This is a genomic window from Ruegeria sp. CDSA021 (genome assembly GCF_059612325.1).
In genome coordinates this window covers 1-54,734 of the sequence record NZ_JBXWQJ010000020.1, presented here as the reverse complement: position 1 = coordinate 54,734, position 54,734 = coordinate 1, and the positions used below count along the sequence as shown (strand labels likewise).

Below are 54,734 nucleotides of genomic sequence, written 5' to 3'. Positions count from 1 at the left end.
AGTTCGCTGAGCTCGCCATCTGACTCACAAGCGATTGCTGAAACAACTCAACGGGCTCAAATCTTTGCAACAAAACCAGCTAGGGATACAGGGAAACCAGGCGCAATGCGCCCACAATTGCCTCAGAAATCACCGAGGGCGGCACGCGTGTCACCGCCGCGACCCGTGTTGAATACATTTGGGGTGACACAACCGGAACGCTGAATCAGACGGATGAATTCCTCATCGTCTCTCAGGCCGGCCGGATGACCATCCGTGCGCTCGACACCACGTTTGACTATCGCTGAGGCTGCTATGAACCCCAATTTCTATTCCCTGAAAGTTGCTGAAATCCGACCTGAGATCAAAGGCAAGGCCACAAGCGTGACCTTTGATTTTCCTGAAAACCTGTCAGAGACGTTTCGCTGGCAAGCCGGGCAGCATGTGACCTTGCGCTTTCATCTGAATGGCAAAGAGCAGCGCCGTAGTTACACTATTTCCAACCCACCCGGTGCCCCGCTGCGCATCACGGTAAAACGGGTGGCCAAGGGGCTGGTTTCAAATCACATCGCAGACTACCTAAAGCCCGGCGATACGGTCGATGTCATGCCGCCATTCGGTCAGTTTTCCCTGACACCGGACCCAGTGAATCGTCGCACGCACTATTTCTTTGGCGCAGGCAGTGGCATCACGCCGCTTTTCGCAATGATCAACGCGGCCCTCAAAGAAGAACCTCATTCAGTGGCCCATCTGATTTATGGCAACGCTGATAGCGAGAGCATCATCTTTAGCAAAGAACTGGACAAGCTGAAAACAGATCATGCCAACCAGTTCACACTGCGCCATGTCCTATCCGCACTTTCGCTGTGGAGTTGGGTCAGCCCGTGGCGAAAAGGACGCGTGGATGCTGAAGCTATAAAGGCCGCCGTGACGGAAGCCCCGCCTGTAGCGCAAGATGTCCAATACTGGATTTGCGGTCCCGGAGCCATGAATACGGGCGTAAAGCAGGCGCTGATGGCGCTGGATGTACCCGCGAACCGCATTCACATGGAAAGCTTCGGAGGGACAGCAGTCACAGCTTCCAGCGTGACGGGTATCGCAGCTAATGCACAAGTTGAACTGGGCGGGGCGACACACGAGGTTCCTGTTGCCGCAGATCAAACGCTACTGAATGCAATATTGTCGGCGGGATTAACACCACCTTTCAGTTGCCAGTCCGGAGTATGCGGCGCTTGCAAAGCGCGTCTAACAAAAGGTCAGGTCCATATGCATGCTCGAATGGCCCTTGAAGACAGCGATGTCACCCGAGGAGATATATTAACCTGCCAGAGTATCGCTACCTCAGATAAACTGAGCATTAGCTTCGACAATTAGAGGCGCGGTTCTAGTAATAAGTTCGCTACCAATTTCGACGAAAACTTAGTTTGAAAGCCGTAAGTTCGTGCGGCGTTGACGTGAATAAGTACTGGGGAATCCGTTTCAAATTGTCCGAAGTGATTGGCCTGTATCCGGTTTTGCCTCTTTCTCTTTGCGACAGACGCGATGCGTAAATAGCTGCCGTTGGTGCGCTGGCAGCGAAAGTCAGTATCGTCCCGCTTAGCTACTTTTCGTAGGGCGCGAGCAGAACGTCTGGATTGCGGAATTGCAATACATCTAATTCGCATCGGATCGGTTGTAGTCTTGCAGCGCTTTTAGTGTCGGTGTCATTCCAGTCCCATCGGTTCACGCGTTTTTTCAAAGTGGATTAACTTCTTGACCCGAAAGGGCCGTACCCTTTAGGCGCGGGATCAGGAGAAGCTGAGATGACCTTTGTAAGCTCATACATACCACAACGGCTGTGCGCGGATGATCGCGGCGCAGTGCTTTTTGACGGCTTCTCTTCGACAGGTGGACTAAGATCCGAGTGATCTAAAACCACCCTTTTTTGTCCGAAACAGGCCGTCTCACCCCGAGGCGGCTTTTTCTTTTTCTGGAGTATAGACATGGACCATATCATCGAAACGCTGGAGGACGTCCTCCCGCACATTGTCCCCGACACCGGGATCTTTCATTTCGACCACGATGGATACTCGGTGATCAACTACCTCTACTCGCTGGACAACACGTTCGACAGCGCGCTGGCGCAGGAATGCCGGGGGTTAAAATTTGACCCCGAAGGCAAACTGATCGCACGGCCGTTCCACAAGTTCTTCAACCTTGGAGAAAAGCGCCCGGTGCAGGAAGAGCCGTGGGACATGTCTCATGCGGTTTTTGATAAGCTGGACGACTCGATGATCCACCCGTCGACTGTCGGTGGTGAGATGGTGTTCATGACCCGGATGGGTGTTTCCGCCCAATCCCGGGCAGCCTGGGCCGTTGCTGGGCCCGAGGTCAAAGCGCTTTGCGCCGATATGATCGCGGCAGGTTTCACGCCGATCTTGGAATTCACGTCGCCCGAGAACCGGGTCGTTCTAGCTTATGACGTTCCGCAGCTGACCTTGCTGGCGATCCGGCATATGTGGACGGGGGCGTACATGCCACACGCGGAGCTGGAGGCCATCGCCATTCGGCACGGCGTTCCGATCGTCGCGCAGTTCCAAAGCGTCGAGGACCTTCATCGGTTCTGGACTGAAGCGCAGGCATTGGAGGGTGTCGAAGGTTATGTCATCGCGTTCTAGGACGGCCACAGGCTGAAGATCAAAGCCGACGCTTATGTCCTGCGTCACAAGGCGCATTCCGGGTTGGCACACGAAAAGAACCTGCTGGCCTGGGTTGCAAAAGGTGCCCTGGACGATGTCTTGCCGTTACTGGCACCGGACGCCGCCGCGCAGGTTCAATCCCACCATGACGATGTCATGAAGGCGGTCGATGTGCAGGCTGGCGAGATCGACGCCTTCGTGTCTGAGCACCGGGACCTGGTGCGAAAGGACTTCGCGCAGAAGGCCAAGGCAGAGCTAAACCCAAGGAAAGGTCAGTGTAACCTGGCGCGCACCAGAAAGGCTTCGACCGTATCGCCGCCAAGGGCACGAATAGCTTCTAATCGGTGGAGACCTTCGATCAGCACGAACCTCTTGTTGTCCGCGCGTATTTGAATCGGGGTCTTCTGGCCGTTCTTCAGGATATCTTCCGCAAGCGTCAGAACTTTGTTCTGATCAAGTGTTTTTGCACGCTTCACAGGCACATAGATCAAGTCGAGCGGGTATGGTTTTTTCTCCAGCATAAGTTACTTGTGCAACCTTTCGTGAGTTGGCTCAGGTTCGGTATTCTCATCGCAATCAAACACTTATACATGCATCACAGAACAGACCGGACAGCGCTGCGCAGTTCCTGATGCATAATCCAGGTTGCCGGTTCATCCTCACTTTCGATGTGAGAAAACGCCAGGATCTGAGCAGCACCATCAGCCTGCGCCGATCCGGCTTCGGGAAGATCCAGCTCCAGATACTCCGCGATCAATAATCCGATTTTTTTGAAGACCTTGATGGACGCCTCGCGCGACGTGTACCCAGCTGCCTGAGAAAGGTGACCAATAGTCAAACCTTCCTTTCCTGCAATTGAAAGCGCTCTGAGCATTGTCACCTGCGCAGAAGTAAACCTGATCTGGCGCAAAGCCTCTGTATATTCCCTTTCGCTGGGAACAAGGGTGCCGGAGTTTCCCTCCAAACGGCGTTGGGTGCTGCGCTGCCTGTCACGCTCTTCGAGTATTTCTTTTAGAGCTTCGATAGCGATTGCCGGTGTTTCACCGACGGCATCAGCAATCATGGCTTGCGTCTTGGCCGGTGGTTTGGGAAACGCCCGCGCTACGCTGTTGCCACTCAGAATGCCAGCTTTTATCAGGTACTTTCCGTACTCTTCTTCAATAACTCCTGACACGTCAGCATTCCGCGACTTACGAACACTGCGATCCTGAAACGCTCTCTGCTCCAGACCTCGGGTTGACTTCTTTGGACTCCGAAGAGTCACGGGAGGGGCATTTTTACGCATCAAAGAAAAACCACTATTGTTGTTGCTGCGATGAGCACCACTGACACGACTATCAATTTGACCCCGTGGGACCAGCGGCGCGCCTTATCGGCTTTGAGCTTTTTACCCAGATTCTCGTTAATCGAGTTAAGATTCACGGCTTCGTCCTTCCGGATTTGTCAGGAGATGTTGAATTCCACCAGCCTATTGTCTCGGTACATTTTCAGCGCATTTATTGTTCTGACGCTTGAAGGGTTGATTGCATTCCCATCCATCACCTCTTCGGTTCAAATGAGCGTTTGCTGGGATGATGATTGCCATGCATTTGTCTTGGTTCGCGCGGAAACCACGCTCGCATCTCCATCCAGAATAGGCGTCAGACGCGAGGTAAGCATGATCAGGAACGGCCACAGAGTCGCAACCGGTATCCGTTGCCCTGTAACCCCTGAGGCACTCCCAGCCATCCGTCCTTGTCCTGTCGGATAAGCGCCCGTTCTCAGGGACTTCTATTTCGACACAATCCTGGCCCTCTTTGCGAAAACCCCAATTGCAATGTGTTTCCTGTACGCCAAATCGGGTTTCGACAAACCCGTTTTCAGGTAGAAACACTTCTTCACATTTCTCTTCGACCCGTTGGAACAATCGATTGCACTTCCAGCGGTCGCCTGTTGACGCGAGATATGCATTTACAGGAACTTCTATTTCCTCACATAGATCCTCAGCACGCTGGAAACCATGGTTGCATGCCCAGCTTGAACCGTAAGAGTTGCCAGTCAAATATGCGTTTTCGGGTGGGTTTTCTCTTAGACAAGATCCCCCCCTAATTTCGATTCCGTCATCGCAAACCAACTGATCGGCATTTCCAGTGTTTTGTGAACTTTCAGACGGTACCTGAGCAGTAAGTTGTGCTCCCAAAACCGATACAACGATAGTCAGGCTAAAACACGGAACACTTCGCGTAAGTACAATCGTAGTCAGAAAAAAATGAAGTCCGCTGTCTGATCTATCAGACATCAAACACGCAAGTTATGAGCCATGTATTTTTCATGTATCGCCTTCTTTCCGGTGTTGGACACCGTCTGGAACTTATCATGTGACAAATGCCAACATTTGCGAGTAACGAGTACATTCCGAACACCCCAGCAAAACCCGTTTTGTTGCTGGGCCATATGCTACGGTTTTCTTTAAGGCCATTGGTTCATCGAAGCCGGCAGCATTGCGGCAACAAGTACATTTCACCAATGCACACTTGTGGTTCCTAACCAGCATAGAGTCAAGGACGGGATCTGTAGCAAACTTATCCCCATTGACGCGCGCGAAGGCAGACTGTGAGAGGACGCCGGTATAATTCAACCAAGAGCCTGTTCAGGGTTTCCATCAAAGGTGCGCAATATCCAAAGGATGTGATCCTGTTTGCAGTGTTTTTCTAAGTTCGATACGCCTTTTCATACCGAGATCTGGAAGAGATCATGCACAAGCGCTTGAAGCCCGAGGTCGTAGCGCCAGAGAATTGCTGCTTCCGGATCCTGTTGGCCGCCTCAATGCCATCCAATGTGGCTGAGGCGGTTTCGACCGACTTAAACCCACACATGTGCCGAACACGCCGCGTGATGAACCGATGATCCTGTTCGATCATGTTGTTCAGATACTTGGACCTGCTTGTCTGTATTTTGGTTGGGCACCCAAATCGCCTCAGAATTCTGTTCACGTCTCGAATACCGGACGCGTTAGCGCCGCTTTGTCGATGACGATCTTGCTCGGGATTCCATTTGCCGCGAACACGTATGTAAGTCTCGTCCATTCTTCAGGGCTTCTGTGTCAGGCGTTTCTTCAATTGCGCTCGCGCGGCGACCATGGGTGAGAATTTTACAACCCATCAGTTGAGAGTAGCGTGGTCAACTTGGACACCGCGCTCAGCCATGATCTCTTCGAAATCGCGATGTGACACCGCGTGCCGCAGGTAGAAGTACACTGCGTACAAAACCGCATCCCTGGGGAAATGGCAGCCTTTCAATGAGATCATGTTGAAACATGTTCGAAATCTATTCGACGGGAACAAACGTCAGATCACGCATGTTCGTCAATTGGACTTTATAGGTTGCGACACATCCTTCCGAAGCCCAAAAAACCAGCGGGAACAAAGTCCGTCAACCAAACGCCATTATCCGCTTGAAAAAACTGGTGACCTTCCTTTTGCATGCCTTGCGCATCCACCGAAAGCACCACCGGTTTTCCATGACGAGCACCGACACTTAGAGCAGTCTCCTCATCCGCGGAAAGGTGAACTTGGTTTCGACCCTTGGCTTCTAACCCATTGGAAAAAATACTGTCCAAGTTTGATCGCGCCGTCCCATGAAAGAGAAGCTGCGGGGGTTTCAATGAGATAAGACTCAGATCAATAGCAAAGGAATGACCTTGGGCTGCTCTGATGCGGGACTTGTCTGGGCTCAGTGTAAATCGCTTTTTGTCGTTGCCGGAAACAATCTCTTCTAGTTCTTCGCGTGTAAGCTGACGGTTGGCTTTCTTGAGCCTCAGTAGCAAGTCGTTCACATCAGCCCAACCATTATGATCGAGTTTCAAGCCAATCGTTTCGGGCTTATGACGCAAAAGCATGCCAAGAAATTTGCTATCTCTACTCATTAAATTCCACCGGAATTACCGGTCCCTTTTGCTCTGCCGATTACGTAGATGGCTATCCAGCAATCTTGCTATGTCGGTTTTCCCAATCGGGTTTCGGCTAAGCAAGTAGAAAGTGTAATTAGGATGCAGCACGAGGCAATAAGGGCATCTTCCAAGATGCGTGCCCAAGTTTCGCTCCCGCGGCCAAGCTCATTGATCACGCTTGTACGGATGTTCTTCCAACAGAAATCGTCAAAAAATAGGCGTCCTTCAACTTGGCCAAAGCAACAGGCTTGCCTTTAATGAATTCCCAGATTTCGCAATCCGTCAGTTTTTCAGCATGTGCAAAGACTTTTGGTCGAGCCGGAAACTATTTCTGCGATCTTCATCGTGGACGCAAAAAACCAATGTCGCGGACACCGCGTTGTCCGTGTGGTGTGGCGAAAGCAAGACGTGGATTCACAAACGAAGTGCAATTTCCGTATTAAAACAGATGTTTGCATGGAGGGTGGCGAGTGGGCCGTTGCAACCCTGACGTGAGGTTGGAAGAACGTCACAAATTTGCCAAGTGGCACGAAGCCAACATGCCGGTGTCAGAGGTCGCGGATCGGCTGGATCGTGCGCCGTCGACGATCCATCACAAGCTGAAGCGCAATCACGACGATGATAAAGAATTGCCAGAGCTTAATAGGTATTGCGCGATACCCGCGCAAAACATGTTTACGTCGGCGGGCCATTCATCGAAAGATGATCGTGAATCCGAACTTAAAGGCCGCCATCGAAGAGCGCCTGAAGGCTGGTTGCCGCCTTGTGACAGCCCAGCGCCCGACCTTGATCGCCTCGCCGGGAGCTGCCGTTCTGCTCCGGAAAACTCCTGATTCAATTCAACGAAGTGCTGGAAAATCAGACATTCTGAGGTCAGAAGCGGTCGCTGGGTGATCTAAGAGGCAGCTACGGTTTGGAGCCCTACTGCTACGGATGCTGCAATCCGCCCAGATGCCAGAAAAACGCGGAAGGGGAAATTTGTCCTTGGCTCCTGAACAATCACTGTACCGCAACTTTCAGCCTTGCAGCCATTCCTTCCAGGCCCTTACGTTTTCAGGGAATATACGACCTGCAAAGCGGAATTAAAAAACAAAGCCACGCTAAGCTTATTACTTTGCTTTATTGAAAATATGAACTCCCGGAGTTGCTCCTGTTGGGTCCCCGGCTTCGACAACGACTTCACCGCCAACGATCACGTAGTCCCATCCAGTCGCTTCGCGGAAAGGATCCGTATAGCGAGCATTATCTCGCAGGTTTTCGAGTTTGAAGATTACCAAATCAGCATCTGCACCCTCCTTGACCCGACCTTTCTGTTCAAAAACGGGAGCAAATTCCGCCAGACGCGCCGCCGGTAAGTAGCTGCCACGCCGGAACGCCTCCATTGTGTCAAATACTTCCAGCTCGCGAACAAACCGGGCCAGAAGACGTGTGTATGAGCCTGCGCCATTGGGTGCTGATTTGATGCTGGAATCGAAGGTGGGCATTGCGTCGGTCGCCACCATCATATCCGGCCACTGCAAGGCTTCGGTCAACCATTCTTCCTTCATGTAATGGTGGATGATGCTGCTATCCGGGCGCTCCTCGCGAATGCGGTTCCAGCTTTCCTCGGTGAACCACTCACCTGTTTCCGCCCACTGCACGTCTTCGTAAGTGATGCCGAATATTGTTTGCCAATCCCGGTCAAAGACATCTGCCTTGATGGTGGTTGAACCCGCTGTGTACGGGAAAATCTCGGCACTGATATCGGCACCTTTGGCATTGGCTTCGTCTATGGCCGTAAGCCAGTTTCCGACATTTCCCATCGCATTGGCGTTGATGTGACAGATATGGAGTTTTACCCCGAGCTCCTGCGCAAGGGGCAGCAAATCCAGCAACGGTTGAATGTCGCCGTTGATCCCGCGTCGGATATGCGCCCAGACCACCGTGTCATTTTCGGCCGCAACCTCAAAGATCATCCGCAGTTCTTCGTCGCTGATTGCGGGGGACATGTAATCCAGCAAAAAACCAATTCCGAGGCCGCCGTTGTCGAGACCTTGTTGCAACAGAGTGCGAATCTCTTCGATCTGTTCGGGCGTCGCGATCTGACTGAAAGCGGCACCCGGAACGGCCTGACCAGCTTCGGTCACAATCCACGGCTGATCCTTGCCCTCGATGACCTTAATGCGAATTGCAAAATGGCCAACGGACGATCCGTAATTCGCCCGTGCCTGGCCACGAATGAACTCGCCATATTCGGCCACCGGCCACGCGCCTGCTTCAAGATCCAGCGAAGTGGTAACACCATCCTTTACCTGCAGGAGTTCCCCAAACGGAAAGGGCGAATGCGTGTGAAGGTCGATGAAACCCGGCGCAACAATATGGCCGGATGCGTCGATCTCGCGTTTTCCCTTCAGATCGTCATCTGAGAGTGTGACAATTTCGCCATCCGCAATTCCGATGTTGAGAACTCGGTCACTACCGGTTGCCGGATCCAGCACGCGCCCATTTTCGATCACGAGATCGTAGCCGGAGCCCTCGGTCGCACGCTCAAACAGATCCGTTTGTGCAATGGATTGAGTGCCGGTCCAGGCCATGGCGCCGGCAAAAGCAAGGAGTGCTGAGTTCCAAATTCCCAAGTTCATCAATAGCCCTCTGAAATTGAACTATCATTCTCATGGATCTTATTACACAGTACCAATCTGGCTGGTAATGCCAACCTAAAGCACTGACAAGGATGTGGATGTTCGACGTTTTGACCCAGCTATCTCGGTTGCCCAAACTCAAAAGGCTCAAATGTTGATCGAGCGCGCGTTTTTTTCAAAACAGGTTCTCCTGGACACAAACGGTTGAGCAATCGCGTTCCTTGCTCGCATCTTGGATCACAACCTTTCTACGCAAACGTATAACGTCGTTGAACGTCGTCGTTTCCACGAGGTGCAACGTCGGTCTTACGGGACTGTCCCATTGGCGCTGATGTCAGACACAGCGTTGCATGATCCAGATCAACGCCACGATCCGCCGTGATTTCTTCCAGATCCCGGTATGAAACACCGTAGCGCAGGTAGAAGAAAACCGCGTGCAAGATCACGTCTTTCGGAAAATGCGCGCCCTTAAATGAGAGCGTTACGGTCCCCTCCTGTCATGGTCCAGCATGCGTTCCCAGAACTGCATTTAATCTAACACGTTGGGGATGGAGTTTGCGACATATCCTACCTGGCGTCATTGAAACAGAAGTTCGAACATGACAGGCAAGGAAGGGTTTGACGGTACTGGCGAAGTGCAGATAAATCCTCATATGGCTCATCACCCTATCTTCTGGACATTCCGCCGCTGCCCGTATGCAATGAGGGCACGCCTCGCGTTGGCGAGTTCGGGTATCAAAGTCGAATTGCGTGAGGTTCGGCTAAAGGACAAGCCACAAGCCTTTTTGCAAACATCCCCGTCCGGAACGGTGCCAGCGCTTCGCCTGCCAGATCAGGTTCTTGACGAAAGCCTGGATATCATGATCTGGGCGCTGGAACAAAATGATCCACAGCGTCTTTTGGACATGCCCCAGGTAGGGTGGGACCTGATCGCGGATAATGATGGTCCATTCAAGGTTGCATTGGATCACACAAAGTATGCCACGCGGTATCCGGATGTTGACGAAACAGTAGAACGCAGGAAAGCGGCGAGCTATTTAGTCAGCCTCGACGAACGGCTGGCTGGGCAGTCCTGGTTATTTGGAAATCGCCCAGCCCTTGCCGATCTGGCACTTTTGCCCTTTGTCCGCCAGTTCGCCCATATAGACAGGAAGTGGTTTGACGCGCAGGAATGGTCGAATTTGATCGCATGGCTGGATCGTTTCCTGGCAAGCGGAGCCTTCATGCACATAATGAACAAGTACTCACCATGGGCGGTAGGCGACGCGCCGCTTTGGTTCAGCGGCTAGACTCAACATCGCGGACCGGCCCATTCCGGTCTCATGGGCCTACATTGAGACGCCGCAGCGCCGCCCGTCGAACCAGCCGTTCGCCGCAAGCGTAAGATCAAAGGCTCCAAGAATTCGCATAGCCTCAGTTGAATTGTAGGTCAGGCTATCCTTCGGGACCCAACCAATCCTGTGTCTTACCGTCGGCCTTCAATTTCTGAGCGAGCAAGCTCAGCTCTTTATAGATGATTCCTGCAGCCGGATGCCAAGCGGCTACATCTTTCTCTTGTTGCGAGACGACAAAGGTGTCGCCTCGTGATGCGGGTCCGGTAAGCGCTCCCAACGGTCCATGGGCGGCAACATTCTCACTGGTGGCTTGAAGCAGCGTAGTGGTCAGTTGCTTTGCAATGTCATCAGGCACTCCCGCAGTAGCCCAGGCCTCTCGCGCGATCGCCTGCAAAACCACGGTGAAGTTATTCGAAAACACGGCGGCCGCATGATAAAGGCTTTTGCTATCGGAATTGATCTGAAATGGGATTCCACCAATCTCAGCCAGAAAGTCTTTGACAAAATCCAAGGCAGATTCTTCGCCCTCAATGCCACAAAGTGTTCCCTCGAATTGCTGGATCGCGGTTGCCGGCTCTGCGAACGTAAGTACCGGGTGCACACTGGCAAGTCGCCAGGCTAACTTCTGAAGCGGCGCCATTTTATCTGCCGGATAGAAACCGCTACAGTGAAACGCAACTGGAGGCGGTTCATTGGTATCGTGTTGACCAACAACTTTTGCGAGTTCAGTTGCTGCAATTGAAATCTGAGAATCCGGCACCGCCAAAATCCACAGGTCGGCCGGTGCTAGGTCCGCATATTTCTCCACCGCTCTCCCCGTTCCCGCAATTTGGGCGGCGTTTTCCGCTGATCTAAATCGAGAACTCACTATGCCTTGAACCGAATACTTGGATGAGTGTCGCAAGAGGCCGAGGATGGTTTGCCCCACGCGACCGGCACCGACAATATTTACTCTGATTTTTGCCATTCAATGCCTCCCAACCATACGCTCTTGCTTCCTTGTGGAACATCTAAACGACAGACCGTTTCATCAATACCAATTTATCCAAGACAACTACCTTCCGGAGCGGCCCTCTGCTGACATTGAGCGCCATCGCCAGATGCTGCGGATGCAGTTCGCAAAGCAGACACTGGCAATCAAATGACGTTTTTTTGGTCTAGAGCCTTAGTGCTACGCCCACGAGAAATGCCAGAACCAGAACGAAACCGCTGAACTCCCTAACCTCGGTGCTATCCGCAACGGGAGATTGCTGGTGCAGCATCAATTCGCATATGCGAAGGGTCAAGCGCGCAATCAGCAGGTATCATTTCTGCGAAAGGCCCCAAGACCAAAGCGCGTATACTTGATCGGATGTAACTACTTCTTCTTACTGGTACTTGTAAAAGCGCGCCAGTCTTCCAGTGGTGGCGTATCCAATAGAGTTTGGGCGCGGGAGATCATGGCGACTGAGGCAGGATCTCCATTTCGTGCGTGGTCAGCAGTCTCAAATGCAGCAACTGCCTTGTCGAACCGCCCTGCCCGATAGTGTGCAAGGCCCTGTTCATAGGCCTCTATCCAAGTAGATGATCCGTCAAACCCATCCGCCATTGAGATCAGTTCGTAAACCACCAGCTCTTCGATACGTCCAAATACCTTAAGGGTATCTAGCTCGCGCACTATAATTTTGTCACCCGCCTGGTGTCTTGTTTCTGGGCCGATCAGGATTAACGTACCATACTCCTTATTGGCCCCCTCCAACCGGCTGGCAACGTTCACCACATCGCCAATTGCCGTGTAATTCAAACGCTGCTCCGATCCGATGTTTCCGACCAAAGCCTCGCCGCTGTTCAGCCCAATTCTGACGCGTAAAGGGTTGCCGGCGTCATCCTCAATTCCGGATTTTTCCAAGGCAGCGACAAGGTCCAGTGCAGCGCGACAGGCGTTTTCTGCGTGGTTGACATCCTTGCGCGGCGCCCCCCAGAACGCCATCACAGCATCACCCATGAATTTGTCGATAGTCCCACCGTTGTGAGTTATGGCCGCTGAGGCCGCGCTGAAGAAGGGTTCCATCAGTTGGACGATTTTGGGCCCAAGTTTCTCAGATAAGCCAGTGAAACCCCTAACATCACAAAACAGCACGGAGATTTGCTTGATGTCTCCGCCAGGCTGCAGCTTGATGCCCTCAGCAACCAGCATGCGCACGAGATCGGTGGGAACGTACTTTCGGAATGCGGACAGGCCAGCTGCCATGCTGGCGGTTGCCGCAGAGAGATTGGCAAGCTCAGACAATTTTGAGGGTCTGCGCGAAATGCGTTCGACGTCAAAGCGTTCAATTTTGCCAAGGTCTTCGGCGATACGCGCTAACGGATTTGCGACAATACTTCGGATCAGCCAGATCGCCAGTCCGGTTGCGACAACGACCACAACGACCAGAACATAGATCAGGTTTATCAGTGTTTCGTCGATCCCCGAAAGAAAAGCCGATTCTGGAATGACCGTGGCAACACGCCAGCCATAGAATCCCAACGGCGTTAGTGCCACTGCGTAGGGCACGCCGTCGATGACGACGCGTTTCGTCAAACTGCCGGGGGCATTCGCTCCGGACTCACCCAATAGCCTTTTCCCCGAGATCATAGCGACTTCATACAGCTCTCCTTCACCCATACGCGCCGGATTGACCTCATCAGCTTCAGCATCGGGTACCGCAATGACTTTTCCATCAGCGTTCAGAATAAATGCCGCACCAAATTCGCCGGGCGCAAGCGTGGCAAGAAAGCGTGAAAGCCGGTCTGTTTCGATCGCAACGGCGAGAACACCTTGCCGCTGTCGGTTGACGTCAATCGGACCAACAAAAGCATAGATGGTTTTGTCACTCTCCGGGAGGTCGCGCGCTTCAATCCACCCTGCGGAATTAAGGCCTATGAAATTCTCAAACCAGGCATGATCGCGAGGGTCATAAGACGTTTCGGTAAACGTCCGCTCCTCGAACTGAATGTCACCCGGAATGAAGATGTAGCGGTCCCTCCGCAGCATCCGGTCACGAATGTCCTTGTCGATTTCAATCATCTCAAGTCCACCGTCACCTAGACGGTGTGACGCGAAAAAGTTTCCATCCGGCCATCCGAAGAACATCCACGAGATATTCGGTTGCGCCTGCAATTGTGACAAAAAGACAAACTCTCGCTTGTCGGCCTGTCGCGTCGCGACAACGTTTTGGACAAAGATCGTTCGCACGGCTGCCCAGGCGGCCTCGGCCGACTCGAGCGTCACACCAACTTCGATACGCACGGTGTTTGCAATCTGACTGTTGATTTCTGCTGCTAGCATGCGGCTGTTATCGCGCGCTGTTGCCCACCATAGAGAATGGACAATAAACGTCGACACGCCGATAGACACGGCAACCAGAATTGAGACAGCGACGCCTACGCTAATTCGCATAAAAATCCTGCTTTCAAAGACATGTGCTTCAGTATTGATTTGGGAGAACGAGAAGAGCAAAGTTTTCTTAGAGCCAGTCCCGAAATCTCACGTAACTGTTAGGTGCAAGCCAAGGACTGTGTTGAAGCGGACACCCGAACATTATCCGCAGTACCTGACCATTGCAATTTTTTCAGACACTTCACGCAGGCGAACTTGCGGCCCAAAGCAGCTGCCCACCGATAGCTCAAGAGCTGCGATTGCATTCCGCATTGCTGCCGTTCGTGCAGCGCGGAGCATTTGTCTAGAGTCGGATGACCGGACCGCGGACAAAGCCTTCATCCAACTTGAGGACTGTACGGTGTTGTCCGCGCCCGCTTTCGAAATGAGAGATGGCTGTCTTCTGCACAGTTGTTCAGCCGCTTGTGCGACAAATGATCCAGGCCTGGCGCAACCTCCCGCGTGGCAGCACCATACGACCGCAGTTTGTCCGTGATGATCCGCTTTGGAATAAACCAAGTCGCTTTATCAGGTTACGCAACAGCCGTTTTGCGGCCCGTTTGTCCCGTTTCGGTTGGAGTATTTCGTCCAGCACGACGCCGTGCTGATCGGCCGCGCGCCAAAGCCAATACTTGCGACCAGAGATTTTCACAACATCGTCATCGAGATGCCAGACATCGCCTGGACGGCCCTGCCGCAGTCGCAAGTTTCGAGCAATCTGCGGTCCGAACTTGATCACCTAACGTGGGATCGTTTCGTAAGAAACGTCGATACCACGTTGCAGCAGCATCTCTTCAACTTCGCGGAGGCTCAAATTGAAGCGGACGCACAGCCACACCGCGTGGGCGAAGATATGAGGAGGAAATCGGTGGCGCTTGTAGCTGATCGACGATGAATTCATCGATGTCACCTACTTCCAAATCCAAATATGAGCAATCGAACGACGGTTAACGTGACAACACCCCAAAACTTGTTGAATATATGCAGTCTTAAGTTGCCCAAGCCAAACCAAAAAACATCAGTGCCGGGTCTGATGGGATTGCACGGCCAGTCACCTTGAGGCACGGTGTTGTCCTACCTGGAAGGATTTTCATGACCGCTGCAAAACCTGCCAACCCCTGGTTCATTTTGCTGGGCCTTGCGCTTGGTGTCAGCATCTCCAATGCCTTTGGTCGATTTGCTTACGGTCTTATTCTGCCATCTATGAAAAGTAGTCTCGGCTGGAGCCTTACTCAATCGGGTTGGCTGAATACGGCTAATTCGATCGGCTATATAATGGGTTCAATTCTAACACTTTTCCTGATCCGGCATATTTCTCCGTCGCGACTATTCGCGGGTGGTACCGTGGCCACCGCACTGTGTCTTCTGCTGACTGGATTTGATGAGAGCCTCGTATTTCAAACTGCCTGTCGTACTTTGGTGGGATTGTTCGGCGCTCTTTCCTTTGTGTCTGGCGGCGTTCTGGCGGCATCACTGTTCCAGAATTGCGCCCGAAGGAATGCACTGGCCATCGCCTTGTACTTTGGCGGCGGCGGAGGATTGGGTATCGCGCTATGCGGCGCAACCCTTCCGACCATGCTGGACGTTTTCGGCCCCAAATCCTGGGACTGGGCGTGGATCGGACTTGGGTTGGCAGCTCTCGCCATTTGCCCATTTTCGATTTGGGCTTCCAGAACGTTGAACGAAACCAAGCATGACGCCGCGCTTCCTTCCATTCCTCCGGTGCGCAAGATGCTTGGCGAACTTGGTGGGTACGCACTGTTTGGAATGGGGTATATCGTGTACGTCACTTTCATTTCTGTCTGGATGAAAGAGCAGCATTCCAGCGCCCTTTTGACCGCCGCGACGTGGATGGTCCTTGGATTCAGTATTATGGCATCTCCCTTTATCTGGCGAGGCGTACTGGCCCGCTTTGCGTCTGGAACGCCATTGGCGCTGATCCTGATCGGAGTTGCACTTGGTTCAGCTCTGCCAATCCTCGTTCCAAATGGATATGGGTTGATTATGTCGGCATTCGTGTTTGGGCTATCGGTCTTTATGCCGCCCACTGCTGTAACCAGCTTTGTCCGCCAGAACGTGGGCCAACAGGACTGGGGTGCAACCATTAGCTTTTTTACAATTGTTTTCGCCGTCTCACAGGCACTGGGACCTATTGGGGCCGGCGTCATCGGCGACATAACCGGAGAAATAGGAGACAGCCTGATCGTGGCATCTGCCGTCCTGCTTGTGGGCACTCTTTGTGCTGCTGTACAAAAACCGCTCAGGCCAGGGGTGGCGTAGTCGTCGTAATCAGAACCAGGCTGAGATACCGCGTTTCATTCCCCGCAGAAGGCCCAGTGGGAAACGCCGGGAGGAAATGGTTGGACCCTCTCGTTCTGAGTGTCGGCCTTCAATTCTTGCTTGAACAATACTTACGGTCGCCGTGCCCTGAATATCATCATTGAACGTGCATAGCTGATCGCGATATTGCACAAGCAATGGTGCCGCATGGGCTCTGTCGCAAACTTTGGTCAGTAGGCTGCACCTCTGGGTGCTTTGATCCAATTGGTTGTTGGTCTGCGACGATGTTTAGGAGTGTCCGGTGATCGATTTAGAAGGTGCGCACTACCCACAATCGGTGATCCTGTTCGCTGTCTATTTCTATGCTCGATACAGCGTCTCGTACCGCGACCTGGAAGAGATTATGGCGGAACGTGGTGTGTCGGTCGATCATGTGACGCTGAACCGCTGGGTTGTGAAGTACTCACCCGCAGCCGCTCGCGAGGCACAGAAACGGAAAGCTTCGAACCACGCCAAAGTTTGCGGCAGAGCCAAACCGCGTGCAAGATCACTTCTTTCGGATAATGCGCGCGCCTAAATGAGATCGTCACTGTCTGCTCCTGTTAAATTCGAGCATACGCTACCAAAACTACGATCGACCTGACAGGTAGGGAAAAAGATTGCGACAGAACCTTTGCTCTTATCAAGAACTGGAGCGAACGGATGGTCCGACTCAATCGCATGCTGCCGTTACAATCATCTCGACCTTCAACACGTCGCGCGCCAGTCTGGCTTCGCCACACGCACGAGCCGGCGCATGTCCTTCCGACACCCAGGCATCCCAAACTTCATTCATCTCGGCGAAATCCGCCATGTCGGCCAGCCAGATCACGCATTGCAGCATCCGGGTTTTATCGCTTCCTGCCTTGGCAAGAAGATCCTCAACTTTAGCGAGAATGTCACGTGTCTGGTCAGCGACCTTGGCTGCATCCGAAGTTTGCCCACACAGATAAGCAGTGCCGTTGTGCTTGACGATCCGGCTCATGCGCTGGCCGGTTTCGATTCGAGTAATCGTCATGTTGGAAGTCTCCTGTTAGAGGACCTTGCGGTCAAAGCGATCGATACGGAATGGCGATAAATTGAAACGGCTACGCCCGCCGGTGACCAAATCGGCCAGGACCTGACCGACCACGGGGGCCATCTGAAAACCGTGCGCCGAAAAGCCGAATGCGTGAAAGGCACGGGCAGCATTCACAGCCGGGCCAAGGACTGGCAGATTGTCCGGCATGTATGCCTCAAGCCCCGCCCACATCCGGTTGATGCTTGCCTTGTGCATGATCGGAAAGAACTCTGCTGTGGTCCGGCAGGCGGCAGCAAGTTTCGAATAATCCAACCGGGTACGATTGTTGGCGCGATCTGCAAAACCTTTGGCGCCGCCGCCGATCAGGACTGTGCCATTCTCGAATTGCTTAAAACTGAGCTGGCGACTGATCGCACCAACAACCGGCTTGGCGAAATGCGGCATCCGGGCCGTGATCATCAGCATCGGTGCCGCGTGGCTGAGCGGCACGTTGTCTCCGATCAATAACGCGATCCGGTCCGCCCAGGCACCCGCACAATTGACGACGGTTTCGGCCTCGTAGCGGTGTTGCCGGCCTTGCGCCAACCATACATTTCCGATCCGTCTGAGCCCCAGAACCTCTTCGCCTTCAATCACTTGTGCGCCTAAGTCTTCAGCCGCTCTGCGAAAGGCCGCCGTGGCCTTATAAGGGATCGCATAACCATCCAAATCCGATATCACGCCGCCCACACAATCGGGATTTACATGTGGCAGACGATCCATCAATTCGGACCGGTCAATAATACGCTCGTGCGTGTATCCCGCCGCGCGCATCTTGTCCTCACGCACCTGTAGCGCGTCCAGATCCGCATCATCCACAGCAATATTGATCAGGGAATGACGACGAAAACCCGTGTCGTGCCCTAAGTCGTCATCCAGGGTCTGCCACATCTCCATTGATGTTTTAGACAGCGGCACTTCGGCCATATCGCGCCCTAAAAGACGCACGCCGCCAGCGTTGACACCCGATGCATGACGCCCGGCATAGTCTTTCTCGACCACGATCACGGATACTCCCTGACGCGCCAGGTGGAATGCCGTGGCGCAGCCCTGTATCCCGCCGCCGATGACCAAAACATCCGTCTTCATTCCGCAGCTTCCGCCTGTACTGTGTGGTACCGACTTAATTCGTCCAGCGTCAGCAAGCGCTGAGGGCTGCGCAACCGATAGTAACCAACCGTTTCGGGGTGCTCATTGCGCCACTGCGCCAACAGTCCGGCCACCACATGGCCGCATTGCCGACCCTGACATGGACCCATTCCGCACCGCGTCAGGGCCTTCAGGGTGTTCGGGTCCTGCGCACTCTGGTCGAACCCTTTTCGCAGGTCGTCCAGAGACTGCTCTTCGCAACGGCAGACTAGCGTTTCCGGGTCATGTGGCAATCGCAATGCATCGGTCGGGCGATAGAGACAATCAATGAAACGTCGAAACGATTTTAACGACGATAAAAAGGACAGATCTTTAACCGCCTTTTGATCTCGCTCGGCCCGCGAAAGATGGCCAAGACGGCGCAAAATATTCAATGCAGCCAGACGACCCTCGGCACGTGCGCCATCGGCACCGACAATGCCTGCACCATCGCCGGCCACTGACACGTGCTCAATCGAACTTTGCCCGAAATCATCCACTGAAACCTGCCAACACATCTGTTCGGAATTCCACTGGTGATCCAGATCCATCGCCCGCGTCATGTTCAGATTGGGTTGCACACCGTGGTGCAGAAATACAGTGTCGGCGGTAATTTCGTGCTGCCTGCCTGCCGCAACGAACCTGAGCCCTTCAGCCTTATTGTCACCGACGACCTTCAACCGATCGGCGACGGAGTGGATCGCAACACCTGAAGTGCGGATCTCTCGCAGCAATGCCAGGCCTTTGCGCAATTGACCTGAGTGTCGTAGTGCCCGGAGCAGATGCGGCGCAGCATCAAGGTAGTGCTGCTGAGGCGTGGTATCGACCAATGCTGTCACCGGCACTCCTAGACGCAGGTACTGTGCCACGATCAGATAGAGCAACGGGCCTGAACCCGCGAAGATGGCACCCTCGGCCACGATTGCATCTGATTTCAGCATCACCTGTGCCGCTCCGGCGGTCAAGACGCCGGGCAAAGTCCACCCGGGGATCGGCATCGGTCGTTCCATCGCTCCAGGACACAACAGCATTTCTCGGCAGCGCAATTCTTGTGTGTTGCCTTCGTGAGAAAACAGGATGCGTCCGTCATCGCCCAAATGCCAAGCATCCGCGCCGGTGAAATGTGTCAGGTTGGCCTGTTCGAACTCGGAAATCAGGGCTGCTCCAGCGGCATAGTCCGCGCCGAGGGCGGCAACATCCGGAACCGGGCTGTTTGCGGCCGAACGGTATATCTGCCCGCCTGCCCTTGGCTCACGATCCAGAACAGCCACCTGAACGCCTGCCCGCGCCAGTTCTATGGCGGCGCACATACCTGCCGGACCTGCGCCGACAACCGCACAGTCAAAGGCCTGCATCGTCCGCCTCTGACTCATCTGTAATACGCTGAGTGATGACGTTCATACCCTCAGATACTCGCCTCAGGCAGGCCTGTTGGTTCGGAAGTCCATCGATCTCCACCATGCATTCGAAACAGACGCCCATCGCGCAATACGCGCTGCGCGCATCGCCTGACAGTGCCGCTTTCCGGGTCTCGACCTGACCGTTTACCGCCATGGCGGACCACACGGTCTGACCCTCGCGCGCGGCGACTTCCCAACCATTTATGGTCAGCGTCACCTGGTCACGGTCGTCATACTGCAAGGATCTGAACATTAGAGCATCTCCGTCGAAAAGCAGGGCAAGGCGCAGGGAGGAGCACGCCTTGCCCAGGTTCAGGGTTATTCGCCGATCTTATCGAGAATCCCCTGCCCCCATTCTTGACCAACGTCCTGCAGGACCTGCGGCCAGACCTGCGCACGCACATGGGCTGCAGTGGCGGCAAGCTCTTCGTCGGTCAGCGAAACGATCGTGGCCCCGTTGTCGGCCAGCTTTTGTTCAAACGTGCTCTGATCAGCTTCGGCAGTTTCCCAGCGCTTGACCTCGAACTCCATCGCCGCCGTTTCCAGCGCTGCGCGATCTACGTCGCTCATGTCAGCCAACGTGCCCGAGTTGATGATCATGTACCAAACTTCAAAATGCGTATTGACTGGAACATAAGCCGTGGTCACATCGCGGAATGAGGCATAGTACCCCTCGGCACCCGACCCGACGACACCGTCAACCACACCAGTCTGCACCGCTGTAAACGCTTCCGAAAACGGGATAGGCGACGAGATATAGCCCAATGCGTCGGCGGTCAGCTGAAAGCTCTTGATGCCCGGCACGCGGACCTTGATGCCCTTGGCTGAGGTTGGATCGCCCGGGTTCACAGCGTCGGTGTTCAGTGCCACGCCGCCGAAGTATACCGGATAGGCTGCCAGCATGGTGATGTCCTGCTTGGCATAGAGATCTTTCATCGCGCCGTGGATTGCACCGCCTGGTCCGTAGATCTTTTTTGCCTCTTCCCAGTTCGCAGCCACATAGGGAAACGCCGAGATTTGCATGCGGCGATCAACGGCCGTGGCTGCGGGCTGAACGGCCATGTCGATGGCGCCAACTGAGATGCGCTCTTGCACCGAGGTATAGTCCCCCAGCGCCGAAGCTGGGAACAGGTTCAATTCAACCGAGCCATCCGTGACGGTCTTCAGCTCTTCTGCGAAGGCGCGCAACTCGTTGTCGATTGTTGCGCCCTGAGGACGGATATGGCTGATCTTCAGCGTATCCGCGGCAGCGATACCGGCGGTTGCCACAACGGCAGCGGCCATACAGGTGGATTTCAGAAAGTTCATCATGGATAAGTCTCCTCCGTGAGTGATGAAGTGGGTGGCTTAGTAGCCAAAGAAGCGGGGCAGCCACATTGACAGGTCCGGCCAGAAGCTGGTCAGGAACACCACGGGCAGATAGCCGAGCAGGATCAGGGTCATGGCGGGGCGGATCACCTTGGTGACCGGCACCTGCCCAATGCGAGCACCCAGATACAGGATCGAGGCATAAGGGGGGGTCACACCTCCCATTGCGGTGTTGACGCCCATGATCGCGGCAAATTGGATCGGGCTGACCCCGATCGCCTGCATCAGCGGCAACAGCAGTGGCGCAATCAGGATAATGGCAGTGACGTCATTGACGACCATCCCTACCAGGAACAGCAGGATGTTGATCAGTACCAGCAGCAGTGCCTTGTTTTCCGTCACTGAAAAGATCGCCTGCACGATGGCTTGTGGGATACTTTCCAGTACAAACATCTGAGACAGGATCATCGAGAACAGGATCATCAGCATGATCGCCCCGACCGACGTGGCGGCCTCTCTACCCGCACCGAAGAAGGTGCGAACGTCCAGTCCTTTGTAGATCAGGAACCCGACTGGGATCGCATAGATCACCGCCACGGCGGCGGCCTCAGTCGGGGTCATGATGCCACCGTAAATGCCGCCCAGAATGATCACCGGCATCAGAAGGGCGGGCGTGGCCTTGAACCCGCGCTGGGTTGCCTCGGACATGAAGGCCGCGCCTTTTAGGGGTTCGTTCAGTTTCAAGGGGAACCTGCGGGCCATACGGATGTTGACCGCAGAAAAGCTGGCCATGATCAGCAAGCCGGGCCCAAGCGTCGCCAGAAAACAGGCCAGGATCGACGTATCCGTCACCCACCCATAAACGATCATTGTCACAGAAGGCGGGATCAATAGACCCAGAAGCGAAGCATTTGCGATCAGCGCCGTTGCGTATTCGCGAGGATAACCTTGCTTCTCCATCTCCGGGATCAGCAACGGACCAATCGCGGCGACACCGGTCAGGCCCGAGCCCGAGATCGCTCCGATAAGCGCGCAGGACACGGTGGCGACAACGCCCAGCCCGCCTCTAAGGTGGCCGATGAAGATATTGACGAAATTTAGAAGACTTGCCGCTATGCCGGATACGGACATGATCGTTCCGGCCAGAACAAACAGCGGAATGGCCAGCAGCACCGGGTTTCCAAGCTGCTGGAACCCCCACAGCATGTTGCCCTTCATGACCACGTCACCGGCGAAATACATCACCATCAGACCGGCACCGAAACAATAGGGCAGAGGAACGCCCAAAGTCAGCAGAATGACCAAAACCAGTACGGCAAAAAGCGCGATCTCGATCATTTCAGACCTCCTTCAACAGCGGGTTCAGGAATGGGGGAAAACAAGGCGCGCAGATGCATCAGCAGATGCCAGGCCGTGAAGATCATCATCAGGACCAACCCGACAAACAAAGCGACATCGACATAGAAAGTCGGCAGATACAGCGTCGGGCTTTCGCGCCAGACACGCATTGAGTATTTGGTGAAATCCCATGCCCAGGTTGTCAGCCAGATACCAACGATCAAGCTGATGACCTCACCTATGACCGCAAGAACCTGATGCTGACGTTCGGTAGACAGAAAGATTTCCAGCACATTGGCGCGAATATGTGTGTTTTCACGCGAAGCGTTGACCGCCCCCAACATGTATAGCCACAGGGTGGGATAAAGCAGGCTCTCCTCCAGCCCCATAACCGGAATTTCCAGCACATAGCGCGTGATCACCTGCACGAATTGCCCAAGAGCAACCAGGCAGATCAGCACTGTCAGCAGGACACTTGCAAAGCGCGTCATTTTCCCCTCCCGCATGACGAATGCAGGTGGTGCATTCGTGGTGAGGAAGATCACGAGCTCGGGGCATTAAGTCAAAACGATTAAATTGATTGTTGAATAAAGTTTCTTTATGACTTGTTGAAAAATTGAGGATTAACAACAGCGCATGAATCTCAGTTTTCGCCAATTGCAGGCTTTTCGCGAAGTCATGCGGACAGGTTCCGTGTCTGAAGCCGCCCGAATCCTCGGACGGACCCAACCTGCCGTCAGCGCGCTGATTGCCAATCTCGAGGCCGAGTTGGACATCGCCCTGTTCCGCCGACAACGCGGTAAAATGGCCCCGACCCCCGAAGCCCAGTACTTCATCACCGAGGCTGAAGCCGTTCTGGATCGGCTGTCGCTTTCAACCCGGACAATGCGCGAAATTGGGGCCCTGACAAAGGGGCGCCTGAACATAGCATGCATGCCGGCGGCCAGCAGTCTTTTGATGCCGCAGCTTCTGAGCGAATTCCTGTTGGACAAACCAGATGTACGCGCTTCTTTGATGATGCGTGCGTCACCAGTGATCGAGGAATGGGTTGCCTCTCAGCAATATGACATCGGATTAGGCGAAACCCCGAAACCCACAGCGGCGATTGATACCGTCGATTTCGACATGAGATGCGTGTGCGCGATCCCAAAGGGCGATCCACTGGCCGAGTTGGACGCAGTCGAAGCCGGTCATCTGTCGGGCCAACCAATGGCCGGGCTGCAAGAAGGACATCCTAACCTGGTCGCGACCCAGAGGGCATTCGAGAGTCAAAAAGCCCGGTTCGAACAACGGTTCGAACTTAGGACTTTCAACCCGGCATTGACCCTTGTGGAAAAAGGGCTTTGTTACTGTATCTGCGACCCGATTACTGCTGCTGGATACGTCAACATGCGGCCCGAGCCCAGGCCCGTCGTCTTCCGGGCGTTTCGTCCCCATGTCGTTCTAAACGTTTCAATCATGCAACCCGCGCATCGCCCCCCGTCGGCCCTGGCAAGTGAATTTGTCCAGCAGTTGGGGGCCGCTCTGGAGCGTATCAACAGACAGTTCTGAAAGGTGGTTCTGTTGCACTCTTTTGAGAACGATGACGTGTTTAGGCGAACGCAGTGGAGTTATGAGGCCAGTTCTGCGAATTGCTGAAACAGCTCAACAGGCTCAAATCTTTGCAACAGAACCCCACGTCGGAACCTGCGGGCCCTTCAATCCAGACAAAATGTTTGCGACACATCCAAGTGAATTGTATTTAATGGTCATTTCTTAGGATTTTTGCACACTTGTTCAGATATAGTCTTACGGTGATTTTTATGCCAATTCCGCGCATCCGCCCCGCAAGCCAAATGCGCTCGAATATGCAAGACAAAATATTCCCGCCCTGCCCTGCTGGCATTCTCCGCTCAAAGAAAAACCGCGAGCCGCTTTGTAGGCCTGAAGAAGGTAAGACGCAGCGCATAGCACCTTCTCGAATGACATGTTTGGGTCTCGCAAGAGTACTCTTCAAAGAAAAATCCGCGCAGATGTCTGAACACTTCGCAATTCACTGATGCGGACCCACGCCATCGGGGCCTTCGAGAATTGGCCTGTGAACACGCGATAGTTTTCATGCTCTCTGTTCAAATGTGGAGCATCTCAAAAGGACCACGCGGCCTCAATGAACCGCGTCAGAGATGGCGTCAACAGACGGCATCTTTATTGACCACGCGGTGCGGAGTGAGAATGTGAATTTCAACGTCGGGAATAAGAACGGGCGCGGATTTGCTATCCGCGCCCGTTCAAATATCCTGTCAAAAAAACCTTACCCGTGGGTAAGATCATCTTCCTCGGGCAGAGCATCAATAAACGCTGCAATCGCCTCTTCCAACGTGTTCCGATCAACCCGGGTAAAGTCGAGATCGTACCTCAGATCAAGCCGCCCGCTTGAAGCCGAGCATTTTGCGATCCCTGCCCTTCCGGACACCTGAAACGTTGTCTTTGCCCGGCGTGGCTTGCTGCCAGCATCTGAAGCGGCTTTTTTGGGAACCCTGCTCTCTTGTTCGTTCAGATAAGATCTGAGGATCTCAACTTCCCGGCCACCATTTCGATCCGGCTCACTCATCAGAGTATCACTTACCTGCCGCACTAGACCAGGCGTCGCGTCGAACTTACGCTTCAATTCCACACCAACGTTACGCGGAATGTTATTGGGATGCATCAACACCTTGTCCAGCATCATCAGCAAACTGGCAAAAGACCGAATATAGCTGCGCTTGGTGTAACTGGCCGACTTGAACAACGTTGAAACCGCCTTGTCCACATCCGGGCAATCATTTGCCGGATCGTCCGCATAAGCCCGCGCCAGAGCACCCATTTCCGCGAAAGAGATATCCTTACGGATCAAGTTTTCATCCACCATGCGACGATAGCTGTTGTCGAGATCACTGGCCTCGGAAATACCTGCCGGGATTCTGGCGTATGCCTCTTCTCCGGTTTCTTCATACAACGCCTGATAAGCCGACAAACGTCGCATACCTTGAATCAGTTCAAACCGGCCGTCCGCTCGACGCTCAAGCCGGATTGGGTTGGACAACCCGATTTCCCGAATGGATGCTTTGAGCTCATCCAATTCAGGATCCGGTCCTGGCTTGCGATCCCGCGTCAGTTTTTCAGACAGAACATCTGCTAAAGCTACGTGTTCCGTCACCAATCCCTCGCTCCGCAATCGAACCAGTTCATGCGCAAGGCGGTCGTTTTCTGCCCGAATGGTTTGCTCAGTCGATTGTTGATCCCGGAGCGCATCAGCGTTTTCAGAAATTGCGGCCGCCATCGGGCCGCGCCGTTTCTCCAGGACCTTGTCCGGCGCTTTGCCGACAGGAATGTCGTCCATTGCCGGTATGTCGATATCGAACATTCTGCGTTTGCGGCTCATGCGTCATCCTCCAGCTTGTCCCAGGCCGACAGCATGACGCCCCGGAATTCCTCGTATACATTGTCAAAAGTCGAACGGGCGCGGCGCCAGGTTTCCCGCGTCATTTCACGATAATCCATTTCGTAAACTGAACTGAGGAAGCGTCCGGACTGTTCAACTGCGCGGGTCATCTCAACCGGATGCTCTGCAACATGCTCGCCAAAGACTTTCTTGAAAGCCTCAAACATCGCGAAGTGCAGGGCGTTGCCGGGCTCGTAGCGCGTCAGCAAGAACCTCAACTCGCAGAATGTCTTTGGCAGGCCGATCTTACCCGTGGGTAAGGTTGTATCGAAACCGTAAGCAAGATCCTCCAACGCTTCGGCCAACTGACCAATAAAGGAAGTGGTGGAATCGTATTCCCAATATCCGGGGCCTGACGGGACATAAAGCATGTCGGCGGCAAACACCGCATTCATGGACTGATACCCAATGGCCGGAGGACAATCGAAAATGATCAGGTCATAAGCATCATCCGGGATTTGATCCAGATACCGGGACACGGCCGCAAAGAATGACCACTCGGGGTTAAGGTGTCGATACTGCGCCGAGGCAAATTCGACGAAGGCTGCGTTGGCACAAGACGGAATAGCATCAATGGTCGACCACGAGGTCTTTTTGATGAAGTCGCCAATTCGAAGATCACCCAGACCCATATCCGTAATTGCAGGCGGCAATTCCCGGTGGGGCAGGGCGGTTCCTGATTGGGCGGCTACGGACCGATTGTTCATACGTTCCGTTTCGCGGATAAGATCGCGCGCCATAATCCCCCAGACCGTGTAATCCTCGGTTACGTCTGTCAAACCCATCGAATGGCTCAGCGTCGCCTGAGGGTCAAAATCCACCACCAGGACGCGATACCCATCCAGAGCAGAAGCGTGCGCAAGATGCAGCGCCACGGTCGATTTGCCGGCCCCACCTTTGAAATTGGCGACAGCGGCGCGAATGGCGCGCTTGCCCTCGGGGCGCTGGGGCATCAGGGACTTTCGATTCACCTTGAGGCGTCGACGCAGCTCGTTCACCTCTTCCAGGCTGAACCACCGCTGACGTCCGTCGGGCTCCACCTCTCCGCCCGGCAAGGACGGATCTGCCGCCAGCTTGCCGCGAAAGGTCGACTGGTTGACCCGGAAGATCAGCTCGGACACCTCCCAGCTGGAAAAACGGCGGAGGGTCTTCTCCATCTCTGGGCTAAAGGTCTGCTGGCGAATCCAACCCTGCAGCTTGAGGGATTGGTTGCGCAATGCATTCAGGTCTTCGTGCGTGTACATGCCTCAGGTCTCTTTGTTTGGAACGTTAAATTCTGTTCGTTTCTTTTTTACGACCGATTTGCGCTTTACGCAAAAGAAAATATGATGAAACTGCAATCTTACCCACGGGTAAGAAAACAAGGCGTTGCGGGGCCAAAATCGATTCGGGTGCATGGCTGCGCCGCCCAGCGAATCTCACACCCCCAGGCCCCGGCATTTAGGGGGACACGTAGGGCAAGAAACCTACATATAGGGGGACATAAGGGCCCAATAAGGGGACAATCAGGATGTCCCCCATCACCAGTAATTCACCAGATTCTTTTTCATTTTTTGATTTTAGGGTCTGCAATTCTCGCCCGGATTCAGACTCTTCTTGACAGAATCGAAGGATTGGACGCTAATTAGGCCACGATGACGAAAAGCGTTGGCAAACGGCGCGAACACGGCGGGGCTAACCCGTCTGAGGCAGATAGAGCGGTGAGAACGGGTATGCAGCTGGCGAAACCGGTCGGGCGGAATGCGGCGGCCATAAAATACGATATACTCTCTGCGCTAACCGTTCACGCGTTGTCCGGAGACAAACATCGACAACGCAGTATTCTGCGCATCATTGCTTTGATTACGACTCGGTATAACTGGCGGAGCAATGAATTGTCGATTGGGCGTGAGGAAATTGCACGCCTGTGGACAGTGAATGAACGGACAGTAAAGCGCGAAATGTCTAAATTTCGCGCATTAGGGTGGATAGCGGTCAAAAGACCTGCAGCTCGTGGACGAGTTGCTGTTTATGAAATTGATCTCAAGCAGATCATGATCGACACACAGGACATCTGGCCGGTCATTGGATCCGATTTTCTTGCACGCATGTCGGACGAGCCTGAGCCGGAAACAAACATCGTGCCATTCACCGCGAAACCCGGTCCCAGCGTTTCTGACGAGGCGGATGCGTGGACACAGGTGCAATCAATTCTGCATGGGCGTGATCCAGAACTGTGGGCCAGCTGGTTTCAGCATCTGGCCGAAACCGATCGGGCAGGGGGCTCTGTCACCTTGATGGCGCCGTCGCGGTTCATGGCTGATTATATCTCGCAAAAGTGGAGCCAACGCTTGCTTGCAGCCTATAGCCGGGTTGATCCCAGTATTGGAACGGTTCGTGTGGAATCCGCCGAGTAGATGGGGCGCACTGTAAGGCTGCGCGTCTAATGTATCATTCGGCGCCGGGCTCGGAATCTTCGGCCAGCCATTTGTAAACCAAAGCCGCGCGATCCGAAGAGCTGTTGTGAAGCACCACGTAAAAATCCAGCGGAGCCGATAATGTCTGCGGCAAGAGCTTGCACAGTTTTCCCGTACGGACCAATCCGGCCGTCAATCCTTCCCATCCCAAAACAGCCCCCATGTCATCCTGCGCGGCTTGCAGGGCGATGGTGTAATTGTTTACCCTGTGCCCGGATTTAAGCGACCCCGAATAGCCCAAGCCGGTGGCCCATTCCTGCCAGCCGGTCCAGCCGGTGCCCGGCGCATCCAGGTGGATCAGGGGAACGTTGGCCAGATCCTGTAACTGTTCGATTTTGTTTTGGCGAACAAACTGCGGGCTGGCCAAGGCCATGATCCGATCTCGGAACAGAACATGACACGTGCCGCGTTCCCGAGAGGCGTCACCATAGCGGATACTGATATCACACTTTTGCGTGTCGTATCCCAGATCGGTGACGACCTGCGTGACAGAGATATGCCCGTAACTCTTCCAGAACCGCGCCAGGCGCGGTGTCAGCCACAGCGAACTGACGGCTGTACTGGATCGAATCGTGACGCCAGAACGATCATATTGCGATCGCAACTGCCTGAGCGCTTCGCTGATCCCTTCAAACCCGCGTTGCAGAGAGACCAGCAAATAGGCGCCGCTTTCGGTGAGTTCGACCCCTCGGTGGTGGCGGTGGAACAACGCGCAATTGAGTTCGACCTCCAACGCTTTGACCTGATGGCTGATGGCCGCGGGGGTAACGTTCAGTTCGCTTGCGGCCTGTTTGAAGCTGACATGTCGGGCCGCGGCCTCGAAACTGATCAGTGAACTGAGCGGTGGAAGTTCATATGGGCCAATGGGCAAGGTAGTCTGACCTGTATCTGGTGGTTTTAAGTTATTTTCTCTTCTTCAGGATTATTGGCATTAGCTGAATTTGCCCAGAGTGAATATTTTTGCAATTGCGATCTTGGCCCATGAGCGCAAGGATTTGCCCAAAGTAGCGCGTTTTGCGCATAGTCCCGGTCAAACCGAGTATCCGCCCCGCGGAACAACGTTGGCCGGGATTTCGGCGCAGCGGAAGAGGAGAATTCAAATGCAGTCACATGCCGAAGTTGTTGTTGTGGGGGGCGGCTGTGTCGGGGCCTCGATCCTGTACGGCCTGACCGAAAATGGGTGCACCGATGCCGTGATGCTGGAGCGGACGACGTTGACCTCGGGCTCAACCTGGCACGCGGCGGGTCTGCTGGTGACTTTTGTACGCTCGCACAACGTGTCGAAGATGACGATGGAAACCATTCGCATCTATTCTGAAGTCGAGGAAAAGATGGGCAGCTCGGTCGGTCTGCGCAAAGTCGGCCAGCTGCGCGTTGCAAACACCGAAAAACGCTGGGACGAGTTCCAGTCGTATATCTCGATTGCCGAAGCCGCCGGCGTGCCATGCAAGCTGCTGACCCCGGAACAGGTTGCCGAGGTTCACCCGCTGCTGAACCAGTCTGAAGATATCCGGGGCGGTATTCTGCATACCGAAGACGGCTATGTGAACCCAGCTGACATCACCATGGCGCTGGCGAAACTGGCGCGTGACGCAGGGGCCAAAGTTTATCAGAACACCGAAGCGCAATCTTATGAAAAGCTGGAGAACGGGCTTTGGAAAGTGACAACCGACAAGGGTGAGATCACCTGTAAGCATCTGATCTTTGCCACCGGCAACTATGCACGCGAAAACGCGCGGCGGGTGGGGCTGGATCTGCCCTGTATTCCAATCGTGCACCAGTACTGGACGACCGAGACCGTACCGCTGCTGAAGGAACGGCGCGCACAGGGCCTGCCGGAGTTCCCGATCCTGCGGGATGAGGATTATGGCGCTTATCTGCGCGAGGATGTGGGGGGCATTCAGTTTGGTCCCTATGAATTCACCAAAGATCTCAAGCTGTTTGCCGAGGACCGCGTACCGCCTGATTTCGGGGCCGATCTGCTACCCGAGGATTTTGATGCGGTAGAAACCCAGTGGGAACGCGCCATCGAACGGGTGCCGACCTTGGGCGAGGTTGGTATCAAGGCCAACACCCGCGGTCCGTTTCAGATGACCCCGGACGAGCTGCCACTGGCCGGCCCTGCGCCGGGACACGAAAACCTGTGGCTGGCCGAGGGGATGCCGGGCGGTATTCTGTGGGGTGGCACAGTCGGCAATCGCCTGGCGAAATGGATCGTGAATGGCGATCCGGGTATAGACATGTCCGAACTCGACCCGCGCCGCTTTTCGGACTACGCCTCGAAACGCTGGACCATGGACAAGGTGCGCGAGACCTGGGGCACCCACATGGACGCGCATATTCCAGGAGAGGACTTCCCGGACGCGCGCCCGATGAAAACTGTGGGGTCCTATGATCTGCTAACCGCGCATGGTGCTGTCTGGACCAGCTTCAACGGGTATGAGTTCCCCCGCTGGTTCGCCAAATCGCCCGAAGAGGCGATCCCCGAGCACTCTTTCCGGCGCACCAACCATATGGAACTGGTGCAGGCTGAGGTGCGCACAACCCGCGAAGAGGCCGGGTTTATCGAAATGTCGCCGATGACCAAGTTCACCGTGCGCGGTCCCGGTGCCGCGAAATGGCTGGACGGTCTGATGGCCAACAAGCTGCCCAAAATTGGCCGCATGACCCTGTCGCTGATGTTGAACGACAAAGGCGGCATGGATGCAGAATACACCATCGTTCGGTATGCCGAGGATGATTTCTATCTGATCTCGACCCCGAACTGGCGGGCGTACAACTGGGACCAGTTGCAGCGCCTGATGCCCAAGGATGGCTCGGTCGTGATGGAGGATATCTCGGAACAGCTGGGCGTGATTGCTCTGGCCGGTCCAAAAGCACGCGAGATCCTGCAACCGCTGACCGACAACGACCTGTCGAACGAAGCCTTCCCGTGGTTGTCGGCGCAGATGGGTGAAGTAGGGTATGCCAAGGGCGTACATCTGCTGCGCGTCTCTTACACCGGCGAACTGGGTTGGGAATTGCACCACCCCGTCGGCTACAACCGCCATCTTGTCGATCTGCTTCTGAAGGCTGGGGTGAAGCCGTTTGGTCTGGAAGCGCTGGAGTCCATGCGGCTTGAGAAATCCTATCGCGCGATCAACCGCGAGATTTGCAAGGATATGACGCCATACGAAACTGATCTGGGTCGCTTTGTTGCCATGACCGAAAAGGTCAATGGCGAGATGGTCGAGCGGGAGTTCATCGGCAAGGCTGCGCTGCAAAAGCAAAAGGAAGAGGGCGGTTACAGGACGCTGGTGACGCTGAAACTGCCGTTCTGCGAGACCTCGGTGATGTTTGATGAGGGCGTATATGCCGATGGCAAGTTGATCGGGCGCGTCACCTCGGGCGGGTTCTCATATTACTGCAACCATGACATCGCGATGGCCCTGGTGCCACAGGACATGACAACGCCGGGCACGAAAATGCAGGTGATGGTTCACAATGAAATGCGCGATGCCGAGGTGATCGACATTTGCGCCGTCGACCCCACCAGCGCACGCGCGCGGGCCTGAGAAGGAGAGCTGAAATGGCACAAGCTAGAGGACGGCCCAGCCGTGGCGGAGGGCGCGCGGCACGCGTTCAGGCCCGCACCAACCCACCCCCCGTTTATCTGTCGACCCTGAATCGCAAGATTGGACCGATCGATCTGCTAGGCCCCGAAGGGGTCGAGCGTATCCACAATGCCGCCATGACCATTTTGGAAACCACCGGCATTGAATTCCGCGATCCGGTAGCATTGGCTGACTGGAAAAAATTCGGCGCGGACGTGCAGGGCGAACGCGTCCGTATCGGGCGCGACATGCTGATGGACCTGATTTCGTCGGTGCCGTCGGAATGGGCTTATGCGGCACGCAACCCAGAGCGGTCTTTGCGGGTGGGCAATGAGCATTCGGTGTTTGCCAACGCCTATGGCGCGCCATTTGTCTATGATCTGGACGGTGTGCGTCGTCCATCGCAGCTGGAGGATGCACAAAACTTTTTCAAGATGAGCCAGATGAGCCAGTCGATGATGGTTCCGGGCATATTGCCGGTGGAACCGCAGGACGTTCCGGTTCCGCAGCGCCATCTTGAGCTTGTGCATGGCGCGCTGACTCTGACCGACAAGCCGATCAAGGGTTCGGTGTTGTCGGAACAGGCGGCGCGCGACTCGGTGGACATGACCCGGATCGTGTTTGGCGAAGAGTTTGTGGACAATAACGTGGTGATGGCCGCGCTGCTGAACTGCAACACGCCGCTGGTCTGGGATGAGACCATGCTGGAAAGCCTGCGCGTTTACGCAGCAGCCAACCAGCCTTGCCTGCTGTCGCCCTTTGTACTGGCAGGGGCTTCGACCCCGGCCAGCCCGCAGGGGGGTGTGGCGCTGCTGATTGCGGAATCACTGGCGGGCATGGCTTACAGCCAGATCATCCGTCGGGGCGCGCCAATGGTTCTGGGCGTGGCGATCATGGGTGTGTCGATGAAAACGGGCGCGCCGATGATGGGGTCGCCTGAACCGGGTCTGATGAACCTGCTAGTGGGTCAGATGGCGCGGTTCTATCAGGTGCCGTGGCGGACCTGCACTATGTGGACCGGGTCAAAGTCGCCCGACATGCAGGCTGGTTTTGACACCGCCAACACGATGTGGCCGGTGCTGCTGGGCGGGGCGAACTATATCGTCCACTCGGCGGGTTTTCTGGAAGGGGCGTTGGGGGTCAGCTACTCGAAATGGGTGCAGGACACGATGCAGCTTGAAAACTTCCACCGCTTTTTCAGCGGGCTTCAAGACGAAAATCTGGACTCGTTGCTGGACGACATCGCCCAGATCGGCCCCGGAGGGCATTTCCTGGGTACGGACCACACGCGCGAAAACCCGATGCATATGAACTTCTTGCAAAACAATGACAGTTTTGAACAGTGGGAGGCAGAGGGATCGAAAACGGCCGAGATTGTTGGCAATGAAGCCGCGCGACGGATGTTGGACAATTATGTGCGGCCTCCGATGCCTGACGATCAACGCGGCGCGCTGGAAGAGTTTGTTGCCAAAAAGCGCCGAGAATACAGCAGTTAACCCCAACGTGGGCGCTGGCGCGCCCCGTTGCGCCACACAAGGACAGGATCACCCCGATGACGGAAATCTCGACGAAAACTCTCTCACTCGAAGAGGTCAGGGAATTGGCCAGATCGGTCCTTGTGGCGGCAGGCGTGGATGCGCGTGGCAGCGCCGTGCTGGCGGATATCGTCACCCGATCCGAACGGGACGGTCCCCGCAGTCATGGGCTGCGCATGTTGCCGGTTTATGTTCAAAGTTTCACCTCGGGATATGCCAATCCGGCGGCATCCCCCAAAGTCGAGCGTATCGCTCCCGGCGTTTTGCGCGGGGATGGCGACAACGGCTATTACCAGCTTGCAGCGGGCGCGGCACGGGACGAGCTGATTGCGATGGCGCATGAAAACGGCATTGCCTCTTTCACCTGTGCCAATTGCCACCACCTGGCAGCGTTGCGTTTTGACACCGAGCCGCTGGCCGAGGCGGGGCTGGTGGCGCTGGGTGTTGTGAACTCACTGTCGATGGTGGTGCCGCAGGGTGGTGTGCGCCCAGTTTTCGGGACCAATCCGATGTCTTTCGCCTGCCCGCGCGAAGGGGCCGAGCCCGTTGTTTGGGATCAGGCGTCCTCGATGGTCGCTCTGATGGATATTCGTATGGCGGCGGCTGAGGGGCATGATTTGCCGCGTCCGGCGGGCCTGGCCCCGGATGGTCAGCCCACTGCCGATCCAAATGCGATTCTGGAAACCCGCAGCCTGCTACCCTTTGGTGAGCATAAAGGGGCCGCGATTGCCTTTCTGATCGAGGTTCTGGGCGCAGCACTCGCCGGTGGAACGCTATCGGTGGACAATGCCAAACGGGTGGAGCATGGCGCCTTGAATATCAAAGGCGGGTCCACTCTGATCGCAATTGATCCTGCGCGCTTCGGGAACCCGGGTTTTGATGATTACGTCAAACGTATTTGTGCCGAAATCGAAGGCAACGGTACGGCCCGCGTTCCGGGTGACGGGCGGTTGAGAAACCGCGCCACTGCGCAGCAACAGGGCGTCGTTGTCAGCACGGAGTTGCTGTCGCAACTGCATGATTTGCAATAGGACCGCTTTTAGATGGCAAAGGTTGCGATTGTCGGCGGCGGTATCGTCGGTATTTCCTGTGCACTGGCGCTGCAGGCTGAGGGGCATCAGGTGACAGTGCTTGAGCCCAACACCGTCGGTGAGGGGGCCAGTTGGGCGTCATGCGGCTGCATAGCCGTAGGTGAAGTTGTTCCGCTGTCGCAGCCTGGCATGATGATGAAAGTGCCTGGGTGGTTGTTGGACAGCGAGGCACCTTTATCGTTGCGTCCAAGTTCAGCGTTGAAATTGTTGCCGTGGTTTGCGCGTTTCACAGCGAATGCCCGCCCATCAAAGATGCGTGCCATCGCGGCGGATCTTGCGCGGCTGACATTCTCGGCCACTGCGGATTTCAAGGCTCAGTTGGGGGATATCGGTCATCCTGAAATGCTGGTGGAACGCCCCATCATCAAGCTGTTTGATGATGACTCTGACAAGGCGACCATGGGGGCTGCCTTTGATCTTGTACGCGAACTTGGGTGCACTATTGACGAAATTTCTGGTCACGAAGCCCATGAGCTTGACCCCGCCATAGCACCCGATTTCAAACATGCAGCGTTGTTGAGGGATTGGAGCTTTGTGACCGACCCCAAGCGTCTGGTCGAAGCCCTGCACCAGACGTTTTTAAAACGTGGCGGCACAGTCAAACGGGCAGGGGCCGCGGGGTTCGACCGCGAGGGCCGACAGGTGCGTTCGGTTAAGCTTACTGATGGAGCTGAGTTATCTGCTGATCAAGTTGTCTTGGCCGCAGGAGCACGATCAAAAGGCTTGGCGCGAGATCTTGGTGTGCCAATCCGGCTGGAGGGCGTGGCAGGGTACTCAACCGCATTGTCAGATCCAGGCGTGGAACTGAAACATACGATCTTCTACCCCAAAGGCGGGTTTGGAGTTACCCCTTATGACGGAGCCTTGGCCGTTGCCGGTACAATCGAGTTCGCCAGTTTGGATGCAGAGCCGAACTGGAATCGGGCCGACGTGCTTGTCCGACGGGCGCATCGCGTCTTGTCTGGTCTGAAAACGGAAGCTGCCGAGCGTCGTATCGGGTACCGCCCCTTCACCCCGGACACCAGACCGATCATAGGACGCAGCGATCGCCTGGATAACGTCCATTTTGCTACTGGCCATGGTCAGCTGGGGCTGACATTGGCGGCCACTACGGCCCGGCTTGTGGCGGACGATATGGCGGGGCGACGCCGTCACATCGATATTCAGGCTTTTTCACCCGACCGGTTTTCCTGATCTCGCATCGTACTGCGGTGATGCGTCCGTGACGCGTTTTGCAGGTGGAGATGCTTGGCCCAGATTGATGAAGCGCGGGGTATGCGGCGATAGTGTTTGTCGTACCAAATTGCGTCTTTGGGATGGGTATGACAAACTGCTGGATTTTGGATACAATATACGATACCCCACTATCAGAACACGATTCCAGGGGAACGCATGGTCGGAAAGCTGGCTGTCTTGATGGGTTTTTCCCATTGCGACTGTTTCTGCGCAGGCGGATGCAAGTGATGACGTCTTGTTCAGCGTCTCCTTGGATTTTTTCAGACCCACTTGTTCCGGTGGGTTCAACTTTGTCGAATTACGCCACCATGCGGGTTGTGCCGTGAACGCACCGGCCACCCGAAACAACGAGGAAGGTCATCAATAATGTCCCAGAATATCTTCACCGGCACCATGCCAGCCTTGATGACTCCATGCAAAGCCGACCGGACACCGGACTTCGATGCTTTGGTGAAAAAGGGCAAGGAAATGATCGAGGCGGGCATGTCTGCGGTGGTGTATTGCGGATCGATGGGTGACTGGCCGCTGCTGTCGGATGCAGAGCGGATGGAAGGCGTTGAACGTTTGGTCGACGCCGGCCTGCCCGTGGTCGTCGGCACCGGCGCCATCAACTCGAAATCTGCCGTGGCGCTGGCCGCGCACGCGCAGAAGGTGGGCGCGGCGGGGCTTATGGTCATCCCGCGCGTGCTGTCGCGCGGATCCTCTGTCGCGGCGCAGCGTAACCATTTCAAGGCGATCTTGTCCGCAGCGCCTGACGTTCCGGCCATCATTTACAACAGCCCGGTCTATGGTTTTGCCACACGGGCCGAGCTGTTCTTTGCCCTGCGGGCCGAGCACCCCAATCTGGTGGGGTTCAAGGAATTCGGCGGCAAGGATGACCTGCGCTATGCTGCCGAGCATATCACCTCGCAAGACGATCAGGTCACGCTGATGGTGGGTGTGGACACCGAAGTCTATCACGGCTTTGTCAATTGTGGTGCTACGGGGTCGATCACCGGGATTGGAACGGCGCTGCCGAAAGAGGCGTTGCTATTGGCTGCTTTGTGCCAAAAAGCAGCGGCCGGTCATGCCGAAGCCCGTATGCGCGCGCGAGAGCTGGAAGAAGCCTTTGGTGTGTTGGCCAGCTTTGACGAGGGCACCGATTTGGTGCTGTATTACAAGCATCTGCTGGTGCTGAACGGGGAAGAGGAATACCTCCTGCATTTTGTTGAAACCGACGAATTGTCGGATGCGCAACGCAATTACTGCGAACAGCAATACAGCCTGTTCCGTACCTGGTTCGCCGACTGGTCCAGCCAGGGCGGGGTGATTGCTGAATGCATGTGATCGACAGCCATACTGGTGGGATGCCCACGCGTGTGATCCTGGATGGTGGCCCTGATCTGGGATCGGGGCCGCTGGCAGAACGTGCCCGCCGTTTGGCCACCGAGCATGAAGCGTTCTATAAATCGGTTCTGCTGGAACCGCGTGGACAGCCCGGCATGGTTGGTGCGCTTCTGGTGCCTTCTGAAGACCCGAACTGCGAAACCGGGGTGATCTATTTCGATGCCGATGCCGTTCTGGGCATGTGCGGACATGGCACCATCGGGTTGGGGGTGACGCTGGCGCATCTGGGCCGGATCGCACCGGGTGCACACCGGATCGAAACGCCTGCTGGCTTGATCTCGATCGATCTGCTGGACGCCAATACTGTACGCGTCACCAATATCGAAAGCCGCCGAGTGCGGGCGTCGGTGTCGATTGAAGTTGCAGGCTTTGGGCAGGTGACGGGTGATCTTGCTTATGGCGGTAATTGGTTCTTTATTGTCGACCCCAGCCCGATTGCGGTGGAGACCGGCAACATCCGCGCCCTGACAGATCTGACCATTGCTATCCGCGAAGCCTGTATCGCGCAGGGTTTGACCGGCGAGAACGGAGAAGACGTGGATCACGTGATCTTGCAGGGCGAATCCCCGTCGCAGGGCATTCACAGCCGCAACTTCGTGCTGTGCCCGGACAATGAATACGACCGATCCCCGTGTGGCACGGGCAGCTCGGCGCGTCTGGCCTGTCTGGCGGCGGATGGGGTGCTGGCGCCGGGGGAGGAGATCATACAGGAAAGTGTGATCGGCAGCCCCTATCGGCTGAGCTATCAACCCGGCCCAACTGGTGGGGTTATCCCGACCCTGACCGGTCAGGCGCATATTATGGCCGAGGGCAAATTGATTTTTGCGCAGAACGATCCGTTCCGCGGAGGGATCTACCTGTGACACACCAAAACCGGGGACCGGTGTAATGCGGCCCCCGGACATGACGAAATAACTGAGAACATCTGGCCATGCAGCAAGACACTAAAGCGGATATTGTTGTGATCGGCGCGGGTATCGTCGGGATCAGCGCTGCGTTGGAGCTGCAAAATCGCGGCAAGCAGGTTCTGGTGCTGGATCGCGAAGGTACCGGGGCAGGGGCGTCAAAAGGCAATGCCGGGGCGTTTGCCTTTACCGACATCGTGCCACTCGCCACGCCTGGGATCATGCGCAAAGCGCCGAAATGGCTGCTCGATCCGCTGGGCCCGCTGTCGGTGCCACCCGCTTATGCGTTGAATATTGCGCCTTGGATGCTGCGGTTCTGGCGGGCCAGTTGGCGGGACCGCTATGCCGCGTCGCTGTCGGCGCAGGCCGATTTGATGGATCATTGCCGCGCGGCGCTGGAGCGTCAGATCAAAGAAGTGGATGGTGAGGCTCTTATACAGCGCGATGGTCAATTGCAGTTGTTCGAAAGCGAAGCCGAGTTCCGTGCCAGCCTGCCCACGTGGGACCTGCGCCGCGATCATGGCATCCCCTTTGATCTGCTGGACAGTCCGGATGCGATTGCCGATATTCAGCCCGGTTTGGATCGTCGGTTTACCCATGCAGGATTTACGCCCACCTGGATGAACACGGTCGATCCGGCCCGTTGGACCAGCCATCTGGCGGCTCAGTTCACCGCGCGTGGAGGTCGTGTCGAAGTTGCAGGCGTCACGTCATTGACGCCAACCGAAGCGGGTGTGCGCATGACGACGGCCAGCGGTGAAATTTCAGCCGGTCAGGTGATCGTGGCGGCCGGGGCATGGTCGCATCAATTGGCGGAGTCTCTGGGGGATCACATCCCTCTGGAGACGGAGAGGGGTTACAACACCACCCTGCCAGAGGGGGCCTTTGACCTGCGGACACACCTGACTTTTGGTGGGCATGGATTTGTTGTGACACGGATCAATGGCGGTGTGCGTGTCGGCGGTGCAGTGGAACTTGGAGGGCTGAAACTGGCCCCGAATTACAAACGGGCCGACACATTGTTGGCCAAAGCCGGACGGTTTCTGCCCAAGCTGAACCTTGAAGGCGGCACCCAATGGATGGGTTTTCGTCCGTCGTTGCCTGATAGCCTGCCGGTCATCGATCGTGCGGCCCGCGCGCCGCAGGTTCTTTACGCCTTCGGCCACGGCCATCTGGGGCTCACTCAATCCGCAGGCACGGCAGAGCTGATCGCTGATCTGGCCATGGATGCGAAGCCAGTGCTTGACGTGACGCCTTATGCATCCACACGGTTTTGATCCGTAATGGGCGATAACAATCATATCGACTTCCGGGGCGCTGGGCGCCTGTCACATACCATGACTGAGGAACCAAATGCGTAGCAGCAAAACGATACATGTGATCTCGGCCCATGCCGAAGGTGAAGTTGGGGATGTCATCGTCGGGGGTGTCACGCCACCACCCGGTGACACGATCTGGGCGCAGCGCAGTTTCATTGCGCAGGACCAGACGCTGCGCAATTTTGTCCTCAACGAACCGCGCGGTGGAGTGTTCCGCCATGTCAATCTGCTGGTGCCGCCAAAACACCCCGAAGCGGACGCAGCGTGGATCATCATGGAACCCGAAGACACGCCGCCCATGTCCGGATCGAATTCGATCTGTGTCTCGACCGTGCTGCTGGATGGCGGGATCATTCCGATGCAGGAACCCGAAACGCAAATGGTTCTTGAGGCCCCGGGTGGATTGGTCCGGGTGCGGGCGGAATGCAGCAATGGCAAGGCCCAGCGCATTTTTGTGCAGAACCTGCCCAGTTTCGCCGACAAGCTGTCAGTTCCGCTCGAGGTGCCGGGGGTGGGCGCGATCACCGTGGATACGGCCTATGGCGGCGACAGTTTCGTGGTGGTTGACGCGCAGGCGCTGGGCTTCGAAATCGCTGAACACGAAGCTCGCGATATTGCCCGGCTGGGCATAAAGATCACCAATGCCGCGAATGAACAGCTTGGGTTTTCGCATCCCGAGAACCCGGATTGGGACCATATCTCGTTCTGTGCCTTCTGCGGCCCGCTCAGTGAAACCGAAGCCGGATTCACCGGAAAGTCTGCGGTGGCGATTCAGCCAGGCAAGGTTGACCGCTCGCCCACGGGAACGGCGGTGTCTGCACGGATGGCGATTATGGCAGCGAAAGGGCTGATGAAACCTGGCCAGAGTTTCGAAGCGGTGTCGATCATCGGGTCCCGTTTCACCGGGCGGATCATCGACACCGCGCAAGTTGGGGATCGCGCGGCGATCATTCCCGAAATCAGTGGCCGCGGATGGATCACCGGCATTCATCAGCACATGCTGGACCCGGATGATCCATGGCCGGGTGGCTATCGCCTGTCGGACACTTGGGGTGTTTAAACACGCTGGTGCGTGTCCTGGCTGAGGTCCTGCAGATGCCTAATCTTCGGTTCGGCTTGGAAAAACTGTGAAAAATCGATAGGTCTGACCAAAACGCAGCAGGAATATTCGGACATGGCAGGAAAACGTGCGATCACCAAGCAAAGCTTACCGGATGTCATTGCTGATGATCTGCGCGAACGCATCCTGAGCGGTGAGCTTGCCGAGGGCGAAACCATACGCCAAGAGGCATTGGCCGAAGAATACGCTGTTTCGAGAATGCCGATCCGAGAGGCGCTTAAACGTCTGAATGCCGAAGGTCTGGTACAATGGGCCAACAATCGCGGTGGGTCGGTTACGAAACATTCGCTCAGCGAGATTGGTGAGATTTTCGATCTGCGTATCCTGATCGAAGTAGACCTGTTTCGACAGGCCATTCCAATTATGACATCGACTGACTTTGCGCGATGCGAGGAAATCCTGGCCCAGATGGAGGCGTCATACGACGAAAACGACGTGGGGACGTGGGGGATATTGAACTATCAGTATCACTCGGCGCTTTATGCTGCCTCGCAGCGGAAACTGACCAATGAGTTGCTGGATCGCGTCAGCCTTCAATCTGACCGGTATGTGCGGATGCACCTGAGTGTGATGAAGCAGCGCGAACCTGCCAAAAAGGAACATCGCGATCTGCTGCGGCTGGCGCAAGCGGGCAAGGTGGATGAAGCTTGCGCGCTGTTGGAAAGCCATATTCAACGCACCAAAGACCAACTTCTGGATATGATCGCTTCTAAACGCGCGGCCGAGGAGTCATGAGGTGGGGCTTGTAAGTCAGGTCATTTTGGATACAATATCCACAATCAGAAGATTCTGACAAACGAGGTCACAATGACATTCACCCCGCATGGTAAACATCTGATCGCCGGCAACTGGTTGGCTGGGGATGATTTCTTCGCGTCGCAGCCCGCGCATGGGCCGTCGCACCGGTTTTCGAAAGGGCGTATTGCAGATATCGATGCTGCCGCGCAGGCTGCGGAAGAGGCGTTCTGGAGCTTTGGGTATTCCACCCGCGAAGACCGTGCGGCCTTTCTGAATGCCATTGCGGATGAGATCGAGGCGCGCGCCGATGCAATCACCGAAGTCGGAACGCAGGAAACCGGTCTGCCCGAGGCCCGCCTGCAAGGCGAGCGGGGCCGGACGACCGGCCAGCTGCGCCTGTTTGCTGCACATATCCTGAACGGTGATTACCTGGACCGCCGCCACGACGCGGCTTTGCCGGATCGCGCCCCCTTGCCGCGACCTGACCTGAAAATGATCCAACGCCCGATCGGCCCGGTTGCGGTGTTTGGCGCTTCGAACTTCCCGCTGGCCTTTTCCACGGCTGGAGGCGATACCGCTGCGGCATTGGCCGCCGGTTGTCCTGTCGTCGTCAAGGGGCACAGTGCCCATCCGGGTACGGGCGAGATTGTGGCCGAAGCTGTCCTTGCTGCCATCGCACGCTGCAACCTGCATCCTGGCGTGTTCAGCCTGATCCAGGGCGGCGACCGCGCCGTGGGATCGGCGCTGGTGCAGCATCCTTTGATCAAGGCCGTCGGTTTCACTGGGTCTCTGGCTGGCGGTCGTGCTCTGTTTGACCTCTGCGCCGCGCGTCCCGCGCCGATTCCGTTCTTTGGCGAACTTGGTTCGGTCAATCCGATGTTCATTCTGGATGCTGCGCTAGCGAACCGAGGCGAAGACATGGCAAAAGGCTGGGCCGGATCGCTGACCATGGGAGCAGGGCAGTTCTGCACCAACCCCGGCGTGTCCGTGATGTTGGCTGGCGAGGCCGCAGATCGTTTCGCCGACGCTGCACAGGCCGCCTTAGCTGAGGTTCCGGCGCAAACCATGCTGACAGACGGTATCGCTGATGCTTACCGCTCCGGGCAGACCCGCATCGCGGCAAGTGCTGGCGTTCAGGAGGTTCTGACTTCGGTGTGTGACCAGCGCAGCGCGTCACCTTACCTGTATCGGACAGATGCCAAGACCTGGCTGTCGAATGAAGCGCTTGCCGAGGAAGTCTTTGGCCCGTTGGGTGTTATCGTGACCGCCGAGACCTCTGAAGAGATGCAAGCCGTGGCGCGCAGTTTGCAAGGTCAGCTGACCTGCACCCTGCATATGGATGACGCCGATCTGGATACGGCTCGTTCGTTGATGCCGATCCTGGAACGCAAAGCGGGGCGTGTCCTGGCCAACGGGTTCCCAACCGGGGTCGAGGTCTGCGACAGCATGGTGCATGGCGGCCCTTATCCGGCATCGACCAATTTCGGTGCAACCTCGGTCGGGACGCTGTCGATCCGGCGGTTCCTGCGCCCGGTGTGTTATCAGAACCTGCCCGATGCGTTGTTGCCGGAACAGATCGGCTGATCTGTCCTGAACGCTTAAAAGACCGCGTGCAACCCGAGCGGGTTCTGATTGGTAAAAGAAACGGCGGCACCTGGATCAGGTGCCGCCGCTTTTAGTCAGTAGGTTACCGAGAGCACCCACAGATTGATCAGCGAGGACAGGATCGTTTGATCGAGTGTGGGCGTGGCGTCCTCCGATCCTAGTGTTCACAACGTGGCGCGTTCGGCTTTTCCGCTTTGATCTGCCAGCCGTGCAGCAACGGACGCGACTGCGAGATCCTGAAGCCCGACGCCTGTGCCATCGAAAAGAGTGATCTCGTCATCAGAGGTTCGTCCGGGGTGGTCGTTGTTGATGACCGACCCGATGGAGGTAATCCGGTCTTCTGTGAGCGTTCCATCAGCGATGGCGTGCTGCGCCTCACCGATCGAGATGGACTGGGCGACCTCATCGGTAAAAACAGTGGCATGGGATACAAGCGCCGCGTCGACCTCTTGTTTGCCTTTGGTATCGGTGCCCATACAGGCCAGATGCGTGCCGGGCTTGATCCAGTCTTTCATCAGCAAAGGCTCAAAGGCCGATGTGATGGTGATGATGACATCTGCCTGCGCGCCCAGCTCTTCTTGCGTGACCGCCTCAAACTCCAGACCGATCTCGGCGGCGACTTCGCCCAGACGCGGCAGCATCTCGGGGTGGGGGTTCCACGCGACCACCTTTTCGAAATCACGCTGTTCAGCTGCGGCGCGCAGTTGGAAGGTGGACTGGTGGCCGGCGCCGACCATGCCCAGCACCTTGGCATCCTTGCGGGCCAGATGCGCGATGGACACTGCCGAGGACGCAGCGGTGCGTACGGCGGTCAGGTAGTTGCCGCCAACCAGTGCCGACAACCGCCCGGTATCGGGGTCGAACAGGAAGACGGTGGACTGGTGGTTGGTTAGCCCCTTGTCCATGTTGCCGGGCCAATAGCCGCCGGATTTGACGCCCAGCACCTGACCGGCGCGGTCGAAGCCGGATTTGAAGCCGTAAAGCGCGTCGGCATAGCCGATGGCCTCACGAATGACGGGGAAGTTATAGGCGTCACCACGCGCCATGGCGGCGAAGACGTTCTGTACCGCGTCAAACGCCTCAGCGCGGCCGACCAGTTGCTGGCAGAGGTCTTCTCCAACGATGAGCAGGGGTTTTTCGGGCATATCTTTCATGATCCTTCTCTCGCCTTAGAACGCCTTGCCGCGCGCAGAAACGGGCCATAGGGTTTCGACCTTGCCGCCCCGCACGCCCACATACCAGTCATGCACGTTGGCGGTCGGGTCGCAGTGGCCGGGCACCAGATGCAGCTTGTCATTGACCTTCAGAACGCCCCCGGGGTCTGCAACAACGCCGTGCTCGTCGGAACATTTGACATATTCCACATCGGTGCGCCCGAAGATCACCGGTAACCCGCTGTCCACGGATTGAGCCTTTAGCCCCGCATCCACGATGGCCTTGTCGGCCTTGGCGTGGCTCATCACGCTGGTGAGGATGAAGAAAGCGTTTTCCCATTCTCCCCGGTCAATGCGGTTGCCGTCTTTGTCGAGGATGCGGCCATAGTCGGCATCCATGAACGCGTAAGAGCCGCATTGCAATTCATTGTAAACGCCCGAGGTGCTCTCGAAGTAATAGGACCCGGTGCCGCCGCCACCGACGATGTCGCAGTCCAACCCTTCGGCCTTCAACCCGTCCACAGCGTCTTTCACCTGCGCCACGGCGATGTCGATCTTGGCCTTGCGATCCTCGTAAAGGTCCATGTGCTGCATCGCACCCTGATAGGCCTGAATGCCGGCAAACTTCAGCCCTGGGGCCGCGTCGATGGCCTTGGCAATGGCGATTACATCCGCCGTGGTGGTCACGCCGCAGCGGCCCGCGCCGCAGTCGATCTCGACCAGACATTCAATTTGGGTGCCATGGCGCTCAGCCGCCTCTGACAGGTCGGCCACGTTGTCGATATCGTCGACACAGCAGATCGTGCGCGCACCCAGCTTGGGCATCCGCGCCAGCCGGTCGATCTTGGCCGGGTCTCGCACTTGATTGGACACAAGCACGTCCTTGATGCCACCGCGGGCAAAGACCTCGGCCTCGGACACTTTCTGACAACAGACACCGCAGGCACCGCCCAGCTCGACCTGAAGCCGCGCCACGTCGACGGATTTGTGCATCTTGCCATGCACCCGGTGGCGCATTCCATGGGCTTCGGCGTAATCACCCATTTTCTTGATGTTGCGTTCCAAAGCGTCCAAATCCAGCACCAGCGCCGGGGTCTGTATCTCGGACGCGTCCATTCCGATGGCTGCGGGGATGTCAAAGCCAACCTCAAGCTGGTCAATGTTCACAGGCTTGTTCATGTTTTCCTCCTCAGCCCTGGGTCCAGGGCAGTTTATCCAGATCCACATTACCGCCGGTGATGATCACGCCGACGCGTTTGCCTTTGAATACCTCGGGGTGTTTCAGGATAGTCGCCAGAGGCACCGCGCAACTGGGCTCCATAACGATACGCAGGTATTTCCAGGTGATCTTCATCGCCGCGATGATCTCGTCCTCACTGGCGGTGTGAATGTCGGTCACAAAATTCGACACGAAGTGCCAGGTGTTTTCCTTCAGCGGCACTTTCAGCCCGTCGGCGATGGTAACCGGCGCGTCATCAGCGATGATGTGACCGGCCTTGAAACTGCGATAGGCATCATCGGCCTGTTCCGGTTCCGAGGCATAGATCTTCACCTCGGGTGCCAGATTTGAAAACGTCAGGCAGGTGCCCGAAATCATGCCGCCACCACCAATGGGAGCGACTACCGCGTCCAGACCGTTGGTCTGTTCCAGCAGTTCCGCCGAGCAGGTCGCCTGACCCGCGATCACGCGGGGGTCGTTATAGGGGTGCACAAACTCGCCACCCGTGCGTTCCTGCACTTCGGCAAATACTGCCTCGCGCGAACTGGTCGAGGGTTCGCATTCGGTGATGATGCCGCCGTAGCGGCGCACTGCATCTTTCTTGGCTTGCGGCGCGGTGCGCGGCATCACGACGTTGCAGGGGATACCTCGCCGACCTGCCGCATAAGACAGGCTAAGCGCATGGTTGCCTGAGGAATGAGTACAGACCCCGCGCTTGGCGGCTTCGTCCTTCAGGCCGAAGACCGCGTTACAGGCCCCACGCACCTTGAAGGCCCCGGCCTCCTGGAAGCTCTCGCATTTGAAGAACAGCTGCGCGCCGGTCAGTTCATCAAGGTAATCGGACCTTAAAACCGGGGTGCGGTTGATATGGGGTTTGATCCGCTCATGCGCCTCGCGCATATCTGCAAGGGTCAGGCAATCGGCTGTGGTCATCGCGTCCAACATCAAATTCCTCCTTACGCTGCGGATTGCATGGGGGTGGCGTGGCCCACGCGGAAATACGCCTGCGCCGCCGCCACACCGCTGCCCAACTCGATCGGATAATCCAGATCGGCCATAGCCATTTCGATGGTCGCCAGACCAGACAGAACCATCACATCCGTGAGGCTGCCCAGATGGCCGATGCGGAAGGCTTTGCCGTTCATCTCGCCCAGACCAATGCCAAAGCTGACGCCATAGGCATTGAAGGCGTGATCCGTCAGGGCATTGCTGTCGAAGCCGTCGGGTACAAAGATCGCGCTGACAGTATCCGAGTAGAGATCCGGCGACTGCGCCACCAGTTCCAGCCCCCACGCAGCCGTTGCCTTGCGCACGCCTTCGGCCAAACGGAAATGGCGGGCATAGACGTTATCCAGCCCTTCCTCGAACAGCATCTTCAGGCTTTCACGCATCCCGTAGATCAGCTGCAGTGGTGGGGTGTAAGGGAAACCACCGGATGCGTTGGCGTTCATCATGTCGCGGAAGTCAAAGAAAGTGCGTGGCAGGTTTGCCGTCTCCATCGCGGCCAGCGCCTTGGGACTGACACACAAGATCGCCATGCCAGTGGCCAGCATAAAGCCCTTTTGCGAGCCGGACACAGCAATATCAACGCCCCAGTCGTCGAATTCAAACGGCATCGACGCCAGTGAACTGACGCAATCCACAAACAGCAACGCCGGGTGCGTGCTGGCGTCCATCGCCTTGCGCACCGCCGCGATATCCGAGCGCACGCCGGTGGCGGTTTCGTTATGGGTCACCAGAACCGCCTTGATCTCATGGCTATTATCGGCGGCCAGAGCCTCGGCAAATTTCTGTGCCGGAGCGCCACTGCCCCAAGGGCATTCGATGATCCGCACATCCAGCCCATGCCGTTGACACAGGTCGATCCAGCGGTGGCTGAACATGCCATACCGCGCCACCAGAACCGCGTCACCCGGGCTGAGTGTATTGGTCACCGCCGCCTCCCACCCGCCCGTGCCGCTGGCCGGGAAGGTGATAACCTGGCCCTGAGCTGTGCCGAACACCTTCTTGGTGTCTTCAAGCACCGGCGTGAAAGTTTCGACAAAATCCGGTGCGCGGTGGTCCTGGGTCTGAACCTGCATCGCAAGACGCAGACGGTCGGGGATGTTGGTGGGCCCCGGAATGAAAACTGGGTTCTGTTGAGACATCGCGTACTCCTCCGAATTGGTAATATGATCTTACCAAGGTGGGAGATTTGCAATTTTCTCGAAAAAGTTTTTCACTGAGTGAAAAATTAACTTAACGCCTTGAAAGAAATGAAAGAGATGATTTTTCATAAATGAGGAAAGAAAACTTGGTTTTGAAAAAAATGCTGCGAACCCTAAAATCAGCCCCCTAATCACACAGGAAAATACCGGTGCAGAATCAAAAAAAACCGCGTGGACGACCCAAATCAATCTTCAAGGAAAGCTCGGCAGGAACATTGCAGTCCCTCGACCGGGCGTTGGAAACATTGACGACGGTGGCTGCGCTGGAGCGGTGCACGCTCAGCGATCTCAGCAGGGAAACCGGTGTACCAACGGCTACAACGCATCGCATCCTGACCACCCTGTCCAATCGCGGCTATGTCAGTTTTGATGAACAGCGCCAGGAATGGATGATCGGGATCGAAGCCTATCGGACCGGCACTTCTTATCTGAAACGCAACAATGTGGTCGAGATCGGTCGGCCGATCCTGCGCAGGCTCATGCGCGACTCGGGCGAGACTGCAAATATGGCGATGCCGGATGGCAAGTATGTGGTGTTCGTCAATCAGATCGAAACCAGCAATCCGATCCGTGCCTTTTTTCCACACGGCGCACGAGCACCTATGTACGCGTCAGGAACCGGCAAAGCCCTGCTGGCTGAAATGACCTCAAACGCGCTTGATACGTTTTTGTCTGATATCACCTTCGAGCCCTACACGGATCGCACCCATCGGTCTGAGGTATCCTTGCTGGAAGACCTCTCTCTAATCCGGCAACGTGGCTGGTCGTTTGATGATGAAGAGCGGTACTCGGGCATGTCCTGCACAGGCGCTGCTATTTTGAACCAGTTCGGTATCCCCTGCGCGGGCGTTTCGGTTTCGGGCCCGACGGCACGGATCAACAAGTCCAACGCCGCCTATTTCGGTGAAATGGTCCTTGAAGCAGCGCGAGAGATCACAACGGCTATCGGCGGTCAGGCGCGTTGATGCCTGGCCGTTTTGTACGCGGCTGAGTGCTACAGTGATGGTCCTAAACTGATCGGCAGCAGCTTGGTGTGGTCTTGGCGTCTTTTGGGGCAGCGGGTCTTGTCAGATGACACGGATCGTCCACGGCCGAATGACAAGTGGCACATGGGCGAAGTCGTAATCATGATCTGTAGCAAGAAGCACTGGGTGAGGCGGGCGATATGCATTACCCTTCGCATACGCGCTAAGGAGTAGTTGCGATGGGCACTTTGGTTGTCACTGAAGCAGAGTTGAGAAATTGTCTTCCAATTGACAAAGGGTCGCTCGGCGCAACCGAACAGTCCTTTTCGTGGATTTCGGAAGGGCGTGTTTCAATGCCGCCTGTTATGCATATCGACGTTGATGAGGATAGCGCTGTCGACACAAAGGGCGCTTTTGTGAATGGCCTTGAGCATCTTGCTGTCAAAATCGCCACCGGCTTCTTTCGGAACCCGCAGATCGGACTGCCCAGTTGCAGTAGTATCATCGCTTTGATGAGCGCAAAGACAGGTGCCTTTGATTGTATATTCCTAGACAACGGATATTTGATGAACCTGCGCACCGGACTTGCCGGTGCGGTGGCTGCAAAGCACCTGGCACCCCAAGAAATCAAAACTGTCGGCGTGGTCGGCACAGGCGTACAGGCCCGATATCAGATTGAAAGCCTCGCCCTTGTGCGTAGATTCGAACGCCTTCTGGTTTTTGGGCGCAACGCGGTATCTGTTTCGAGATATTGTGCTGAAATGGCAAATCTTCTTAGAATTCCGGTGGAACCCTGCCAGTCCCTCGCGGAGTTGGTGACGTCTGCGCAAGTTGTCGTCACTACGACCCCTGCGACGGAACCAATCATCATGGCCGAATGGCTTCACAGTGACTTGCACATCACTGCCATGGGGTCGGATTTGCCTGGTAAACAAGAACTACATTCGAACGTACTCGAGCGCGCAAACGTTGTGGTTTGTGATGTGATTGATCAGTGTGTCATCGGCGGCGAGCTTCAGAATTTAGGCGAAGGCAGCAGAAAAGTACTAGAACTCGGTTCAATCATTTCAGGAGCGGACCAATTTTCGCGCCCAACTGGTGCCGTGACGATCTGCGACTTGACGGGAACTGGCGCACAAGACACCGCGATCGCGGTAGAAGCCTTTTACCGTGTGAAGGCTGCTAAATTGGGAGCTTCGCTCTGAAAAGAGTTAGAAGCTGATATTCCCTTCCACGTACCGGACGGCAGCTTCCGCCCGCAAACCAGATGTTACAGATTTCACTGATTGACCGTTCCTGAGCCCCAGACAGTCGTTCAAATGCGATGTGGCGTGGTTGAAATTCAGGCGGGATCATAATCATCGCAACCAACGACGCAGACTATGCGTGCTTGTTAAACTGCCGTAACTTGACCACATGCCAAAGCCAGAGATCAGAAAACTTGCTGCTATCGTTTCGATCGATGTCGTAGGGTACTCGGGCCTTATGCAAAGAGACGAGGCAGGCACTCTGGCGCGGCTCGGCATGTACTTTGACGGCATCGTTTCACGTCTGGTCTCGACTCATAACGGGCGTGTAGTCAAATCGATGGGCGACGGCCTACTGATTGAGTTTCCTACTGCTGTTGATGCGGTCGCTTGCGCGCTGGAAGTCCAGACGGTTATGGCTGACCGTGAAGCCGATAACCCGAGTAAACAAAAAATCACCTTTCGCATTGGAGTAAATCTTGGTGATATTGTTGTCATAGGCGACGATATCTTTGGAGACGGTGTCAATCAGGCGTCCCGACTTCAAGAAATTGCCAAACCCGGTGAGCTCTGCGTCTCCGGGAGCGTTTTGGACCAAGTCAAAGAAAAGATTGAGCATTCGTTTGTAGATATTGGCCATCGAAAGCTGAAAAACATCATTCAGCCTGTCCGCGCCTATCGTTCGACTTTGACAGCTTCCGGTGAAGAGGCGAAGCCAATTGGGTGGCCTTTCCTCACAGCGGCGAAAAGTGAACCGGTCACTGCAGGTGGATGTCTGTGCGGCGCAATTCGGTATCAGATCTGGTCTCTGCCAGTTGCAGTCGGTTTTTGTCATTGTAGGCATTGCCAACTAGCTCTTGGCTCTCCTGTGAATGCATGGGCGATTTTTGAGAAGCCAAATGTGACTTTCGAGGGTGAGAAACCCGGTTTGTATGCTTCTTCGAAGCTCTCTGAGCGAGCCTTTTGCAAGAATTGTGGGACGAGCATTTATACCGACATTAGCGACATCGGGTATTATTCAATCCGGGTTGGAACACTTGACAACCCAGCCGATTTTCCACCCGAACTGCACTATGGGGTGGAAAGTCAAATCCCGTGGGTCGACATACATGACGACTTACCCAGAATTAGAACAGAAGAAGATCCGCGGATGTCCTCTTGTTGGGTTTCTGTAGGCGAGCCAAGTTCTGGACCAACACCGTCGTCTTCTGAGACGCGCGTTGCTAACAGGCAAAAAAGAAAGAAGTCCGATCAGACCTGAGACAGTGAGTAACGGCAACTTTGTCCGCGGTCCCGACCTCCAAATTGATTGCGATTTTGCGATTACCGCTAAAGTCCGGAATGCGGGCTGCGACCGTAGCATTTGAAAACCGTGCTCAAGTTCGGCTTTGGGTCGTTGGATGTATCGTGGAGAACGGGGCAGGGGCTTGTGCTGCGTCTGCACCGAGGTCTGCTGTGAGCCCAATTTGACTGATGCTGCGCGGTGCTCCAATGAAGGCGACGCGCAGAAAGCGGACTTTACAAAGTCCTGTTGATCTCCCTTAGTCGCCCTTTGACACAACCCATTGGCGACTGCGTTCACCGGCATTAGAAAACAATTCGGGTTCTTACACCGAACAGAGTAATTTGGTCCTGATTGGGGCTCAGAAGCGGGTCGGAAATGAGTTGTACCGATGGCGTGATCTGCAATCCGGGTGAGATTGAAAACCGGTAGAATGCTTCGAGCGTGAACTGGTCACCGTCTATGCCTCTTGCCTCGGCCCAGTTCAGGCCCAGCCCGGCCAAATCGGTATTGCGACCATAGTAGCCCAGACCCGCAGAGACGGACCGGTCATAAAGTGCTGCGGTCCCCTTTGAGGCCCCAGCCCGAAAGAACGGCATCCATTTATTGTCAATAAACCATGCGGCAGAGAACGCAGCGCCGTAATCTTCCGCTCGACTGCCATCGTCAGCCGCATCCGCATGCCAGAGAGTCAAATGGACATTGTCGAAATAGATGCGATCAAAACCGGAAGTGTATCCAAGTTCGAGAGATTTAAAGAGATTGCCATCGCTGAACACATCAAAGTTTGGATCAGACGGGTCAGCATTTGCGTCTGAGACGCTGGCAACGGCGTAAAGGTTCTCGCTCAGCTTTACCCCACCGGCAATACCAAGACCCGGGTTGGGCGCGTTAAGTGTCGGGTTGGTATTGAAGGACAGGTTTTGGAAACCACTGTAGGGGCTTACCAATCCATAGATGTCCACAAAGTCTGTTACATCAATCTGCCCGAATTGCAGCGTCCACGAACTGTTTTCGGCCCTTTGGGTCCAGAACAGGTTGGTCAGCAGCAGACCACTATCGTTGAAGGCTGTTCCCGTGATCGAAAGGGCTCCACCATCTAGCCCAAGGAATTGCGGGGCAACATCAGTGTAACTGTGCCGGTCTTCGATCTTGAATGTCAAAGATCCCCGTTCAGTTGCCTGCCAACTACCGTAGAGGCGCGCAATTCCGCTGGCCGCTTCGCCGGTTCCCAGATCAGCATTCGTGGATTGGCCCAATGCCAAGTAATCAATGTTGAACCGGAACCCACCCTCAGCCAGTCGGTCTTTCCATTGAAACCAACTCGGTGCGACATTGCGTGGAAAATCGGAACGATATTGCGGATCAGTTAGACCATCTCCGGGCTCTAGATCAGCTTCGACCGAAGAGGGCCCAGACAAACCTTGAGCCGACGCTGCATCAGCGAAGGCAATGCTCAATGCGGCAACTAGAAGTCTAATCATTCAGACGCCTTTGCCCCGCCGGTCTTGCGATTTCTCGCCGCCCGGATACGATCAGCGGCACGCTGCTTCCATTCCAGACTGTCTGCCTCGGATTCCAGAGTTTCGACACGTTCCGTCTCTAACTGGAAAGTCGCATTCATAGGCATGAGGCCGTCCACAACCATCATATTCTGAACAGAAGGATCGATCGTCAGCGTGCCCGTCAGCCGAACGGGTTCGTGGAAATAGCTGGGCGTCCAGTCGCCATTCAGCCGTACACGAATCATTTGGTTGGGCGGGGGAGGAGGCATGTGGCTGCACATCCCTCTTTCTGGCACCAAATACGCCACAGGCCGACCGTCCGGATCACTCGGAGCAGGAATGGCAAAGCCCGCGAGTGTGATAGTTTGACCATCGAATTGTTGATTTCCGCTCGTTCCTGCCTTTCTTCGACGTTCAGTCACAACCTCGCGCTGATCGAGTAGCCAGTCGACGTCAATTCCGTCTGACACCAAGGCATCCTCAGTCTCGGTCAGAAGCTCTTGCCAATTCTGCCTCTCTTCTTCGCTGCCACTATCCTGCTGTAGCCTGCCGCGCATCCGTACGACGTAAAGGACATCGTCGAACTGTTCCGCGCTAAGTTCGCGATAGGGGTCTTCAAAGACCTGCGCGGACGGGTCAGGCAGGTCAGACCAGTCCAACGCGGTTCCTGGCGTCGCCATGACAGGATGACCACACCAAACCAACCCTGCAAATACTAAGGAGCGAAACCAATGGTGCATAAATACTCTCCGGCTGTTTAGACAGGTCAATCCAGTGTGTTTTTGTAGATGACGCCGTTCTTCATGATCAGGCGGATCGTTTCAGGGCTTTCCGGCCTCGGATCGGCACCAAACCACTGATCACCCGTGCCAACCACAGAGAAGTCTTCAAGTGGGTTACCATCGATCAGCAGGATGTCCGCATAGGCTCCTTCCTCGATAACGCCCAGTTTGCCTTCGGGATAGGGGTTCATGAACGGCCCGGACAAAGCAGCGATTTCACCGCCAGTAGATGTCATTGCGACCAAAGAGGCGTGGGAGCCAAAGAACTCATTATTGAGATGTTTTTCATAGGCAATTTGAATATTGCAAGCTGCTACAGAACCTACGCAATCCGTGTGAAACCCTCTTTTGGCTGGGCACTCATTCATGTTTTTTATGTAGTCGCCGAAAGCCTGCGTAGCTGACTGTGCCTTTCGTAAGCTGGCTGGGACATCTCGAATGGCAGGAATATCGAAGAGATTCGGATCAAATGCGGTGAGATTGGTTGTGATGTAGGCCCCCTTCTCTTCCATCAGCGCCGATATTTCACAATCAAACATGAACCCGTGTTCAATTGATCGGACACCAGCATTCAGCGCCGCCATGATCGTTTCCTTGCGGTAGGAATGGGCCATGACGTAGCTTTCGTATTCGTTGGCAACCTGCACGGCCGCTTCTAGTTCTGCCGTCGATCCAGCCAACAACTGCCACGGGTCAAACACTGAAACTACACCGCCTGATTGCATGTACTTCAGTTGTGTTGCTCCCATCCGGAAGTTGTTACGAGCAAACTTGTACATGTCAGAGACGCTGTCGACTTCTTGGGCCATATTCAGACGGCTGAAGTTCGAAGACTGGCCAACAGGCGCCGTAAAGTTGGCGAAATCAGCATGGCCACCACGCGTACTTAGAAAAGCAGCCGCAGGGTAGAAACGCGGCCCGGCAATGGTCCCGGTGTCGATTGCGCGGCGAAGACCTCCATTAGCGCCACCTGCATCTCTTACGGTGGTAAAGCCTTGCATTAAGTACATCTCAGCCATTTGAGTGCCGTGAATCGCGAGGTCTTCCCAAGTGCTGTTGGCTTCCATTGCGGGCAACGTGGGTCCTGGCAGCATCAGGTGTGCGTGATTTTCGATGAAGCCGGGAGTCAGTGTCCTCCCTTCTCCGTCAATAACCGTAGCATTGGGGGCATCAATCACTTCAGTTGATACGGCCTTAATCAGGTTGCCCTCGACCAATACGCTGGCATTCTCGATGCGCTGTTCACTCACTCCATCGAAGATGTGCACGTTGGTAAACAACGTTTGGGGTTCTTCCTGATCCTGAGCCTGCGCGGACGCTGAAAAAGCAAAACCTGCAGCGACAATTACCGTCGAGCAAAGCGACATTCGTAGACCGGACATAAGTTCTCCCTTCATATTCGTGTTTTGCAAACTGTAGTCCGAAATATCTTGGGTCGG

The 54,734-nt window shown here is 55.6% G+C and carries 42 protein-coding genes and 5 pseudogenes; 21 read left to right on the top strand and 26 right to left on the bottom strand.

Annotated features, from left to right (window positions below; all coding sequences use genetic code 11):
• Positions 1 to 363 precede the first annotated feature (363 nt).
• Both AC2FLD_RS20095 and AC2FLD_RS20090 read left to right on the top strand, forming a co-directional pair.
• Entirely contained in the window at positions 364 to 1,353 is a 990-nt protein-coding gene (locus AC2FLD_RS20095) for a 2Fe-2S iron-sulfur cluster-binding protein (RefSeq protein WP_496673272.1), read from the top strand.
• A 608-nt stretch (positions 1,354 to 1,961) separates the two neighbouring features.
• Complete coding sequence (locus tag AC2FLD_RS20090; RefSeq protein WP_496673269.1) at positions 1,962 to 2,636, top strand: RNA ligase; 675 nt, start codon at positions 1,962 to 1,964, stop codon at positions 2,634 to 2,636.
• 293 nt (positions 2,637 to 2,929) lie between these two features.
• On the opposite strand, the gene AC2FLD_RS20085 is transcribed toward AC2FLD_RS20090, so the two are convergent.
• The 4 genes and pseudogenes from AC2FLD_RS20085 to AC2FLD_RS20070 all read right to left on the bottom strand — a co-directional run bounded on the left by AC2FLD_RS20085 (position 2,930) and on the right by AC2FLD_RS20070 (position 6,561).
• Positions 2,930 to 3,178, bottom strand: coding sequence for a ParB N-terminal domain-containing protein (locus AC2FLD_RS20085; protein ID WP_083445296.1), 249 nt, complete (start codon positions 3,176 to 3,178; stop codon positions 2,930 to 2,932).
• Positions 3,179 to 3,252: 74 nt separating this feature from the next.
• Positions 3,253 to 3,831: a hypothetical protein gene (locus AC2FLD_RS20080; protein WP_496673266.1), complete on the bottom strand. Its 579-nt coding sequence runs from the start codon at positions 3,829 to 3,831 to the stop codon at positions 3,253 to 3,255.
• A gap of 1,516 nt (positions 3,832 to 5,347) precedes the next feature.
• Positions 5,348 to 5,944: pseudogene (locus tag AC2FLD_RS20075) on the bottom strand (IS6 family transposase).
• Between the two features lie 68 nt (positions 5,945 to 6,012).
• Positions 6,013 to 6,561 carry an RNA 2'-phosphotransferase gene (locus tag AC2FLD_RS20070; RefSeq protein WP_496673263.1) on the bottom strand — a complete coding sequence of 183 codons (549 nt, stop codon included), beginning with the start codon at positions 6,559 to 6,561 and terminating at the stop codon, positions 6,013 to 6,015.
• A gap of 494 nt (positions 6,562 to 7,055) precedes the next feature.
• Between AC2FLD_RS20070 and AC2FLD_RS20065 the strand changes: the two are divergent.
• Positions 7,056 to 7,341: pseudogene (locus AC2FLD_RS20065) on the top strand (helix-turn-helix domain-containing protein); the annotation flags it as partial.
• Between the two features lie 353 nt (positions 7,342 to 7,694).
• On the opposite strand, the gene AC2FLD_RS20060 reads toward AC2FLD_RS20065, so the two are convergent.
• The gene (locus AC2FLD_RS20060) at positions 7,695 to 9,206 is read right to left on the bottom strand and encodes an amidohydrolase family protein (RefSeq protein ID WP_496673260.1); all 1,512 of its coding nucleotides are present in this window, start codon (positions 9,204 to 9,206) and stop codon (positions 7,695 to 7,697) included.
• Between the two features lie 341 nt (positions 9,207 to 9,547).
• Positions 9,548 to 9,652, bottom strand: a pseudogene (locus tag AC2FLD_RS20055) (IS6 family transposase); the annotation flags it as partial.
• Positions 9,653 to 9,859: 207 nt separating this feature from the next.
• Here AC2FLD_RS20055 and AC2FLD_RS20050 point away from each other — a divergent pair.
• On the top strand, positions 9,860 to 10,495 hold the full coding sequence (locus AC2FLD_RS20050; RefSeq protein WP_496673275.1) for a glutathione S-transferase: 636 nt from the start codon (positions 9,860 to 9,862) through the stop codon (positions 10,493 to 10,495).
• A 145-nt stretch (positions 10,496 to 10,640) separates the two neighbouring features.
• Here the strand turns inward: AC2FLD_RS20050 and AC2FLD_RS20045 are convergent, their stop codons facing one another.
• The 3 genes and pseudogenes from AC2FLD_RS20045 to AC2FLD_RS20035 all read right to left on the bottom strand — a co-directional run.
• Positions 10,641 to 11,507 (bottom strand): Rossmann-like and DUF2520 domain-containing protein, encoded by an 867-nt coding sequence (locus tag AC2FLD_RS20045; RefSeq protein ID WP_496673257.1) that lies wholly within the window; start codon positions 11,505 to 11,507, stop codon positions 10,641 to 10,643.
• Positions 11,508 to 11,897: 390 nt separating this feature from the next.
• Positions 11,898 to 13,958 (bottom strand): adenylate/guanylate cyclase domain-containing protein, encoded by a 2,061-nt coding sequence (locus AC2FLD_RS20040; protein WP_496673255.1) that lies wholly within the window; start codon positions 13,956 to 13,958, stop codon positions 11,898 to 11,900.
• A 320-nt stretch (positions 13,959 to 14,278) separates the two neighbouring features.
• Positions 14,279 to 14,838: pseudogene (locus tag AC2FLD_RS20035) on the bottom strand (IS6 family transposase); the annotation flags it as partial.
• A 191-nt stretch (positions 14,839 to 15,029) separates the two neighbouring features.
• On the opposite strand from AC2FLD_RS20035, the gene AC2FLD_RS20030 reads away from it, so the two are divergent.
• Entirely contained in the window at positions 15,030 to 16,217 is a 1,188-nt protein-coding gene (locus AC2FLD_RS20030) for a YbfB/YjiJ family MFS transporter (RefSeq protein WP_496673252.1), read from the top strand.
• A 301-nt stretch (positions 16,218 to 16,518) separates the two neighbouring features.
• A pseudogene (locus tag AC2FLD_RS20025) lies at positions 16,519 to 16,716 on the top strand (IS6 family transposase); the annotation flags it as partial.
• A gap of 213 nt (positions 16,717 to 16,929) precedes the next feature.
• On the opposite strand, the gene AC2FLD_RS20020 reads toward AC2FLD_RS20025, so the two are convergent.
• The 7 genes from AC2FLD_RS20020 to AC2FLD_RS19990 form a co-directional block, all read right to left on the bottom strand.
• On the bottom strand, positions 16,930 to 17,274 hold the full coding sequence (locus AC2FLD_RS20020) for a RidA family protein (RefSeq protein WP_496673249.1): 345 nt from the start codon (positions 17,272 to 17,274) through the stop codon (positions 16,930 to 16,932).
• 15 nt (positions 17,275 to 17,289) lie between these two features.
• Positions 17,290 to 18,405, bottom strand: coding sequence for an NAD(P)/FAD-dependent oxidoreductase (locus AC2FLD_RS20015; RefSeq protein ID WP_496673246.1), 1,116 nt, complete (start codon positions 18,403 to 18,405; stop codon positions 17,290 to 17,292).
• The gene (locus AC2FLD_RS20010; protein ID WP_496673243.1) at positions 18,402 to 19,799 is read right to left on the bottom strand and encodes an FAD-dependent oxidoreductase; all 1,398 of its coding nucleotides are present in this window, start codon (positions 19,797 to 19,799) and stop codon (positions 18,402 to 18,404) included. The genes AC2FLD_RS20015 and AC2FLD_RS20010 overlap by 4 nt, the downstream gene beginning before the upstream one ends.
• Positions 19,786 to 20,097 carry a (2Fe-2S)-binding protein gene (locus AC2FLD_RS20005; RefSeq protein WP_496673240.1) on the bottom strand — a complete coding sequence of 104 codons (312 nt, stop codon included), beginning with the start codon at positions 20,095 to 20,097 and terminating at the stop codon, positions 19,786 to 19,788. The genes AC2FLD_RS20010 and AC2FLD_RS20005 overlap by 14 nt, the downstream gene beginning before the upstream one ends.
• Before the next feature lie 65 nt (positions 20,098 to 20,162).
• Entirely contained in the window at positions 20,163 to 21,155 is a 993-nt protein-coding gene (dctP, locus tag AC2FLD_RS20000; protein WP_496673237.1) for a TRAP transporter substrate-binding protein DctP, read from the bottom strand.
• A 36-nt stretch (positions 21,156 to 21,191) separates the two neighbouring features.
• Positions 21,192 to 22,490 carry a TRAP transporter large permease gene (locus AC2FLD_RS19995; protein ID WP_496673235.1) on the bottom strand — a complete coding sequence of 433 codons (1,299 nt, stop codon included), beginning with the start codon at positions 22,488 to 22,490 and terminating at the stop codon, positions 21,192 to 21,194.
• Positions 22,487 to 22,981 (bottom strand): TRAP transporter small permease, encoded by a 495-nt coding sequence (locus tag AC2FLD_RS19990; RefSeq protein ID WP_496673232.1) that lies wholly within the window; start codon positions 22,979 to 22,981, stop codon positions 22,487 to 22,489. The genes AC2FLD_RS19995 and AC2FLD_RS19990 overlap by 4 nt, the downstream gene beginning before the upstream one ends.
• A gap of 145 nt (positions 22,982 to 23,126) precedes the next feature.
• On the opposite strand from AC2FLD_RS19990, the gene AC2FLD_RS19985 reads away from it, so the two are divergent.
• Positions 23,127 to 24,041, top strand: coding sequence for a LysR family transcriptional regulator (locus AC2FLD_RS19985; RefSeq protein WP_496673229.1), 915 nt, complete (start codon positions 23,127 to 23,129; stop codon positions 24,039 to 24,041).
• A 739-nt stretch (positions 24,042 to 24,780) separates the two neighbouring features.
• Here the strand turns inward: AC2FLD_RS19985 and AC2FLD_RS19980 are convergent.
• Complete coding sequence (locus AC2FLD_RS19980; protein ID WP_496673226.1) at positions 24,781 to 25,890, bottom strand: ParB/RepB/Spo0J family partition protein; 1,110 nt, start codon at positions 25,888 to 25,890, stop codon at positions 24,781 to 24,783.
• On the bottom strand, positions 25,887 to 27,194 hold the full coding sequence (locus AC2FLD_RS19975) for an AAA family ATPase (RefSeq protein ID WP_496673223.1): 1,308 nt from the start codon (positions 27,192 to 27,194) through the stop codon (positions 25,887 to 25,889). Before AC2FLD_RS19975 ends, AC2FLD_RS19980 begins: the two co-directional genes overlap by 4 nt.
• Before the next feature lie 468 nt (positions 27,195 to 27,662).
• Between AC2FLD_RS19975 and AC2FLD_RS19970 the strand changes: the two genes are divergently transcribed.
• Positions 27,663 to 28,346 carry a DnaA N-terminal domain-containing protein gene (locus AC2FLD_RS19970; protein WP_496673220.1) on the top strand — a complete coding sequence of 228 codons (684 nt, stop codon included), beginning with the start codon at positions 27,663 to 27,665 and terminating at the stop codon, positions 28,344 to 28,346.
• Between the two features lie 34 nt (positions 28,347 to 28,380).
• Here AC2FLD_RS19970 and AC2FLD_RS19965 read toward each other — a convergent pair whose 3' ends face one another.
• Positions 28,381 to 29,277 (bottom strand): LysR substrate-binding domain-containing protein, encoded by an 897-nt coding sequence (locus AC2FLD_RS19965; protein WP_496673217.1) that lies wholly within the window; start codon positions 29,275 to 29,277, stop codon positions 28,381 to 28,383.
• A 229-nt stretch (positions 29,278 to 29,506) separates the two neighbouring features.
• On the opposite strand from AC2FLD_RS19965, the gene AC2FLD_RS19960 reads away from it, so the two are divergent.
• The 10 genes from AC2FLD_RS19960 to AC2FLD_RS19915 all read left to right on the top strand — a co-directional run bounded on the left by AC2FLD_RS19960 (position 29,507) and on the right by AC2FLD_RS19915 (position 42,913).
• On the top strand, positions 29,507 to 31,960 hold the full coding sequence (locus tag AC2FLD_RS19960) for a GcvT family protein (RefSeq protein WP_496673214.1): 2,454 nt from the start codon (positions 29,507 to 29,509) through the stop codon (positions 31,958 to 31,960).
• Positions 31,961 to 31,974: 14 nt separating this feature from the next.
• A complete protein-coding gene (locus AC2FLD_RS19955) occupies positions 31,975 to 33,495 on the top strand; it encodes a trimethylamine methyltransferase family protein (protein ID WP_496673211.1) in 1,521 nt (506 codons plus the stop codon).
• A gap of 56 nt (positions 33,496 to 33,551) precedes the next feature.
• Positions 33,552 to 34,565 carry an Ldh family oxidoreductase gene (locus AC2FLD_RS19950; protein WP_496673208.1) on the top strand — a complete coding sequence of 338 codons (1,014 nt, stop codon included), beginning with the start codon at positions 33,552 to 33,554 and terminating at the stop codon, positions 34,563 to 34,565.
• Between the two features lie 12 nt (positions 34,566 to 34,577).
• Complete coding sequence (locus AC2FLD_RS19945) at positions 34,578 to 35,819, top strand: NAD(P)/FAD-dependent oxidoreductase (protein WP_496673206.1); 1,242 nt, start codon at positions 34,578 to 34,580, stop codon at positions 35,817 to 35,819.
• A 408-nt stretch (positions 35,820 to 36,227) separates the two neighbouring features.
• The gene (locus AC2FLD_RS19940; protein ID WP_496673203.1) at positions 36,228 to 37,187 is read left to right on the top strand and encodes a dihydrodipicolinate synthase family protein; all 960 of its coding nucleotides are present in this window, start codon (positions 36,228 to 36,230) and stop codon (positions 37,185 to 37,187) included.
• Entirely contained in the window at positions 37,178 to 38,110 is a 933-nt protein-coding gene (locus tag AC2FLD_RS19935; protein WP_496673200.1) for a 4-hydroxyproline epimerase, read from the top strand. Before AC2FLD_RS19940 ends, AC2FLD_RS19935 begins: the two co-directional genes overlap by 10 nt.
• A gap of 68 nt (positions 38,111 to 38,178) precedes the next feature.
• The gene (locus tag AC2FLD_RS19930; protein WP_496673197.1) at positions 38,179 to 39,429 is read left to right on the top strand and encodes an NAD(P)/FAD-dependent oxidoreductase; all 1,251 of its coding nucleotides are present in this window, start codon (positions 38,179 to 38,181) and stop codon (positions 39,427 to 39,429) included.
• Between the two features lie 76 nt (positions 39,430 to 39,505).
• Positions 39,506 to 40,531 carry a trans-3-hydroxy-L-proline dehydratase gene (locus AC2FLD_RS19925; protein ID WP_496673194.1) on the top strand — a complete coding sequence of 342 codons (1,026 nt, stop codon included), beginning with the start codon at positions 39,506 to 39,508 and terminating at the stop codon, positions 40,529 to 40,531.
• Positions 40,532 to 40,645: 114 nt separating this feature from the next.
• On the top strand, positions 40,646 to 41,326 hold the full coding sequence (locus tag AC2FLD_RS19920) for a GntR family transcriptional regulator (RefSeq protein ID WP_496673191.1): 681 nt from the start codon (positions 40,646 to 40,648) through the stop codon (positions 41,324 to 41,326).
• A gap of 72 nt (positions 41,327 to 41,398) precedes the next feature.
• Positions 41,399 to 42,913: an aldehyde dehydrogenase (NADP(+)) gene (locus AC2FLD_RS19915; RefSeq protein ID WP_496673188.1), complete on the top strand. Its 1,515-nt coding sequence runs from the start codon at positions 41,399 to 41,401 to the stop codon at positions 42,911 to 42,913.
• Between the two features lie 185 nt (positions 42,914 to 43,098).
• Here the strand turns inward: AC2FLD_RS19915 and bhcD are convergent, their stop codons facing one another.
• Genes bhcD through bhcA form a run of 4 tightly spaced genes read right to left on the bottom strand, consistent with a single transcriptional unit; the run spans position 43,099 to position 47,454 of the window.
• The gene (gene bhcD / locus AC2FLD_RS19910; RefSeq protein ID WP_496673185.1) at positions 43,099 to 44,088 is read right to left on the bottom strand and encodes an iminosuccinate reductase BhcD; all 990 of its coding nucleotides are present in this window, start codon (positions 44,086 to 44,088) and stop codon (positions 43,099 to 43,101) included.
• Positions 44,089 to 44,103: 15 nt separating this feature from the next.
• Entirely contained in the window at positions 44,104 to 45,267 is a 1,164-nt protein-coding gene (gene bhcC, locus AC2FLD_RS19905; RefSeq protein ID WP_496673183.1) for a 3-hydroxy-D-aspartate aldolase BhcC, read from the bottom strand.
• Between the two features lie 10 nt (positions 45,268 to 45,277).
• Entirely contained in the window at positions 45,278 to 46,252 is a 975-nt protein-coding gene (gene bhcB / locus AC2FLD_RS19900) for a beta-hydroxyaspartate dehydratase BhcB (protein WP_496673181.1), read from the bottom strand.
• A gap of 11 nt (positions 46,253 to 46,263) precedes the next feature.
• Positions 46,264 to 47,454 (bottom strand): L-aspartate--glyoxylate aminotransferase BhcA, encoded by a 1,191-nt coding sequence (gene bhcA / locus AC2FLD_RS19895; RefSeq protein ID WP_496673178.1) that lies wholly within the window; start codon positions 47,452 to 47,454, stop codon positions 46,264 to 46,266.
• 209 nt (positions 47,455 to 47,663) lie between these two features.
• Here bhcA and AC2FLD_RS19890 point away from each other — a divergent pair, with 209 nt between their 5' ends.
• The 3 genes from AC2FLD_RS19890 (at position 47,664) to AC2FLD_RS19880 (ending at position 50,987) form a co-directional block, all read left to right on the top strand.
• Complete coding sequence (locus AC2FLD_RS19890; protein ID WP_496673175.1) at positions 47,664 to 48,479, top strand: IclR family transcriptional regulator; 816 nt, start codon at positions 47,664 to 47,666, stop codon at positions 48,477 to 48,479.
• Between the two features lie 239 nt (positions 48,480 to 48,718).
• Positions 48,719 to 49,684: an ornithine cyclodeaminase family protein gene (locus tag AC2FLD_RS19885; protein WP_496673172.1), complete on the top strand. Its 966-nt coding sequence runs from the start codon at positions 48,719 to 48,721 to the stop codon at positions 49,682 to 49,684.
• A gap of 211 nt (positions 49,685 to 49,895) precedes the next feature.
• On the top strand, positions 49,896 to 50,987 hold the full coding sequence (locus tag AC2FLD_RS19880; protein WP_496673169.1) for a GFA family protein: 1,092 nt from the start codon (positions 49,896 to 49,898) through the stop codon (positions 50,985 to 50,987).
• A 326-nt stretch (positions 50,988 to 51,313) separates the two neighbouring features.
• Here the strand turns inward: AC2FLD_RS19880 and AC2FLD_RS19875 are convergent, their stop codons facing one another.
• The 3 genes from AC2FLD_RS19875 to AC2FLD_RS19865 all read right to left on the bottom strand — a co-directional run.
• Positions 51,314 to 52,492: a carbohydrate porin gene (locus AC2FLD_RS19875; protein ID WP_496673166.1), complete on the bottom strand. Its 1,179-nt coding sequence runs from the start codon at positions 52,490 to 52,492 to the stop codon at positions 51,314 to 51,316.
• Positions 52,489 to 53,253 (bottom strand): DUF3299 domain-containing protein, encoded by a 765-nt coding sequence (locus tag AC2FLD_RS19870; RefSeq protein WP_496673163.1) that lies wholly within the window; start codon positions 53,251 to 53,253, stop codon positions 52,489 to 52,491. The genes AC2FLD_RS19875 and AC2FLD_RS19870 overlap by 4 nt, the downstream gene beginning before the upstream one ends.
• A gap of 26 nt (positions 53,254 to 53,279) precedes the next feature.
• A partial coding sequence (locus tag AC2FLD_RS19865; RefSeq protein ID WP_496673160.1) for a metal-dependent hydrolase family protein occupies positions 53,280 to 54,734 on the bottom strand: 1,455 nt, incomplete at its 5' end.

Bases quoted from the DNA above. Each gene is read 5' to 3' on its own strand.
- AC2FLD_RS19920 (WP_496673191.1), top strand. From the start codon at position 40,646: ATGGCAGGAAAACGTGCGATCACCAAGCAAAGCTTACCGGATGTCATT.
- AC2FLD_RS20060 (WP_496673260.1), bottom strand. From the start codon at position 9,206: ATGAACTTGGGAATTTGGAACTCAGCACTCCTTGCTTTTGCCGGCGCC.
- AC2FLD_RS20040 (WP_496673255.1), bottom strand. From the start codon at position 13,958: ATGCGAATTAGCGTAGGCGTCGCTGTCTCAATTCTGGTTGCCGTGTCT.
- AC2FLD_RS19880 (WP_496673169.1), top strand. From the start codon at position 49,896: ATGCCAAAGCCAGAGATCAGAAAACTTGCTGCTATCGTTTCGATCGAT.
- bhcC (WP_496673183.1), bottom strand. From the start codon at position 45,267: ATGAACAAGCCTGTGAACATTGACCAGCTTGAGGTTGGCTTTGACATC.
- bhcA (WP_496673178.1), bottom strand. From the start codon at position 47,454: ATGTCTCAACAGAACCCAGTTTTCATTCCGGGGCCCACCAACATCCCC.
- AC2FLD_RS19960 (WP_496673214.1), top strand. From the start codon at position 29,507: ATGCAGTCACATGCCGAAGTTGTTGTTGTGGGGGGCGGCTGTGTCGGG.
- AC2FLD_RS19915 (WP_496673188.1), top strand. From the start codon at position 41,399: ATGACATTCACCCCGCATGGTAAACATCTGATCGCCGGCAACTGGTTG.
- AC2FLD_RS20005 (WP_496673240.1), bottom strand. From the start codon at position 20,097: ATGTTCAGATCCTTGCAGTATGACGACCGTGACCAGGTGACGCTGACC.
- AC2FLD_RS19990 (WP_496673232.1), bottom strand. From the start codon at position 22,981: ATGACGCGCTTTGCAAGTGTCCTGCTGACAGTGCTGATCTGCCTGGTT.
- dctP (WP_496673237.1), bottom strand. From the start codon at position 21,155: ATGATGAACTTTCTGAAATCCACCTGTATGGCCGCTGCCGTTGTGGCA.
- AC2FLD_RS20015 (WP_496673246.1), bottom strand. From the start codon at position 18,405: ATGAAGACGGATGTTTTGGTCATCGGCGGCGGGATACAGGGCTGCGCC.
- AC2FLD_RS19985 (WP_496673229.1), top strand. From the start codon at position 23,127: ATGAATCTCAGTTTTCGCCAATTGCAGGCTTTTCGCGAAGTCATGCGG.
- AC2FLD_RS20085 (WP_083445296.1), bottom strand. From the start codon at position 3,178: ATGCTGGAGAAAAAACCATACCCGCTCGACTTGATCTATGTGCCTGTG.
- AC2FLD_RS20045 (WP_496673257.1), bottom strand. From the start codon at position 11,507: ATGGCAAAAATCAGAGTAAATATTGTCGGTGCCGGTCGCGTGGGGCAA.
- AC2FLD_RS19980 (WP_496673226.1), bottom strand. From the start codon at position 25,890: ATGAGCCGCAAACGCAGAATGTTCGATATCGACATACCGGCAATGGAC.
- AC2FLD_RS19945 (WP_496673206.1), top strand. From the start codon at position 34,578: ATGGCAAAGGTTGCGATTGTCGGCGGCGGTATCGTCGGTATTTCCTGT.
- AC2FLD_RS19940 (WP_496673203.1), top strand. From the start codon at position 36,228: ATGTCCCAGAATATCTTCACCGGCACCATGCCAGCCTTGATGACTCCA.
- AC2FLD_RS19930 (WP_496673197.1), top strand. From the start codon at position 38,179: ATGCAGCAAGACACTAAAGCGGATATTGTTGTGATCGGCGCGGGTATC.
- AC2FLD_RS19925 (WP_496673194.1), top strand. From the start codon at position 39,506: ATGCGTAGCAGCAAAACGATACATGTGATCTCGGCCCATGCCGAAGGT.
- AC2FLD_RS20010 (WP_496673243.1), bottom strand. From the start codon at position 19,799: ATGCAGGCCTTTGACTGTGCGGTTGTCGGCGCAGGTCCGGCAGGTATG.
- AC2FLD_RS20020 (WP_496673249.1), bottom strand. From the start codon at position 17,274: ATGACGATTACTCGAATCGAAACCGGCCAGCGCATGAGCCGGATCGTC.
- AC2FLD_RS19955 (WP_496673211.1), top strand. From the start codon at position 31,975: ATGGCACAAGCTAGAGGACGGCCCAGCCGTGGCGGAGGGCGCGCGGCA.
- AC2FLD_RS19970 (WP_496673220.1), top strand. From the start codon at position 27,663: ATGCAGCTGGCGAAACCGGTCGGGCGGAATGCGGCGGCCATAAAATAC.
- AC2FLD_RS20090 (WP_496673269.1), top strand. From the start codon at position 1,962: ATGGACCATATCATCGAAACGCTGGAGGACGTCCTCCCGCACATTGTC.
- bhcB (WP_496673181.1), bottom strand. From the start codon at position 46,252: ATGTTGGACGCGATGACCACAGCCGATTGCCTGACCCTTGCAGATATG.
- AC2FLD_RS19935 (WP_496673200.1), top strand. From the start codon at position 37,178: ATGCATGTGATCGACAGCCATACTGGTGGGATGCCCACGCGTGTGATC.
- AC2FLD_RS20030 (WP_496673252.1), top strand. From the start codon at position 15,030: ATGACCGCTGCAAAACCTGCCAACCCCTGGTTCATTTTGCTGGGCCTT.
- AC2FLD_RS20050 (WP_496673275.1), top strand. From the start codon at position 9,860: ATGGCTCATCACCCTATCTTCTGGACATTCCGCCGCTGCCCGTATGCA.
- AC2FLD_RS19995 (WP_496673235.1), bottom strand. From the start codon at position 22,490: ATGATCGAGATCGCGCTTTTTGCCGTACTGGTTTTGGTCATTCTGCTG.
- AC2FLD_RS19870 (WP_496673163.1), bottom strand. From the start codon at position 53,253: ATGCACCATTGGTTTCGCTCCTTAGTATTTGCAGGGTTGGTTTGGTGT.
- bhcD (WP_496673185.1), bottom strand. From the start codon at position 44,088: ATGAAAGATATGCCCGAAAAACCCCTGCTCATCGTTGGAGAAGACCTC.
- AC2FLD_RS19875 (WP_496673166.1), bottom strand. From the start codon at position 52,492: ATGATTAGACTTCTAGTTGCCGCATTGAGCATTGCCTTCGCTGATGCA.
- AC2FLD_RS19950 (WP_496673208.1), top strand. From the start codon at position 33,552: ATGACGGAAATCTCGACGAAAACTCTCTCACTCGAAGAGGTCAGGGAA.
- AC2FLD_RS19975 (WP_496673223.1), bottom strand. From the start codon at position 27,194: ATGTACACGCACGAAGACCTGAATGCATTGCGCAACCAATCCCTCAAG.
- AC2FLD_RS19885 (WP_496673172.1), top strand. From the start codon at position 48,719: ATGGGCACTTTGGTTGTCACTGAAGCAGAGTTGAGAAATTGTCTTCCA.
- AC2FLD_RS20070 (WP_496673263.1), bottom strand. From the start codon at position 6,561: ATGAGTAGAGATAGCAAATTTCTTGGCATGCTTTTGCGTCATAAGCCC.